Source organism: Pedobacter zeae, assembly GCF_014196715.1.
Classification (GTDB): Bacteria; Bacteroidota; Bacteroidia; order Sphingobacteriales; family Sphingobacteriaceae; genus Pedobacter; species Pedobacter zeae.
The window spans coordinates 457228-514898 of record NZ_JACIEF010000001.1; the positions used below are offsets into that span (position 1 = coordinate 457228).

General features: G+C 40.5%; 52 protein-coding genes (2 of these 52 only partly in view). 25 read left to right on the plus strand and 27 right to left on the minus strand.

Annotated features, from left to right (window positions below; genetic code table 11):
- From GGQ60_RS01785 to GGQ60_RS01855, 15 genes are all read right to left on the minus strand, one after another.
- Nucleotides 1-316: the 5' portion of a hypothetical protein gene (locus GGQ60_RS01785; protein ID WP_183759681.1), read on the minus strand. The gene continues 26 nt to the left of window position 1, outside the view; the window shows 316 of its 342 coding nt (coding positions 1-316); its start codon is at nt 314-316; the stop codon falls past the left edge of the window.
- 421 nt (nt 317-737) lie between these two features.
- On the minus strand, nt 738-1646 hold the full coding sequence (gene moaCB / locus GGQ60_RS01790) for a bifunctional molybdenum cofactor biosynthesis protein MoaC/MoaB (RefSeq protein WP_183759682.1): 909 nt from the start codon (nt 1644-1646) through the stop codon (nt 738-740).
- Between the two features lie 2 nt (nt 1647-1648).
- A complete protein-coding gene (locus tag GGQ60_RS01795) occupies nt 1649-2092 on the minus strand; it encodes a molybdenum cofactor biosynthesis protein MoaE (RefSeq protein ID WP_183759683.1) in 444 nt (147 codons plus the stop codon).
- A gap of 1 nt (nt 2093) precedes the next feature.
- The gene (locus GGQ60_RS01800; protein WP_183759684.1) at nt 2094-3206 is read right to left on the minus strand and encodes a ThiF family adenylyltransferase; all 1113 of its coding nucleotides are present in this window, start codon (nt 3204-3206) and stop codon (nt 2094-2096) included.
- Between the two features lie 7 nt (nt 3207-3213).
- A complete protein-coding gene (locus GGQ60_RS01805; protein WP_183759685.1) occupies nt 3214-3447 on the minus strand; it encodes a MoaD/ThiS family protein in 234 nt (77 codons plus the stop codon).
- 4 nt (nt 3448-3451) lie between these two features.
- A complete protein-coding gene (locus tag GGQ60_RS01810) occupies nt 3452-3958 on the minus strand; it encodes a molybdopterin-binding protein (RefSeq protein WP_221235854.1) in 507 nt (168 codons plus the stop codon).
- On the minus strand, nt 3951-4691 hold the full coding sequence (locus GGQ60_RS01815) for a sulfite exporter TauE/SafE family protein (protein ID WP_183759686.1): 741 nt from the start codon (nt 4689-4691) through the stop codon (nt 3951-3953). Before GGQ60_RS01815 ends, GGQ60_RS01810 begins: the two co-directional genes overlap by 8 nt.
- Nucleotides 4692-4694: 3 nt before the next feature.
- Complete coding sequence (locus tag GGQ60_RS01820) at nt 4695-5873, minus strand: molybdopterin molybdotransferase MoeA (protein ID WP_183759687.1); 1179 nt, start codon at nt 5871-5873, stop codon at nt 4695-4697.
- Between the two features lie 7 nt (nt 5874-5880).
- A complete protein-coding gene (gene moaA, locus GGQ60_RS01825; protein ID WP_183759688.1) occupies nt 5881-6861 on the minus strand; it encodes a GTP 3',8-cyclase MoaA in 981 nt (326 codons plus the stop codon).
- Nucleotides 6858-7475: a nucleotidyltransferase family protein gene (locus tag GGQ60_RS01830; protein ID WP_183759689.1), complete on the minus strand. Its 618-nt coding sequence runs from the start codon at nt 7473-7475 to the stop codon at nt 6858-6860. The genes moaA and GGQ60_RS01830 overlap by 4 nt, the downstream gene beginning before the upstream one ends.
- Nucleotides 7456-8565 carry an XdhC family protein gene (locus GGQ60_RS01835; protein WP_183759690.1) on the minus strand — a complete coding sequence of 370 codons (1110 nt, stop codon included), beginning with the start codon at nt 8563-8565 and terminating at the stop codon, nt 7456-7458. The genes GGQ60_RS01830 and GGQ60_RS01835 overlap by 20 nt, the downstream gene beginning before the upstream one ends.
- A gap of 321 nt (nt 8566-8886) precedes the next feature.
- The gene (locus tag GGQ60_RS01840) at nt 8887-9117 is read right to left on the minus strand and encodes a hypothetical protein (protein WP_183759691.1); all 231 of its coding nucleotides are present in this window, start codon (nt 9115-9117) and stop codon (nt 8887-8889) included.
- A 290-nt stretch (nt 9118-9407) separates the two neighbouring features.
- Nucleotides 9408-10199 (minus strand): molybdopterin-dependent oxidoreductase, encoded by a 792-nt coding sequence (locus GGQ60_RS01845; protein ID WP_183759692.1) that lies wholly within the window; start codon nt 10197-10199, stop codon nt 9408-9410.
- Entirely contained in the window at nt 10183-10902 is a 720-nt protein-coding gene (locus GGQ60_RS01850; protein ID WP_183759693.1) for a cytochrome b/b6 domain-containing protein, read from the minus strand. Before GGQ60_RS01850 ends, GGQ60_RS01845 begins: the two co-directional genes overlap by 17 nt.
- A 31-nt stretch (nt 10903-10933) precedes the next feature.
- Nucleotides 10934-11728, minus strand: coding sequence for a DUF1223 domain-containing protein (locus GGQ60_RS01855; RefSeq protein WP_183759694.1), 795 nt, complete (start codon nt 11726-11728; stop codon nt 10934-10936).
- Between the two features lie 129 nt (nt 11729-11857).
- On the opposite strand from GGQ60_RS01855, the gene GGQ60_RS01860 reads away from it, so the two are divergent.
- The 6 genes from GGQ60_RS01860 to GGQ60_RS01885 all read left to right on the plus strand — a co-directional run bounded on the left by GGQ60_RS01860 (nt 11858) and on the right by GGQ60_RS01885 (nt 15427).
- Nucleotides 11858-12448, plus strand: coding sequence for a sigma-70 family RNA polymerase sigma factor (locus GGQ60_RS01860; RefSeq protein ID WP_183759695.1), 591 nt, complete (start codon nt 11858-11860; stop codon nt 12446-12448).
- A 1-nt stretch (nt 12449) separates the two neighbouring features.
- Nucleotides 12450-12716: a zf-HC2 domain-containing protein gene (locus tag GGQ60_RS01865; RefSeq protein WP_183759696.1), complete on the plus strand. Its 267-nt coding sequence runs from the start codon at nt 12450-12452 to the stop codon at nt 12714-12716.
- Between the two features lie 61 nt (nt 12717-12777).
- Nucleotides 12778-13017, plus strand: coding sequence for a hypothetical protein (locus GGQ60_RS01870; protein ID WP_183759697.1), 240 nt, complete (start codon nt 12778-12780; stop codon nt 13015-13017).
- A 53-nt stretch (nt 13018-13070) separates the two neighbouring features.
- Complete coding sequence (locus GGQ60_RS01875) at nt 13071-13652, plus strand: peroxiredoxin family protein (RefSeq protein WP_183759698.1); 582 nt, start codon at nt 13071-13073, stop codon at nt 13650-13652.
- 160 nt (nt 13653-13812) lie between these two features.
- A complete protein-coding gene (locus GGQ60_RS01880; protein WP_183759699.1) occupies nt 13813-14394 on the plus strand; it encodes a Crp/Fnr family transcriptional regulator in 582 nt (193 codons plus the stop codon).
- Nucleotides 14395-14455: 61 nt separating this feature from the next.
- The gene (locus tag GGQ60_RS01885) at nt 14456-15427 is read left to right on the plus strand and encodes a quinone oxidoreductase family protein (protein WP_183759700.1); all 972 of its coding nucleotides are present in this window, start codon (nt 14456-14458) and stop codon (nt 15425-15427) included.
- A 54-nt stretch (nt 15428-15481) separates the two neighbouring features.
- Here the strand turns inward: GGQ60_RS01885 and GGQ60_RS01890 are convergent, their stop codons facing one another.
- Complete coding sequence (locus GGQ60_RS01890) at nt 15482-16456, minus strand: Gfo/Idh/MocA family protein (RefSeq protein WP_183759701.1); 975 nt, start codon at nt 16454-16456, stop codon at nt 15482-15484.
- A gap of 326 nt (nt 16457-16782) precedes the next feature.
- Here GGQ60_RS01890 and GGQ60_RS01895 point away from each other — a divergent pair, with 326 nt between their 5' ends.
- The 3 genes from GGQ60_RS01895 to GGQ60_RS01905 all read left to right on the plus strand — a co-directional run bounded on the left by GGQ60_RS01895 (nt 16783) and on the right by GGQ60_RS01905 (nt 21154).
- Entirely contained in the window at nt 16783-17529 is a 747-nt protein-coding gene (locus GGQ60_RS01895) for a LytR/AlgR family response regulator transcription factor (RefSeq protein ID WP_183759702.1), read from the plus strand.
- 248 nt (nt 17530-17777) lie between these two features.
- Nucleotides 17778-18848 carry a sensor histidine kinase gene (locus GGQ60_RS01900; RefSeq protein ID WP_183759703.1) on the plus strand — a complete coding sequence of 357 codons (1071 nt, stop codon included), beginning with the start codon at nt 17778-17780 and terminating at the stop codon, nt 18846-18848.
- A gap of 482 nt (nt 18849-19330) precedes the next feature.
- On the plus strand, nt 19331-21154 hold the full coding sequence (locus GGQ60_RS01905) for a M60 family metallopeptidase (RefSeq protein ID WP_183759704.1): 1824 nt from the start codon (nt 19331-19333) through the stop codon (nt 21152-21154).
- A 145-nt stretch (nt 21155-21299) separates the two neighbouring features.
- Here GGQ60_RS01905 and GGQ60_RS01910 read toward each other — a convergent pair whose 3' ends face one another.
- Nucleotides 21300-21530: a hypothetical protein gene (locus GGQ60_RS01910; protein WP_183759705.1), complete on the minus strand. Its 231-nt coding sequence runs from the start codon at nt 21528-21530 to the stop codon at nt 21300-21302.
- A 213-nt stretch (nt 21531-21743) separates the two neighbouring features.
- Here GGQ60_RS01910 and GGQ60_RS01915 point away from each other — a divergent pair, with 213 nt between their 5' ends.
- The 3 genes from GGQ60_RS01915 (at nt 21744) to GGQ60_RS01925 (ending at nt 25007) form a co-directional block, all read left to right on the plus strand.
- Entirely contained in the window at nt 21744-22427 is a 684-nt protein-coding gene (locus tag GGQ60_RS01915; RefSeq protein ID WP_183759706.1) for a phosphatase PAP2 family protein, read from the plus strand.
- Between the two features lie 36 nt (nt 22428-22463).
- Nucleotides 22464-23957: an ArnT family glycosyltransferase gene (locus tag GGQ60_RS01920; RefSeq protein ID WP_183759707.1), complete on the plus strand. Its 1494-nt coding sequence runs from the start codon at nt 22464-22466 to the stop codon at nt 23955-23957.
- Nucleotides 23958-24056: 99 nt separating this feature from the next.
- Nucleotides 24057-25007: an alpha/beta hydrolase gene (locus tag GGQ60_RS01925; protein ID WP_183759708.1), complete on the plus strand. Its 951-nt coding sequence runs from the start codon at nt 24057-24059 to the stop codon at nt 25005-25007.
- 139 nt (nt 25008-25146) lie between these two features.
- Here GGQ60_RS01925 and GGQ60_RS01930 read toward each other — a convergent pair whose 3' ends face one another.
- Nucleotides 25147-25329: a hypothetical protein gene (locus GGQ60_RS01930; RefSeq protein ID WP_183759709.1), complete on the minus strand. Its 183-nt coding sequence runs from the start codon at nt 25327-25329 to the stop codon at nt 25147-25149.
- Nucleotides 25330-25829: 500 nt separating this feature from the next.
- Nucleotides 25830-26087, minus strand: a complete 258-nt coding sequence (locus GGQ60_RS01935) for a helix-turn-helix domain-containing protein (RefSeq protein WP_183759710.1) — start codon at nt 26085-26087, stop codon at nt 25830-25832.
- A 429-nt stretch (nt 26088-26516) separates the two neighbouring features.
- On the opposite strand from GGQ60_RS01935, the gene GGQ60_RS01940 reads away from it, so the two are divergent.
- On the plus strand, nt 26517-26747 hold the full coding sequence (locus GGQ60_RS01940; protein WP_183759711.1) for a hypothetical protein: 231 nt from the start codon (nt 26517-26519) through the stop codon (nt 26745-26747).
- On the opposite strand, the gene GGQ60_RS01945 is transcribed toward GGQ60_RS01940, so the two are convergent.
- Nucleotides 26744-27883, minus strand: a complete 1140-nt coding sequence (locus GGQ60_RS01945; protein WP_183759712.1) for a hypothetical protein — start codon at nt 27881-27883, stop codon at nt 26744-26746. The genes GGQ60_RS01940 and GGQ60_RS01945 overlap by 4 nt on opposite strands.
- Before the next feature lie 516 nt (nt 27884-28399).
- Here GGQ60_RS01945 and GGQ60_RS01950 point away from each other — a divergent pair.
- The gene (locus tag GGQ60_RS01950) at nt 28400-31579 is read left to right on the plus strand and encodes a SusC/RagA family TonB-linked outer membrane protein (RefSeq protein ID WP_183759713.1); all 3180 of its coding nucleotides are present in this window, start codon (nt 28400-28402) and stop codon (nt 31577-31579) included.
- Between the two features lie 26 nt (nt 31580-31605).
- Nucleotides 31606-33201, plus strand: coding sequence for a RagB/SusD family nutrient uptake outer membrane protein (locus GGQ60_RS01955; RefSeq protein WP_183759714.1), 1596 nt, complete (start codon nt 31606-31608; stop codon nt 33199-33201).
- A gap of 166 nt (nt 33202-33367) precedes the next feature.
- On the opposite strand, the gene GGQ60_RS01960 is transcribed toward GGQ60_RS01955, so the two are convergent.
- The 6 genes from GGQ60_RS01960 to GGQ60_RS01985 form a co-directional block, all read right to left on the minus strand.
- Nucleotides 33368-33733, minus strand: coding sequence for a response regulator (locus GGQ60_RS01960; protein WP_183759715.1), 366 nt, complete (start codon nt 33731-33733; stop codon nt 33368-33370).
- Nucleotides 33734-33751: 18 nt separating this feature from the next.
- Nucleotides 33752-35257, minus strand: a complete 1506-nt coding sequence (locus GGQ60_RS01965) for a PAS domain-containing sensor histidine kinase (RefSeq protein WP_183759716.1) — start codon at nt 35255-35257, stop codon at nt 33752-33754.
- A gap of 261 nt (nt 35258-35518) precedes the next feature.
- Entirely contained in the window at nt 35519-35932 is a 414-nt protein-coding gene (locus GGQ60_RS01970; protein WP_183759717.1) for a DUF6691 family protein, read from the minus strand.
- Nucleotides 35933-35942: 10 nt separating this feature from the next.
- Nucleotides 35943-36500, minus strand: a complete 558-nt coding sequence (locus GGQ60_RS01975) for a YeeE/YedE family protein (protein WP_183759718.1) — start codon at nt 36498-36500, stop codon at nt 35943-35945.
- 201 nt (nt 36501-36701) lie between these two features.
- Nucleotides 36702-38633, minus strand: a complete 1932-nt coding sequence (locus tag GGQ60_RS01980) for an LTA synthase family protein (RefSeq protein WP_183759719.1) — start codon at nt 38631-38633, stop codon at nt 36702-36704.
- Nucleotides 38634-38803: 170 nt separating this feature from the next.
- Nucleotides 38804-39511, minus strand: a complete 708-nt coding sequence (locus GGQ60_RS01985) for a hypothetical protein (RefSeq protein ID WP_183759720.1) — start codon at nt 39509-39511, stop codon at nt 38804-38806.
- A gap of 411 nt (nt 39512-39922) precedes the next feature.
- Here GGQ60_RS01985 and GGQ60_RS01990 point away from each other — a divergent pair, with 411 nt between their 5' ends.
- The 10 genes from GGQ60_RS01990 (at nt 39923) to GGQ60_RS02035 (ending at nt 56848) form a co-directional block, all read left to right on the plus strand.
- Complete coding sequence (locus GGQ60_RS01990; protein WP_183759721.1) at nt 39923-40600, plus strand: response regulator transcription factor; 678 nt, start codon at nt 39923-39925, stop codon at nt 40598-40600.
- Nucleotides 40597-41850 carry a sensor histidine kinase gene (locus GGQ60_RS01995; protein WP_183759722.1) on the plus strand — a complete coding sequence of 418 codons (1254 nt, stop codon included), beginning with the start codon at nt 40597-40599 and terminating at the stop codon, nt 41848-41850. Before GGQ60_RS01990 ends, GGQ60_RS01995 begins: the two co-directional genes overlap by 4 nt.
- A gap of 218 nt (nt 41851-42068) precedes the next feature.
- Nucleotides 42069-42881 carry a phosphatase PAP2 family protein gene (locus GGQ60_RS02000; RefSeq protein WP_183759723.1) on the plus strand — a complete coding sequence of 271 codons (813 nt, stop codon included), beginning with the start codon at nt 42069-42071 and terminating at the stop codon, nt 42879-42881.
- Nucleotides 42882-42918: 37 nt separating this feature from the next.
- Nucleotides 42919-44166 carry a TolC family protein gene (locus GGQ60_RS02005; RefSeq protein ID WP_183759724.1) on the plus strand — a complete coding sequence of 416 codons (1248 nt, stop codon included), beginning with the start codon at nt 42919-42921 and terminating at the stop codon, nt 44164-44166.
- Between the two features lie 2 nt (nt 44167-44168).
- On the plus strand, nt 44169-45092 hold the full coding sequence (locus GGQ60_RS02010) for an efflux RND transporter periplasmic adaptor subunit (protein WP_183759725.1): 924 nt from the start codon (nt 44169-44171) through the stop codon (nt 45090-45092).
- Between the two features lie 2 nt (nt 45093-45094).
- On the plus strand, nt 45095-48133 hold the full coding sequence (locus tag GGQ60_RS02015; RefSeq protein ID WP_183759726.1) for an efflux RND transporter permease subunit: 3039 nt from the start codon (nt 45095-45097) through the stop codon (nt 48131-48133).
- A gap of 954 nt (nt 48134-49087) precedes the next feature.
- Nucleotides 49088-52405 (plus strand): SusC/RagA family TonB-linked outer membrane protein, encoded by a 3318-nt coding sequence (locus GGQ60_RS02020; protein WP_221235855.1) that lies wholly within the window; start codon nt 49088-49090, stop codon nt 52403-52405.
- A 17-nt stretch (nt 52406-52422) separates the two neighbouring features.
- Entirely contained in the window at nt 52423-54369 is a 1947-nt protein-coding gene (locus GGQ60_RS02025; RefSeq protein WP_183759727.1) for a RagB/SusD family nutrient uptake outer membrane protein, read from the plus strand.
- Nucleotides 54370-54391: 22 nt separating this feature from the next.
- Nucleotides 54392-55594, plus strand: coding sequence for a DUF5000 domain-containing lipoprotein (locus GGQ60_RS02030; RefSeq protein ID WP_183759728.1), 1203 nt, complete (start codon nt 54392-54394; stop codon nt 55592-55594).
- Between the two features lie 30 nt (nt 55595-55624).
- Nucleotides 55625-56848, plus strand: coding sequence for a DUF4998 domain-containing protein (locus GGQ60_RS02035; protein ID WP_183759729.1), 1224 nt, complete (start codon nt 55625-55627; stop codon nt 56846-56848).
- Between the two features lie 248 nt (nt 56849-57096).
- Here the strand turns inward: GGQ60_RS02035 and GGQ60_RS02040 are convergent, their stop codons facing one another.
- Nucleotides 57097-57671 carry the 3' portion of an alpha/beta hydrolase gene (locus tag GGQ60_RS02040; RefSeq protein WP_183759730.1) on the minus strand. The gene runs 253 nt beyond the window's last position, so the window shows 575 of its 828 coding nt (coding positions 254-828); its start codon lies beyond the right edge, outside the window — the gene reads right to left on this strand; its stop codon occupies nt 57097-57099.

The following is a 57671-nucleotide window of genomic DNA, read 5'->3' on the forward strand; positions in this document are numbered from 1 at the left end:
TACTTAATTCGTCTCCGATAGCCCTATTTCCCATATTGCTGAGTTTTTGCTGCGAAGAATTGTGCTTTTCGATATATGTAGCCTCTGTTTTATTAAATTTAAGGTAACCCTGCTCAAAATAACGCTCTTCAATTTCTGTAGAAGAATCCATCGACCTGAACCATAATTTAATCAGCGAACCGGTTATTTTATCAAAATAAAGCCAATGGTAAGTCGATTCCGCATCGGCATTGTCGGGCAGGCCAAGACGCTGAATTTCTAAAATAGTGGTATCAGCATTTTGAAAAAAGTATAAAATCTTATATTTAGACGACATGCGGCAAAAATAGGACTTAATTTTTTATGACAAAAAAGATTTTTGCTGTTTAGATTTAATATTGTTGGCTTAAACGAATTCGTTTTTTCCCCACAGGACTATCTTGTGGGAACATCTTTGACGTGTGAGTTTTTAGGCGTTATGCTGCCTAACTTTAATAATACAATCTCAACCTATAGTTTTTTAAGCGATCAAAACTTGCTATTGGCAAGAAAGATGCTGAAATAAATTCAGCATGACATAACATTAAAAGATTCTGCACTGCGTTCAGAATGACAGCCAGGTATTGGTCTTGGTCCAAGATCTGTGATCTTGACCCTTACTTTGCGGATTTGTAACCTGCATTCAGATCTATAGGTGTGTAAGGATTATAAATTCTTGGTTCGTAATACGGGATTACAAATCCCCGCTGACAATTACATTAATGTTTCTCGCCTTTAACCACCTTAAACAAATGCAAAACCTGCGGAAAAAGCGCATCTAAACTTTCTTCTACACCGCCTTTTGATCCCGGGAAGGTGAATACCAGAGTTTCTCCGATAAAACCTGCTACACCGCGCGAAAGCATGGCGTAAGGCATGCGCTCCTGGCCATAACGACGCGCCGTTTCCATCAGTCCTTCAATCTTTCGGTCAATTAAAGGTGCAATGGCTTCCGGCGTTACATCGCGGGGTGAAAGTCCTGTACCTCCGGTAAAGATAACCAGTTGAAAACCAGATTTATTTAATTCGATGGCCTTATTTCTAATCGTATCCATTTCGTCAGGAACGATTTCATATTTCGCTGTATTGATTCCCCATTGCTCCAAACGCGAAATAATAGTCTTGCCAGAAGTATCATGCGCTTTATTTTCGAAGACGGAATCTGAACAGACGACCACAGCCGCTTTAATTTCGGGGAATTTATCATTTTTGAGATCAGATTTTCCTCCTGATTTTTTTAATAACCTGATATTTTCGATTTCAACTCCTTTATCAATTGGCTTTAACATATCGTACATGGTTAAAGCAGTAACAGATGCACCATGCATCGCTTCAACTTCAACCCCCGTTTTGTAAATGGTATGTACCTCAACATTAATGATGATGGTTAAACCCTCAATTTGGTAGGTAATGGCTGTATATTCGACCGGAAGCGGATGGCAATCCGGAATTACATCACTTGTTTTTTTTACGCCAAACAAGCCTGCAGCACGGGCAAATTCGAACACATCGCCTTTGGGTATTTTGCGCTGTTCTATAGCATCGATGGTTTCCTGCTTCGATACCTTCACCGTAGCGGTAGCTATGGCAACCCTTAACGTGTTGGATTTTTTTGTGATGTTTACCATATTTAACTATTTTCTTTCCACTGATGGGTTTTGTCTTCGAATATTTCTTTGCCCCAGATCGGTAATTCTGCTTTTAACCGGTCTACCACTTCATCGCAGGCAGCTATTGCCGGTTTACGGTGTGCAGACGAGGTAAAAACAAAAAGGCAGATTTCACCGGTTTTAACTGTTCCTAAGCTGTGGTAAATGTGCATGCAATGGAGTGGGTATTTTTCGAAAATATCTTCCCTGATCTGATGCATTTTATCTAGGGCAATTTCTTCATAAGCCGTATATTCAATTGCAGCTACGAATTTGCCGTCAATTTCATCTTTTCTCACCTGGCCCATAAAAATACTATGCCCTCCAATGGCAGTTTTGCTGCTGTGCTTTGCAATGCTGTCGGCTATAAAAGCAGGCTCAATCGGCCCTTTAACAAATATGTTTTTTATCTTTTTTTCGCTCATGTTAGGATTTTAGAAAATAATCTCTCCATTTTACGATGCCACCCTTTAAGCTGTAGATCTTTTTGGCATCGCCGTATTTTTCCTGCATGGCTTCTGCTGCGGCTACACTTCTAATGCCATGCTGGCAGATTAAAACCACCTGTTTTTGGTAAAAATCTTTATTTAGGAACGCCGCAAACTCCGACATGGGTACCTGGGTATAAATCTGTTTATCCAATACCGGAACCTCGTGCCTTTCGCGTACATCGATTAAAATTGTCGACTCCAGCTGCTGGAGTTTTACCAGTTCGCTGGCATCAATTTCTATATATCCCTGTGGTGCTTCGCTGGTATCCTGATAGTCCATATTTAAAAAATCATCAACTGTTTTAGGTAGCGTATAACCGTTTCCGTGGCTGATGTTGATGATATACTGCTCTTGTGTAAGTAGGTTATAATTTAATATTTTATTGGTTAACGGTTGCCCGATTTTAGTGATCAATTTGATCGTTTCTGCCGCTGCCATTGTACCTAAAATGCCCGGTAATACGCCGATAACACCATTTTCTGCACAATTTGGAATTTCGCCTTTATCCGGTGCCTCGGGAAAAAGGTCGCGGTAATTGGTGCCGGGTGCTAAAGTCGAATGGTCAGGAGCGTTAAATACAGCTAACTGCCCCTCAAAACTCGATACTGCAGCAAATATAAGTGGTTTATTCAGTAGTGAACAGGCATCGTTAACCAGGTACCTTGATTCGAAATTGTCTGTACCATCCAATATGTAATCATACCTGGATAAAATATCGAGGATGTTATTTTTTTGCAAACGAATGGGGTGACGAATGATCCCGATCTGGGGATTCATCTCCTGCAGGCGTTTTCCGGCTACCTCTGCTTTCAGCTTTCCTATATCAGCGGTTGTAAAAAGAATTTGCCTGTGTAAATTGGATAATGAAATGGTATCATCATCAACAATACCAATGTGGCCAATGCCTGCGGCCGCCAGGTACTGCAACGCCGGACAGCCCAAGCCTCCGGCACCAATGACCAGCACTTTTGCCCTCAAAAGCTTTTGCTGTGCTTCCTCTCCAAATCCTTTAAGGATAATCTGCCTGTTGTATCGCTCTGCACTCATGTGTTCTTTAGCCGCCAGAAAATGGTGGCATGATGGCTATAGTTGCCTGGTTTGTAATTTCGGTATTCTGTTGGACAATATTTTTATTCAGGGCAAGTTTGTATTTTAAGCCTTTTAAGGCCGGAAACCGATCTTCGAGGTATTGTTTAAAGGCATCGGTATCAGTAATGCCATCAACTTCAATTTTTTGATTATTGATGAATTCGGTAATCTGACCAAAACTGATAATTTCAATTTCCATGCTGCTAATTTACCTGTAAGATGCTGATTTTACTCAATCCTTTTACAAATCTTCTTCCAGTGGCAAAATCGCTGGGTGTAACAATGGCAATATTCCCTTTTTCGGCCTTTGCTGGCTCAGTATCATAACTGCTTAAAACCATTAGCTGGTTTCCGGTTGGAGAATTAAAAATTTCATTCCACGAGTACACCACTTTATAATTATCTGTTGCCGTAAAAATAAGGTAATATTCGCTCAGTGTTTTGGGCGAAGCGGCCTCTATTTCTACTTTGGCTAAAATGTCTTTTAAAAGTACACCTTTAATGTTTCTGATGCTGCCTTTACGTTGCATCAAATGGTTGAAAATCGTCACACTATCCAGATTAACGGGTTTATAAGCACTTAAATTGTTTAAAGTGATGGTTAATGGCCTTTTAACCTTACCTTCGATGGTAAATTGCCTGCTTTCCTGGGCATTTGCCATAACAGTAAAAAATAATAATAGAATAACCAGGTATTTAATATTATGCATGTGTAAATAGGAGTTTATAAGCAGCCAGTGCCAGTACACAGGCCAGCACGTTTTTTAAAACGGTTTGAGGAAACTTTAAGGCACCAAAATAAGCACCGCAAATGCCACCAACAAAAGCTACCCCAACATAAGCGAGCATGTGGCTGTTAAATTCGAAGCCTTTAATCAGCTGGCCACCTAAACCGGCAACTGAATTCACAAAAATAAATGCTGCACTGACGGCTGCGGTCTGTTTTTGATCCGTCCACTTTAACAGTAGCAGGACAGGGGAAAGGATAATCCCGCCTCCAATGCCGATCATGCCCGAAAGCAAGCCGATAATGCCACCAATAGTAAGCGATAAAGGAACATTTGGGGATTTGAAATCTTTGGGATCGGTATTTTTAAAGAAGAAAAAACGGATCACCGGGATCAGCAAAAGCAGGCCCAGAATCTTCTTATAAATGGAATTTTCGATTACCATCATACCACCAATAAATGAAAGCGGGATAGAGGCAAGTGCAAAAGGCCAAAAGGTTTTCCACTTAAAATGGCCGCCACGGTAAAATTGGATAAAGGAGGTAGAAGAAACAAACAGGTTAAGCAATAACGCCGTAGGTTTCATAATGGCAGGCGAAATGGCAAAAATAGCCATGAGTGCAAGGTAACCACTTGCACCGCCATGCCCCACCGAAGCATATAAAAAAGCAACAATAAAAAGTAAACAATAAAAGAGGATGAAGCTTTCTTGCATGGTTTAGTTGGGTAAAATCATTACGGTTAGGAGGTCGTTTTTATTAAAGTGTTCCTGTGTTTCATCGAGGCAGATCAGGCAATTGGCCTGTGCAAAGGAGCTTAAACGGTAAGATTCCTGAGCACTGAGCGGGGTAACCAATCCATTTTCATATTTGCCTTTCAGGAAATGTGTTAATCCCGAAGGCTTGGAATAGGAGTGGGTAAGCCTTGCCTGAGCCTCCATTACACTGTTGTTTTTATGAGATAAGGTTTTAATAGCTGGTAATACATAATTATAGTAGCAGCTGAGTACGGAAGAAGGATTACCCGGAAGACCAAATATTAGTTTTTGATCTTTTGTCCCAAAAAACAAAGGTTTGCCGGGCTTCTGTTTTACCTTGTGGAAAATCTGTTTGATGCCACAATGTGAGGCTGCTTCTATTACGAAATCGTAGTCGCCCACACTTACACCCCCTGTTAGCAGAACAACATCGCTGCTTACCATTGCCGTTTGTAGTACGTTTTTAAGAATTCCGAGATCATCATCGGCTCCGTAAATGGCAACCTGTTCAATCCCTTCGTGATTTAAAGCAGCGGAGAGGGAATAGGAATTCGATTCGTAAACCTGTCCAAATTCAAGAGGCTTACCCGGTTGCTGTAATTCCTTTCCCGTTACAATAATTGCAATCTTTGGCATAGGGTAAACGCTAACCTCACTGATCCCGATACCCGCCAGGAAGCCAATAGCGGCAGGACTCAGGAAATCGCCCTTTTCCATTGCCAATGCCCCGGCCATAATCTCCGAACCCTTATCCCGTACATTTAAACCAGGTTTTAAATTGGGGTCCTGTAAGGTAATTTTTCCATCAGCCTTCGTAATTTTCTCCTGCATCACAACGGTATCGGCACCTTTGGGGAGTGGAGCACCTGTAAATATTCTACTGGTTTCTCCGTTTTGGATCGTGATGCTGGTTGCCGTTCCGGCAGCCATTTCGCCAATTAAATGCAGCGCTTTCTCGCGATCATCAAATTTTAATGCGTAGCCATCCATAGCAGATTGGCTAAATGCCGGGATATCGTATTGGGCATGAACATCGGCTGCAAGAATGTGACCTGATGCCTTTGCCAGGTCGATTGAAATCGGATTTAATGCCTTTATGTGTTCGGAAATGAGGTGTTTCGCTTCTTTAACGCTAATCATGAAAATTTTATCCTCCAATGGTAATCATACTTCTGTTTTGAATGGTCGTTGCATCAATTTTTTCGAAATCGCTTACCAACTGCCCACCCAATGCCTTCTTTTTACTCCAAATGGCCGATTGGATCAGAGGAAGCACATCTTCATTTTTCCGTAATGGAGTAAGCAGATCGGTTTCGCTATCCGAAAACAGGCAGTTTTTTAGCTTTCCATCTGCTGTCAGGCGCATGCGGTTACAGGTATCGCAAAAAGGATGAGTCATGGTGCTGATAACGGCGAATGAACCCTCATGTCCGGGAATCATAAAACCTTTCGCCGTATCGTGAGGTTCTCCTTTAACGGGTAACACGGTGAATTTTTTTTCTATCACAGCCAGTATTTCATCCAGGGAAAACATTTTATTGCTCGTCCATTTGTTCCCGCTAAAGGGCATAAACTCAATAAACCTGATTTGGATGGGATTGTGTTTGGTCCAACTGATGAAATCGTTGATCTCGTTGTCGTTAAGACCTTTCATCACCACCATATTTATTTTGACCTTTATTTTATGCTGCAAAAGCAGTTCGATATTACTGCGTACCTGGTGGAAAACATCCCGCCGGGTAATCATAAAAAATTTCTCGGGTTGTAACGTATCCAGGCTGATGTTAACGGTTTTAATGCCTGCTTCTTTTAATACTGGCAGCATTTCGGCAATTCGGGTTCCGTTTGTGGTAATTACGAGCTCAACCGGAAGTTTACCCAGTGCGGTAATAATCTGGGCTGCATCTTTCCTCACCAATGGTTCACCACCAGTGAGCCTGATTTTTTTTATACCATTAGATACAAAAATTTCTGCCAGCTTAATAATTTCGTCAGTTTGCATCAACCGGGAGGCTGGTGCGAAGTCGTAATCTTCTTCAGGCATGCAATAAAAGCATCGAAAATTACAGTTATCGGTAAGCGATATCCGCAGGTAATCGTGTATTCTTCCAAAAGAATCTGCTATCATTGCTGGCTAATTAAATGATTATAATCTGTTTCTGTATCAATATCAATTCCTCCGCGTTCAAAAACTACTGTTTCCAGATCCTGGGGATACTGTTTTAATATTTTTTTTGCACCTTCCGTTCCGCTGAGCGCTAAAAGTTCCTCAAAGTAATCTTTTTTGAAGAAAACAGGGGTTCCTATCGTTTCGTCATAGGCACTGGCAATGATATTTTTACCTGTTGCTGTATGCTTCTCGATTAAGTTATTAAAGTTACTCATTTTTATGAAAGCCTGGTCAGCGACAGCGATAATGATACTATCTATTTCACTATCAGTTTTGATCATGGCTGAGAGCCCGGCCACAATACTCGAGGCCATTCCGTTTTCCCAGCTATCATTAATCACGATGCTGATCCGATCATTATCATGCTGGCTGGCTATTTCTTTGGCATTTGCACCTAAAACCACTATAACAGGCGTGCAATTTGTTTCTAAAGCTTCATTGATTACCGTTTGCAGGAGTGTTTTTCCTTTGTAATCCAAAAGCTGTTTCGGCCTTCCTAAACGTGAAGAGCTGCCCGCTGCCAATATGATGATGCCCGTTTTCAATGCTTGGTTATTTTGGTTCGTAAACATGGATCGGTTTTTTTTTCTCTTTTAAGAACATAGCCGAAGCGCCTGTAAAAACGGATTTAATCTCTGCCAGGATAGAAATGGCAATTTCTTCAGCAGTTTCGGCTCCAATATCCAATCCAATTGGTCCGTGTACCCGTGTTTCATTTGCCGGTGTGGCCAAATCCAGTTCATCTAACATTCTGAGCAGCTTTTTCTTTGGCCCAAGGGTACCAATATATGGCGCGTTTGTATCGAGCAGATACTTAAGCAGTTCGAGGTCGTAATTGTAATTATGTGTCATCAGAACAAAAGCTGTTTGCTCATCTATCTGAATCTGAGCCAAAACACTTTGCGGTTTGCTTATCAAAATCTTCGTTGCATTTGCAAAGCGTTGGGGTGTGGCATGTGTAGGCCTTCCATCTACAACGGTTACTTCCCAACCTAAAAGATAAGCCATTTCGGCCAGGGGCTGTGCATCATTGCCTGCACCCACTATAATTAGCGAAATTGGAGGGTGTATAAATTCTATAAAGGCATCTATCTGTTGACTGTTGACCTCGTAACTTTTAAAAGCCGTGGTTTTATTTTCAGAAACCTCCCGGATATCGTTAACTGCTTCATCATGGATTGATTTTGAGATTTTAGAATAAACAGGTTTATTCCTGAACAGCATACCTGTACCCAATTGTTGTTTGTCTCTTAATGAAAAAAGCGTTACCAATACGGCACTTTCCCTTTTGCTTTGCAAAGCAGTTAAAATAGCCATGGGGTTTAATGCATCTGCTTCTATAATGGGTTCGAACAGGATATGCACAATACCATTACAGCCCAGCTGAACGCCAAATCTGGCGTCGTCTTCGTCGGTTGTATCGTAAGTAATCAGCTTGTTTTCCTGTTGTACTATTGCCGAAAGTGCTTTTCGTAAGGCATCACCTTCTAGGCAACCGCCGCTTATGGCGCCTGTTAACTGACCATCGTCCGTAATCAGCATCCTCGCACCAGGCCTCCGGTAAGAGGAACCTTCTACTTTAATTACCGTTGCGAGGGCTGTTTTTTTTCCTTCTTTGGTTGCCTTTTGATATGCCTTTATGATATCGGTAATTTCTTTCATTAGGGATTGATGCAATAGATGATGCAATTTAGCGATAATCCATTACAAAATGATGAAAAGCAAAGGTATACCCTTTAAAGTAGTGTTATTGGTAAAATGCCTGGATTTTTTTGATTCTTCTTGTGCAGTCAGATGTTACCATTTGACTGAAAGTAAACTAAATGCATATTATCCCTGCAGTTTGCTATATTAATCAGTCTGTTCAATTATATGATCAGTATCAGATAGTAATATCTGACACCGCCAGGAAAGAAAGCCCTAAGATATCCTTCACGAGGATATAACATTCAACAATAATTACCGGAAAATTCAATATTAGGCTCAAAAAGGCTCGGAGTGAAAAATTTCGAGGTTAATACAGTGCAAGCCAATGCTGTTAAAGAGCTCGGTAATTTCTTTGGTCCAATCTCTTTGCGAATCTACCCTAAGGATTTTATCAGAATCCCATAAATCGATATTCCATTTAATTTCTTTGAAACGGCTGTTCAGCAATGGGCTGATTACGTTTAATTCGCTATCTGTGGATACATTTGTTTTGAAAACGGCTATCATAATGAAATGTTTTTAGGTTCGTTATCAAGGGTAGACGTACAGCTTTAGAAATTACTTTAAACCAGGATGATTTTTTGAAACTATTTTTAAAGTAGGGTTAAAGAACCTTGCTGCTTTGCTTGGGAGCCCTGAAATGATTTTTGTTGGAGTTGCCGTTTTATTATTGTTCGGTGGCAAAAAAAAAAATTAATAACAGGATCAGGCCAAGGTATAAAAGAATTTAAGGCCCTGCAGGAACAAGAAAAAAAACGAGTTGCTAAAGGATGCTTAATTACTTATGTTTTGGATTGCTATAAACCTGAATAATAGTCATATCCTTGTTCTGCCCAGTAATCTTTGGGTCTCTTATCGCTAAAAGTTATGGTTCCTATCCTTTTCAGATTTTTAATGCCGTACTTAGCGGGTACAATCAGCCTTAAGGGGGCTCCATGCTCGATACTAATTGGTTTACCATTCATTTCATAAGCCAGTAAGGTTTGTGGATGCAGGATACTTTCTCTTTCTAATCCTACATAATATGCACCATTTGGCGTTTCTAAACCCATATATTGTTTTTGAGCTTCTTCCTCGAGTTTAAAATGTGCTAAAAAGTCGCTTAGTTTTACACCTGCCCAGTATTGGATTTCATCCCAGCCCTCTACACATTTAAAATCATAAACAATCTCTGTTTTGGGCAATGCCTTTAACGCTTCAATACTGATGTGCCGGTCTTTTTGGTTTCTAAGCTTTACGGTGAGTTTCCAATTGCTAACATCAAAATCCTCATCATCTTCAATACCAATCAGGCCGTTTACCCTTGGTGTTTTAACAGCATCCGCTATTGGATAAGTTTTAGCCAGGTGTTTGTTGCAGAAGAAATTGCGAAAAAAGAGTTCTGTTTTATTCAGCGCCCTGCGTAACGGAGCGCGGGTACCACCAGTAATGCCAGGCGTTTCTTCTTTAGCATCTAAAAGCCAATTCCAGCCTGTAACTGCACCGGTTCCAAGCGCTGCGAATACCCCAAATGAAATAAAGGTGCGTCGCCTGATCTTCTGCTCAACAGTTAATGGAGCCTTAATCTTGTTTTTATGATTTGCTTTCATCTTTATCTTCGGTTTTTTCAGTTGTTGTGGGGGCTTCTTTAAGTTGAGGCTGTTCTTCTTCCACTTCAAATCCTGCCACTACCGCTCTGAAATTATTCCATCCGGCAAGCAATACCTGGACAATATGGATCAAAAAGAAAAATACATAGCCAATGGTTAAGGTAAAGTGTAGAATCCTGGCGAAATGATAACCGCCACATAACCAGCAAAGCCAGTAAAACTGTACTGGTTTATATATAGCTAAGCCTGTGGCTATTGAACCAATGCCCATCAATATAATGGCCGTATAGGCAATGCGCTGCGCCGCATTATATTTCTTTTGTGGTGGAATGGCTTTACGGATATGGAGATCGTGAAGAAGTACTAGCCATGCTTCTTTAAAAGTATGTTTATTTGGTAAAAGCTCCCGCCAGGCACCCGAAATAACAGTATAAGCGATGTACAGTAAACCATTAATGAAAAAGAACCACATAAAAAGAAAGTGAAATGCCATTCCTTCTGCCAGCCGCCCCGAAATGTGGAAGTAATCGTAAAACCATTCAGGGAAAAATTTAATCAGGCTGAAGCCAAATATTGAAATGCCATAAGCATCATTTGCCCAGTAAATCAAAAGTCCGCTCCAGATCATTACGGCCAGAACCGGAAAATTAACCCAATGTGTCCACCGCATTAAGAGCGAATGTTTTTCTTTAATTACTTTCATGCTGAGATTGTTTATGTACAAGCGCAAGAGGTTATCGCCCGGATTTACGACTTAACTCATGATCTAACAGGTTGCTTAACCTTGTAGCTGCAGTTATCTTACCCGTTTTATTGTTTTGCAAAAAGGCAACCAGTTCAGTAGGCTGTTCCCCATTCACCTGGTTTATTGGTACATTTACTGTACCATTGGTTTTTCCTCCCAGCACTACAGTTTCAATCTGACTTACAATCTGCACATGGCTTAAAATTTTGCCTTTGTTTTCACCCTTTAAAACCCGGTTGCTTGCTTTTGCAATGACCAAAGCCACTGCCAGCGAATAGCCATCGGTCGGTTGATCAGTATGATAATTAAGTATGAGGTTACCATTGCCTGTTTTGCTGGTTGAAATAGCTAATTCTCCCAATGAAGGTTTGGCAAGTGCTGTTTTAATGCTATTGCGAAAGATGTTTTCTTCTGAACCTACAAATTCTCTGCTTCCATTTACCACAACCTGCGGTGTGTAAACGGTTTTAAGGTTAAGCCAATTGGCATATTGGTTCTGTCTGGAAGAAAATGTTGCACTGCTAAAACGATCTTTCCAACCCAGCCTGTCCCAATAATCTACATGAAAGGCCAATAAGTATACAGGCTTATTTTGGTTTTCTTTTTCGATCTGAGCCAATAATACATCGGCAGGAGGGCAGCTAGAACAGCCTTCTGAAGTAAAAAGTTCTACCACTGCAAAACCTGTTCTGGCCTGAGGTTTTGATACAGTTTTATTATCTGCAATAAAGGCAACACTGAGGAGGCTTATTAGCAAAAGGGGTAATGCTATTTTTGTGATCATGATCATCTTTTTAGGCTTAGTCGTTTTCGATGCACAACCCTTACAGAAAAAAATAAAAAAATATGTAAGGATGTTTCTTTTCTCGCGACTAATCAATTAAGCACTATATTTATATAAGATACATCAAAAATGCAAAACGAAACGGACAAAGGCCTTACGGCCAAAAGTCTTCACTCAGACCCGCTTAGCTGGGTTGAAAAATATGCCGATTACCTCTATGGATTTGCCATGTCGAGATTACGGGATGAAGATGTGGCCAAAGATCTGGTGCAGGATACCTTTTTGGCTGGATTGCAGCGTTTAGACCGTTTTGAGGAGAATAGTGAGGAAAAAACGTGGTTAACAGCTATCCTTAAAAATAAGATTACCGATTTTTACCGGAAACGATCTGCCATTAACTTAAAGGTAATAAACGCCGAAGATGAACAGCAGGATTTTTTTGATGCAGAATCAGGGCATTGGACTGAAAAACACTACCCGACAGCATTTGGCTTGGAAGCAGACAATCCCTTGATGATGAAAGAGCTGGGCAGCATATTAAATGAATGTTTAGCCAAACTTCCAGGATTATGGTTCTCGGTATTCTCGATGAAACACATGGACGACCTGGCCTCCGAGCTAATCTGTACCGAACTTAAACTCACTGCAGCTAATTTCTGGGTAATTATGCACCGCACAAAACTTAACCTGAGGGCCTGCCTTCAAAAAAACTGGAACTGATATGACGAGCGCGCTAAAAAATATAATCTATAACTGTAAACAGGCTACTTTTTTGATCGAAAAAAGAATTGCCGGAAAAATTACCGCTGCCGAAACACTACGGTTGCATATACACCTGGCAGGCTGTTCGGTATGCAAAGTTTATCAGCAACAGAGTATACTGATTAACAGGATATTTGTAGGGTTTGAAAACACTGATTTTAAACTGGATGAAGCCTTTAAAAAAACGTTAACGGAGAAGATTGAAAAAGAAATCAATAAAAATTAATTTTTCTTGTAAGGTTTTACTTATTGCTTCGACTAAAGGATAAACAAAACGCATAAAAAACATGAAAAATCAAATTTTAAAATCAGCAGGAAAATTGATTATGGCCGCTTTAGTTGTGGTTAGCCTTTCTTTACCAGGCTTTGCTTCGGTAAACAGTCCTTTACAGGAAAAGATGTCTAAAATGAAACAAGACAAAATGGAGAAGAAAAAAATGGACAAAATGAAAACCGATTCGACGAAAAAAGCCAAAATGGAAAAATCTAAAATGGCTAAAGGAAAAATGTCGAAAAGTAAAATGTAAAAAAACAGGCAGGGAAATTCACTTTTCCCTGCCTGCTGTTAAATTAATATAAAATGAAAAAAATTATACTATTTGTTGGCTTAATGGCTGCATTATCCTTTCAGGTAAAGGCACAACAAGGTTTAAAAGAAGGAGATAAAGCGCCCCTGTTTAATGGAGTAGATCAAAACGGCAAAACGGTGAGTTTGAAAAATGCGCTCAAAACGCACCGTTCGGTGGTACTGTTTTTTTATCGTGGCCAATGGTGCCCATATTGCAACAAACACATTAAAGAACTTCAGGATTCTTTGGGACTGCTAACAGGGAAAGATGCTTATGTTATTGGTGTTACACCTGAAACGAAAGAAAACATTGATAAAACTATCAAAAAAACAAATGCTGGCTTTTCTATCGTTCAGGATAAAGACGATGCAATTATGAAAGCCTATAATGTTAATTTCGTTATGGACGAAGCTACCTTTACCAAATACAAGGGTTACGGGATAAATTTAGAAGATAACAATGGGAATACCCGTCATACCTTACCTGTGCCTGCAACTTATATTATAGATCGTTCAGGTAAAATCAAATATGTTCATTTCGATCCCAACTATCAAAAAAGAGCCTCTGTAAAAGTTTTGCTTTCTAAACTTTAGGCCGATTTAATAAAATATTCTTTAAATACACCCGGCGCTGTTAATGGCGGTGGGTGTTTTTGTTTGGAATAAGCAGTATGAAACCGAAGTGCGGGTAAGAATGGCTTCAGGATTCTTTTTCTATCCGGAATAAATTAAATTTGTAAGAATACCCTAACAGATGCTTTTCCATTTTAAAGATAAATTTCCTCAGTTAAGCCCTTATTGGGATAAATATCTGGAATTTCAGAAACGGATAGAGGTTCCGGCGAAAACCATTTTATTGAAAGAGGGTAATGTATCACAGCATTATTATTATGTTGAAAGAGGTTGTGTACGTGCTGCTTTAAATAAACAAGGTGATGATAAAACCGTACAATTTTTCTTTGAAAAAGAAGGTTTAACATCTTTAGAAAGTTTTCTGAAGAATACCCCAAGTTTATTTACCATCGAAACGATAACACCTTCGGTTATTTATTTGTTGCATAAAACAAAAGTAAATGCTTTAATGACCGAATTGCGTGAGGTGCCGGGGTTTGCAGATGTAATCCTAAATGTTCTTGCCGAGCGGCAGGTGCATTACATGAATGAGTTTGTCTCCTTTATCAGGGATACACCCGAAGAGCGTTATCAAAAACTATTACAGGAGCGGCCACACATTGTACAGCGTGTACCACAACATTATATAGCCTCTTATTTGGGGGTAACCCGGGTGCACTTAAGCCGTATAAAAAGTGCGCTGCTTAAAAAAGCTAATCGGTAACATATGTTATCGTTCTGCATTTCAGCCAAATCTAACTTTGTATCAATAAAATACAAAAAAGATGAAAGCAGCAGTAATATATCAAAAAGGGGAATTACCTCAATACGTAGATTTTGACGAGCCGGTAGCGCAAAACGACCATGAAATATTGGTGCGTGTAAAGGCGGTTGCCATTAAACATTTCGATAAGGGCACAACGGCAGGTACGCATTATTCGAGCGATGCACCAAAAGCAGCGGGCCGTGTGATTGGTGGTGATGGCGTATGTATACTCGAAGATGGAACACGCGTTTATGGGATAGGCGTAAATGGAATGCTGGCGGAAAAAGCAATAATAGAAAAGCGCAGGATGGTGAAATTGCCCGATGGGTTAAGCGATACAACAGCTGCCGCATTGGCCAATGCTGTTATTGGCTCAGCCATGGCCTTAAGGTTTAAAGCCGCTATACAACCCGGAGATGTGGTATTGATTAACGGTGCAACTGGCTTCACCGGAATGGTGGCCGTGCAAATTGCAAAATATTATGGTGCAGCAAAAGTAATTGCAACAGGTAGAAATGTACAAGCACTTCAAAATCTGTTGGCACTTGGGGCAGACGAAATTATCGAGATTAAGCCCGATAACGCTGCATTTTTATTACAGGTAAAACAACAGCATCAGGAAAAACCAATAGACGTGATTATCGATTACCTCTGGGGTACTACCGCTGAACTTTTGTTATCCAGCTTAATGGGGAAGGGGGCGTTTACGAATAAGGTAAGGTTTGTTTCTGTAGGCAGTATGTCTGGCGATCTGATTCAGCTATCGGCCGCTAATTTAAGAAGTGTTGACCTGCAGCTCACCGGTTCGGGACTGGGTAGCTGGAGCAAAGAACAGGTTGGATGGTTATTTACCGAAATATTGCCGCAAATGTTTCAGTTGGCAGCAGATGGCAAATTAAAAATAGAAACCATCGATGTTAAGCTAGCTGACATTTCCAGCCTTTGGGGGCTTGAAGTTAAAGATGGCAAACGTTTAGTGGTAACCATCTAAATGCTAACGGGTATTTAATTAACTTAAATACCCGTTAGCAATATGTCCAATAATTTACTTCCGAGTAAAATCATCCATTAATTTCATGGTAATCCATGCATCTTCACCACTGCATGGATTTGGGCCTTTATCCATAAAGTAATCAACTACCTTTTCAATCATCGGTTGTTGCACATGCGGTAGAGGTTCAAATGCATATTCTTCAGTGGATTGATCAGTTGTAACCTTAATTTTATGGCCAAACATCGGGAAACTGATATGGCCTTTTGAACCATATACTACACAACTATCAGCCTGATCTTGCGGCGCTACAGAGAAACACCAGGTACCGCTGAAAACAACTCCGTTTTTGAAAAGGATATTTCCTGAAACCAGGTCATCTACCCCGGTGTTTTCCTGCTGCCTGGTGGCAATACCCATGGCACTTTTCACGGCACCGAAATAATAAGTCATCAGGTCTAATTGATGGGGAGCCAGGTCATGGAATAAACCACCTCCAGAAATGGCCGGGTTAATCCGCCAATTATCGGCTGTTTTTGCAATAAGCGCAGGATTGGGCGATTGGAGCATTTTTAACCGGACCAAGCGGATATCTCCAATAACATGGGCAGCCAATAGTTCTTTAACTTTTAAGAACATGGGTTGAGCCCGGCGGTAATGGGCTACGCAAAGCTTCACATTTAATTTGTTTGCTGCATTGGTCATGCGTTGAGCAGCTTTGGCATCTAAAGTCATGGGTTTTTCTACATATACCGGCTTGCCGGCTTTTAAAGCCTCAATCGTGTAGGCTTCGTGCTGTAGGGGTGGCGTAGCAATATAAATGGCATTCACTTCAGGGTCGTTAATCAGTTGAGTAGCATTATCATACCATTTAGGTACCTGGTGGCGCCTCGCATAATCAGCAGCTTTAGCACTATCGCGGCGCATTACCGCAACAAGTTTGGAGTGATTTACCTTATTAAAAGCAGGCCCGCTTTTTACTTCTGTTACATCTCCGCAACCAATAATGCCCCATCTTATTTCTTCCATTATACAATCGATTTAAAGAGGTTGAATTTAGAAAATATTGTCAGGAAAAAGGATTGGATTGAAGAAAACTGACGTTTGGGTAAAGAGAGGGAAATGTACAATTTTGTAAAGATCCTTTTTAACCGATTGTTCTCCCAAAATCGAACTTTTCAGAAGGGTGCTTAAGATGATTTGGCTTTATAAACCGCAAGCTACGGCCATTTACCCTCGGTAGTTTATTAATTAAACCAGATTAAGGTGGCGTAATCAGCACGTTATTAGCCTTTTCCGGCACCTTATTAAAAATAATTTATTAAATTGCCTTTATCTATTTTAAATCTATCTTAATGAAAAACTCTATCTCATGCATCATCATTGATGATGATCCTACCGCGATAAATATTTTACAAGATCATATCGCAGAAATGCCAAGGTTAAAAATCCATCGTACCTTCACAAAACCGGTAGAAGCCTTAAGCGAAATTAGCACGGAAAGCAATAAACAGTTAATCTTTTTGGATATCGATATGCCGGCTATGTCAGGTTTACGACTCGCCGATATCCTCAGGCCAAAATCGCACAATATTATTTTTACCACATCCTACCCTGAATTCGCATTGGATGCATTTAAGGTTAGGGCCAAGCATTACCTGTTAAAACCTTTCAATATGGGAGATTTTGCAGAAGTGGTGAATGAAGTACTTTCAGAATACTACGATGCACAACGTCTGGTAAGTGAAAATGAAGAAGCATTTTTCTTACGCACAAATGGTGAACGTGGCAGACTTACCAAAGTACTCAAAAAAGACATCATCTATCTCCAGGGTTCCAACAATCATGTGCACATTTACACACCAACCCATGATTATTCGGTATATATGACCATTAAGGAAATGGAGGAAAAACTCCAGGAAAATGAGCACTTTTACCGCGTTCATAAATCTTACATGATCAACACCACCTTTGTAAAGGAAATTAACGGGCACAAAATCGACCTGGGAAAGTACGAAGTGCTCATGACTCCACAATATAAAGAGGCCTTTATGAATTATATTGAACGCCAAACCCTTGTCTCAAAACGTTTAAGGGATTGACATTCGCAAGTCTGATTGGGTTGTAAGTGTTGTAATCGCTGTAACTGTACTTGTTGTTGGATCAGTTTTTTGAGAGCCTGCATTAGCTGCTTTTTGTGAACGGAAAACAAACATAGTTTTCCGGGTCGATTTTAAGTCTGTAATTCTTTTCATGACCGAAAATTAGCCCTGTCAAAATCAGCTAAAGACTATATTACGTGAAGCAATTGTTGACTGTTGCGAAACCAAATTTTAACTTAAAAAAAAACATGAAAAACTGGTTAAAAAATTATCGATGGCATATTATTGCATGGGCTACCTTTATTCTTTATGAACATATAATCATCTCTCTGGTCCTTGATGTAAACGCTCATATATTAAAATATCTGATTCATTATATTATCAATATAACACTCTTCTATGTTCATGCCGAACTGGTGTTAGGGAAAGGGTTGAAACCAAAAAAACCTGCCTATTTAAGGATAATTATATTGACTATAGTTGAAATTTTTCTGCATACCGTTACCGCATACCTTGCAGACCGCTCCCTGTCAAAAACAATAATACTTTCTATTGGTAAACTGACCGTGATAGATTGGAAATATATGTTTATAACAGCATGGCGGGGAATCTATTTCCTGCTATTCTCAACGGCTTATTATTTCATTAAAAGTTATATTCATCAGAAACAGCGAACGGTAGAATTGGAGAAGGAAGCAATTGAAGAAATGTTAAAGCAAAAGCAAATAACACTTGAGCTGGCCAATGCCAAAAATGCCTATTTGAAGGCACAAATAAATCCACATTTCTTATTTAATACCTTAACTTATATCTATAACAGTACACATAAGAGTGAACCACGTGCAGCAGAAGCAGTGCGCTATCTCTCAAAACTGATGCGTTATGCACTGGAATGCGAACACGGACCGGAAATTATGCCATTGGAAGCTGAGATTCGCCAGGTAGAGAACCTCCTTCAGCTTTGCAGAGTAAAGCAGCCCGACTTATACATAGATTTTATTTACGATCAGAAAACCGAATCTACCGAAGTAATTCCACTGCTTTTACTTACCCTAACCGAAAATATGGTTAAACATGGTAACCTCAGTCAACCCGATGACCCCGGAAAGATTGTTGTAAAGGTGGAGAAAGGGCGGTTTAGTATTCAAACCACTAACCTGATTAACACTGGCCTGAATGATACGGGTTTCCATACAGGCCTTGAAAATATCCGGCAAAGACTGTTTCATACCTATGCAGGCAGGGCAGAGATCTCTTCCGGACCGAAAGGTAATTATTTTGAAGTGTTAATTATAATCAACTTACAGGAGGTCTGTTAATTTAGCATACCACGTTTAGTACTGAAACGCGAACGCGATATGGATTTTAATTAGCCTCCTAATATGCTCGGCATAGCATATACCTCTTCGTCTTAAGGCTCACCTTCAAATATTGGTAAGTTGGATAAACCATTTGTTGAACAGGTTTTCTAAATACTAATATCTTTCCGGGCAATCAAAGCTTGCAATGGCAGGCTATTTCTCATCCCCCCAATTACCGTTTTAGTAATGTTAACAATTAGCTAAAAGTATAAATACGTTTAGTGGCTACCCTCGTAAGCATATGCAGATCAAACGTTTGCGCAGTCTTTTTTATTTTATGTAAATGTAATTATGGATACATTGTATTGACATTTTAAACATACTCAGGTTATGATGTTGAGGTTTAAATTGGCGATTAAACAGTGCTTCAACCAATTATTACCGTAATCCATTAATAGAATACGGCTAGCTATAAACAAATATTTACTAAAACCTAAAAAATGAAAAAAAAATTATTACTCCTTACCGCTTTGGCGATTGTAGGTCTCTCGGCCTGTAAAAAAACGGCTGTATTACAAGAAGAAATTGTAAACAGCAAAAAAAACATGAGTGCTTCCAGCATACAATCTCTCACTCAAACCAATGTTTTTAATGTTACGGAAAAAATTAGTGCATCAATTGAGAGAGATCGCTTAAAAAATGGATACTACTTAACCGATTTTACTGCAACCGGTTTATATATGGCGCCAGGTGCTACTTTAGATATCACCGTAGAACAAACTACCGGAACCCGCCTGCCAAAATTATTAATTGGTACTTATTCTAGATATGGTACCTGGAATACCCAGCCCACGTCCGTACAGTTAACAGCGGGTACCAATACCATTACCAATGCTGTTGGCGGCTTATTATGGATCAGGTACACCAATTCCACAACCGGCTCTACCGCTAAAGTAACTTTTAATAGCGGTTATCAATATGCTCCATATTATAAACTTGGCGTAACCACCAATTCTGACTGGATTAATCAATTACAAACATATACTACTCCTGATGTTGTTTTAGAGGGGACAAATTGCTTTATTGTGGTATCAAGAACTAAGGCGATACAGTACCAGGCAGAAGATCAGAGTGCTATATTGAACAAAATTACACAGGTTATTGCACTAGAGGATGATTTGAACGGCTTAGATAACTCCTTGCCAGCACATGCGAAAAATGTGCATACTTATCTTTTAACGCAGCATGAAGATCCGGCCTATTACTTTTTTGCTTACGATTACCGCACGGCCTATATCACCTCAGATGTTAATGCAATTTTAACATTAAGCGCGGTGGGTACCAATGGCTGGGGCTTATGGCACGAATTGGGTCACCAACACCAAATGATGTGGCGCTGGGGTGCTCTGGGTGAGGTTTCGGTAAATCTTTACAGTTTATATGTGCAGCGTACCCTTACCCCTTCAATCAACAGGTTGGTAAACGATGGTGTGTGGCCAAAAGCTTTTACCTATTTAGGAAAACCTGCAGGCACCAAAGATTATAACGGATCAACAAGTTATGCCAATCCCTTAACCGATCTGTTTATCAGGCTATGTATGTTTCAACAACTAACCTTAGCCTATGGCGATAATTTTTATAGAACCCTGGCAAAGGATATGCGTGTTGAAAACCCAACCTTGGCTAATGACGATGCCAGGATGCGTTATTTCATGCTGAAGGCTTGTAGTATATCGGGTAAAAACCTGAGTACTTTCTTCCAAAAATGGGGATTGAATTTATCTACTTCGGCAGCCACAACTCAAATATACGCAGACATGGCAGCATTAGGTTTGCCAGCACCGAGCACTGATCCCTCCACCTTGCAAGACAATGTTGCGCCTTTAACCGAATTAAGTAAAACCGGCTGGAGCATAAACGCTTTCAGCTCTGAAGAAACCAGCGGCGAAGGCGCTGTCAATGGCAGGGCTGCTACTTTAATTGACGGTAGCTACAGTACGTTCTGGCACTCACGCTGGACTACCTCAGCAACAAGTTATCCGCACCAGGTTGTGATTGATTTAGGGTCTTCGAAATCGGCAAAGGGATTAAGCTTAGTGCAGCGAAGTGGTTTAAGTCGTGCGATTAAAAACTTTGAGGTTTTAACAAGTACCGATAATATAAATTTCGTATCGGTAAACAATTATGTAGCTCAAAATGCTGATGGAGTACAATATTTTGCATTTGGCAGCACCAAAACATTAAGATACCTAAAAGTTATTATGAACACTGCACAGGATGGTTTGCAGTTTGCATCGCTGGCAGAACTCGGATTATACAACTAACGATTTGATAAAAAGGGGGCCAATAGGTGGCCCTCTTTTTATTTACAGCCGTACACATTATCTTTTTGATTTTATTCACAACCGAAAAAATGTGATGAGTATAACGGAAACAGTATGATCATGATGCAGACCAATCATTTTTGACTTACAGGTTATTTACCTCAAAACCACGGTAACTAAGCATTTCGGCATTATGCGAAACAGTTAAGCGAAGTTTTAATCTGGCTATAATTTCTCTGGCCTGGGCAATATTCCTATGTATATCATTTATTCCCCTGATTTCGATTCCACCCGGCATGAGTTTAAATTTACTGGGTTCAAATTTATCGATAAACTGCTGTAGATCTTTGCTAACTTTTATCTGGCTGTTTTGCATAATTAATTATTAATTCTTTGCTCGCAAAGCAACATAAAGCGTTTTAAATTATGAGTGGTTTCATATTAACTTATTAAGAAATGTTAGTAAGGACTTTCTTAAATTTTATCCATACGGAAGATCGGCATTAAACTCAATCCAGGTACACAAACATGATGTTCGCTTAACTTTCTGATGACATGTCATCTATAATTTTGCTTTCAAAGAGCGATCATGCGTACATTAAAAAGATTAACCAAACTAAATTATTATTTTTTTTCTGCGCTGGTAATACTACTGTTGGCAATCATTTTTAATTTTAGTTTTTCAAAAACAGAGGGCTTCATTTTACTGAATCGCTTTCATGCCAAATGGCTCGATATTTTTTTTAAGTACCTCACTAATCTTGGCGATGGTTTGACCAGTATTCTGGCAGTAATTATTTTGCTTACTATAAGGAAAAAGAAAAAAGCCTTTACCGTAGCCCTTGCTTATATCTATTCAGGATTACTGGTTCAGGCCGCTAAAAGAATATTTCACATGCCGCGGCCAAAATATTTCTTTGAGCAGACTTTGTTTCAGTATACCCATTTTGTTGAAGGCGTAAACATGCACGATCAGAATTCTTTTCCTTCAGGTCATACCGCGTCAGCTTTTGCCTTAGCCACAGCATTGGTTCTCGTTTTCAAGAAAAAAGAAATCTCCTTTTATTGTTTATTCTTTGCTTTTTTAATTGGCTACTCACGCATATACCTGGCGCAACATTTTCTTGTTGATGTAATTTTTGGAGCAGTAGCCGGTATAAGCTGTGCAATTTTAAGCTATCATCAAGTATACGACCTTAAACTGTTCAGGTCGGCAAAGCTTAACAGAAGGTACAAACAGCTTAAAGTTACTGGTCAGGCTAATCCCATTTAAGTGAAAGAAATTCCGGTTAAACTTTGGCTTTTTATAATGGCGATGACGGCGGTCAAACTGATCATCGCCTCAGCAACAGCACTCGGAAACGATGAGGTATACTACTGGACATATGCTTTAAACCTGCAATGGAACTATTTTGATCATCCTCCATTTGTAGCATGGTTAATCAGAACAACAACAGCAAACCTGCATTTTCATAGCGAATTGGCTGTTCGGCTGGGAGCCATACTATCATCTGCAATCGGTACAATAATCGTATATAAAATAGGTAAATTACTCCTCAATGCCCGTGTGGGTTGGCTTGCCGTATGCCTTTATTCTTCATCTTTTTACTGCAGCGTTATAGCTGGGGTATTTATTTTACCGGATAGCCCTCAAATGGTGTTTTGGTTGTGGGGCATCTTTTTATTATTAAAAATCACAAAATCGGTTCCACTCGGTCTGCCCACACTACACCTTTGGTGTTGGTTCGGTGTTGCATCAGGTCTTTGTATGATGTGTAAGATTCACGGCGTCTATTTATGGGTAGGCATTATCATGTTTGCACTGTTTGGTAATAAAAAATTATTGGTGCAAAAAGGCATGTATGTTTCCATGTTAATTAGTTTGATGATTATATCTCCATTTATGATCTGGAACATCAAACATCATTTTATTACTTATACCTATCATAGTAACCGGGTTAGCTTGTTCCATGCCGGTATAAACCCGCTGGCTTTTGCGAGAGAAATTAGCGGACAAATATTTTACAACAACCCTGTTATTTTTTTCCTGGCCTGGATGGCAGTTGTTAGCTTCATCAAAACCAAACATTTTTTTCTTAAAAGTGAAATACAACTGCTACTATATTGTGCGCTTCCTCTTATTGCTACGTTGATTTTTCTTTCAATTTTCAGGGATACATTGCCGCATTGGTCTGGCCCGGCATATGCCTGTTTAATATTTGTTTCTGCATTGAAACTGGAGTCTTTTACACGATCAAGGTCAAAAGCAATTGTAAGCGCCAGCCTGTTTTTTTACCTGTTTGTGGTATGCGCCGGCCTGATTATAATCAATTTTTACAAGGGTACTTTTTCGCATCAAAAAGATCCAATGAGGTTAGGTGCCGGTGATCCGACATTAGACCTATATGGCTGGAAAGAAACCGGAAGGCTGATTGACTCCGTTTACCGCGTGGATAAATCATCAGAAAAGAATAAAACAGCCAAAACCATCGTGATTACCAAGTGGTTTCCTGCAGCCCATTTAGATTTTTATGTTTGTAACAGAACAGGCCTGCAAACCTATGGCCTTGGAGAAATGTTCGATCTTCACCAATATTATTGGTCGAACCAAACCAAACAGAAGTTAACTACGGGCGACAATGCCTATTATATTGTACCTTCTAATCTTTACGATGAAAACAGTATGAACTTTATCAAATCTCAATTTAAAAATTGTAAACCAGCAATTATGGCACCTATTTTAAGAAACGGTGTTGCCTGCAAAAACATCTTATTGTTTAAATTAAGTGGCTACAAAAGATAAGGTAATATTATCTCATTTATAAGCAATTATGGCATATGGATGATTGCACTTGAATTAAAAATGCAATAAATTAGCTTAAAAATAAAGCCGATACCAATAATGCCCAATAACAAAGTATACCTGCTAAGCACGCTGTTCCTTGCCATTTTATTATGCTCTATATCTTCAATGGGGCAAATTGTACTCCAGGATAAAAAATATCATGTAGAAACCAGGACATTTTCGCAAACTGACTCAGGTGCGCTGAAATTAGATGTTTATTATAGTGGTAAAATCACAGATACTAAACCGACCGTGCTTTTTGTATTTGGTGGCGGCTTTGTAATGGGCCGCAGAGACAGCAAGTTGTTCGATCAATACTTTAACACTTTAATAGCACACAACTATAAAGTGGTATCTGTTGATTACAGATTAGGGCTTAAGGGGAAAAAATTTCCCAGTCCGTTTAATACTTCCAACTTAAAAGCAGCGATAGATACGGCTACCAGTGATGTTTTCAGTGCAACAGATTACCTGATCAGAAATGCTAAAGAACTCGGTATCGATACCGCTATGATTATCTTATCGGGTTCAAGTGCGGGCGCCATTACAGCACTGCACGCCGATTACAACAAGCGTAATGCAACAGCCTTATCGGCTAAGCTTCCCCAGCGTTTTCAGTACAAAGGAGTAATTTCTTTTGCGGGGGCGATATTAAGTTATCATGGCGCTCCAAAATACGCCACAACGCCAGCACCTACCATGTTTTTCCATGGTACTGCCGATAAACTTGTACCCTACAACAAAGTGAGGTTACTGAACAGGGGCTTTTTTGGTTCCAAATACCTTGTACGCACCTTCAAAAAAAACGGATATCCTTATTACTTTCAGTATGTACAGGACATGGGGCACGAAATAGCTGGTTCACCCATGGTTGAAAACCTGCCTGATATTTTGTGGTTTATAGAAAACTACATTATTAAAAAAAAGCATTACTTTATGGAAGTAAACTTTAAAGATGCCGATAAAAAAACCACTTTTAGTATACCACCCGCTTTGAAAAAGAGGTAACCAAACCTTGTTCTCATTATTTTTAGTTCGGAACGGCTATAATTAAAATTGCAGCCAGATATGACTGAGGGTTCCTGGTAAATGATAGTGAATGCTTTTTACCTTAAGCCCTAATCTTAACGGATTAGTTTTCATGCCATCAGGCCTCACCGGAGAGTATCCTTTCAATCTCCTTCATCATCTGTTCAGCTAAACGTTGTTTGGTTTGTACTTTCGATAAGTAGGCATCAGCAAATGTTACTTCAAGTTCATCCATAATAAACGCATATTTTGCCTTGAGCTCAATGAGGTCAATCTGAAGCTTATTTGAAAGATTTTGCATGCTGCAAAGTTAAAAAAGGAAGGCCATAATTTTGGACTCAGGTTTTATTTTTCTTTTTAAAAATAAACAAAACCGTTAAAACAATCTCCTGATTATTTCGTTTATATATCGATTCCGGCGTGGTTTCCGGAATAGTTTGTTTGGTTAGTTGATTAGGGATCACTCCTCAGGTGTATCCCTTTTCTTTTGTGCTTAGTTTTTTGGTCCCATCTTCGGGCTCACCTGATGCCACAAGCACCGCTTCATTTTTTTTAAGGTAGAAAAAGGTTGACGGATCACATACGAAAAAAAGCTTTGCGTAAAATCAACAGGACCGATTCGGACAGAATGAATAGATTTAGACTCATCTTTAACGTGCCATCAAAAGTAAGTGATTAGAAGTTGCTACCTGTTTTGGAACGGAATCAGATACAGCTTTACATTCCCCCGCTTTGACGAAATAATGGTTTAGTGTTCATTATTTCAGGATTCCCCTTCCAATTACACAGACAGACAATATATTATTCTAATCCGGCACTAAAGTCTATCCCAAAATTAAAATCAAGAAGTTCTGTTGGGTGGATTTTTAAACCTATTGCCAATCTCACTAGCGTAATGAAACTTGGACTGGTTTCTCCATTTTCATATTTAATAATATCTCCGGTATTAACCCCGCTTCTTTTATAAAACTCACGATAAGAAAGTTTCTGTTTCTCCTTTAACGATTTTAGATGTTTACCGAAGCTTTTCAGAACTATTTTTTCTTTCTCACTAATCATTTCATTGCTAATAAAATACAATCGGCAATGTCTTTGATATTTTATTTAAAAACGTCATGTAATTACTTGACATTTGGCTTTTTTTTATTTACTTTTACGTAATAAAAATAACAATCAGTTAAGGTAAAATTAAGAGTCTTGCAACCTCAAATCTCACGCCGTTGGAGCAAGACAGCAGATTTTATCCCATTTCTTATAGCGGAATTGCTATCTTTAGCTTTCCAAAATAAGAGTGGGCTTCTGCTGTAATTCCATTTCAACGTAAGGCGTGAGCGACAGCTATTTTACTGTTTTAGAAAACCGCAAAACTTCAAAAGACACAGGAAAAAATAGATGGTTGCCTACGCTATGCGTGGGTGCCTGTTTATCTTGTGTCTGGGCATTTTGCGGTGCCTCTAAAGCGGATATCGGGTTAACCCGCGCTTTTTTATGGATAGTTTTTCCCAATCAAATCACTTCCTTCTTAATCTGCCGATTACAGAACTTTCACTGTCTGAGAATTTTAAGCTCAGAAGTAAACTAATGGGGTTTTTTACCCTGCAGGATATTATTGGAACCAACCAAAAAGATTTGCACGAACTGGAAGATTATTCTGAACACTGGTATTTTGAATTTGTAGATTTTTTACGCCGGAAGGATTTATTAAATCTTCTTGGCTAATATTTTTCCTGGGCAATGGCCAGCATGCTGACGATTTTGTTGATCACTTTTTCAATATCGGCCGAGGTATTTCCATAGTAAGCATTTTTAAAGCTTTTTTCTGAGATGATTTCTTTTTCTACGGTACTATAATGTTTCGTAACATATTGGTGTAGCATTTTAGGGCTCTGGGTGGTGATGATGCCGGCCTCAACCTGTAAATGAATGAATATTGCAAGTTGCCTTACGGTAAAAGTTACTTTAAAATTGCTGTCTAAAATGCCACCGCTACTGAGATCTTCTGCTATCGTATCTATTGATTTGAGGTAGCTGATCTCACTTTCGATATACCTTAGCAGTGATTCGTCAATATTGGGCAAATTTCTATGGTACGGTATGCTTATGGTTTTAAAAACCTGCCCAATCAGCTTCTTAAAGAAATGGATTAACCTGTATTGTTCGCTAATGTTTTCGCACTTTTGAAATTCATGATTAAAGTGGCTGCAGCAGGAATGATAAAAAGATGGATGGTTGAAATTTAATGAGGTGAGTAGCAGGATAATTTCTGGCATCTGTAAAGGAGGTACCAATTTAGTTAACGCCAATTTAACTGAACCAAAAAAATCATTTAGGTATACTACCTGTTCAAAAGTGAAACGCTTAGGGCTGCTTTTTAGGTGTTCAAATAGGTGTTTAAAGATAGCGATGGTTTCATCATCAGCAAGCAGTTCTTCAAGATGATTTAAGATCTGGCCAAAATTTTCTGCAATAGTTAATAAAAGTTGTTTCTGAGTAGTGATAGAAACAGGGCAATCGTAATCAAAATAATCGGGTAGGTACTGCTGAAGATCAAAAACCATTTGGTTGAGCAGGTGTACGATGCCGCAGATTTCTTCATTTTTACCTTGAGCAGCATTAAGATCACCTTCATCCACCATGGCTTCTAACTCATCCATCAATTGCATCAGGCCCCTTTGGTGTTGTCTGATGTACGCCTTTAATCTATCTTGTGCTATTTGGGTAATGTTATGCTGAACAGTATTAAACACCCGTTTACTTTCTTCTAAGATCTCGGCTGGCAGTTCCTTACGTACCGACTTACCTGCCTTAAGTGCATCTAAAATTATTTCCCTGAAGCTGATAAGTTCATACCTCATTTACTTAATAGCGAAAGGCCTAATTATAGGTTATTATTTTCATTTTTTTGTTTTGGCATGGTGAAATGGATCATTACTGTGGTGAAACCTGATTTCAGCACATTTTATTCACTAGTATTTTTGAACTTAATTCAATAAGCCCAACGAGGGCAGTTCATCAATTATAATACGCTTGGTTGATTTTGCGAGCTAATCACAGATTTTGTATGGATTATCTTCTGCCCTTGATTGGATGCCCTGAAGCCTGATTTTTGTTGATGTGTTGATACATAGTTACATATGTTCAGTTATTGCGGTTATGGCGGATAACGGGAAGAAATAAGGTTAACATATGTATTGCTATTGTTAACAAATGTACCCACAGTGCCATTCGTTTATGGCTAATTTTAATATTGAAATGTTGAATCATTAATTTAAATAAGATTGCATTTCATGTCACCTGTAACATCGTTGTTTAGAAAATGCAATCGATTGCAGTGTGAAGTTAATTTAATTAACCATTTATATAAACCAATTATGAGTAGGAAAATTACCGACTTAACACGGCTGTTAAAGCTTGCCCAATTACCGCTATTATTATTGTCCCTGGTGTTTATGGGTACAATATCAGTTAAAGCACAAACAGTTAGTATTAAGGGGATTGTAACATCCGGAGATGATAACAAACCCCTGCCTGGAGTTACCGTACAGGAAAAAGGAAAACAGAACGGTATGGTTACCGGAACCGATGGTTCTTATGCTATCAACGTACCATCAGATGCTACGCTTGTATTTTCTTCAATAGGATTTACCAGGCAGGAGGTTAAATTAAACGGAAAAACAATAATTAATATCAAATTACAGAATGATGTGAGTACCCTCAGCGATGTTGTGGTAATAGGCTATGGAACGGCACGAAAAAAGGATTTGATCGGTTCGGTAAATGTAGTGACCGCCAAGGATGCAGGTGCCAACACCAATACCAGTGCAGCACAGCTCCTCATTGGGAAGGCCCCTGGTGTACAGGTAACCAATTCTAATGGAACGCCAGGTTCAAATGCCCAGATTATTGTGCGTGGAACCGGCTCATTTACCAATGTGGAACCATTGTATGTGGTGGATGGCATACAGAGTGATGCCAATCTTTTTAATACGATTAATCCGCAGGATATTGATAACATTACCATTTTAAAGGATGCAGCCTCTACAGCCATTTATGGCGTTGCTGCTGCTAATGGTGTGGTTATCGTAACCACTAAAAAAGGTAAAAGCGGTTTGCCACAGATCTCGTTTGACTCGCAGGTTGGCGTATCTACGGTGCGGAAAAAACTTGACCTGCTCAATGCAAGCGATTATGTTAATCTGCTTAAAGATATTGCGGCCAGCACTAACATTGCCGTTCCTGCTAAACTCAATACGCCCTATGTAACTGTTGATCGTACCGATTGGCAAAAAGAGATATTCAGATCAGCCTTATCTACCCAAAATAATGCAACCATAAGCGGTGGTAGTGATAAGGTAACCTATAACCTGTCTTTAGGTTATTTAACCCAGCAGGCCATTGTTAAAGATTATAACCTAAGAAGATTAAACAGCCGTTTTTCACTTGATGAAAAGCTGGGCCGTTTTCATTTTGGACAAAGCCTTAATGTTCGTTATACCAATACGGGTGGACAAACGGCCAGTATAGGCAATGCGATTACTTATGCACCATACCAGCCGATATACGATCCGGCTATTTTGGGAGGCTACTCCATTCTAACCAATGTTGATGATAACAGTAATGCCATAAATCCACTACAGGCATTGGGTGTTCAAACCCTTTCAAGCAACGATTTGGTATTGTATCCGCAAATTTTTGGCGAAGTAAATATTATTAAAGGCCTCACGTTAAGGTCGCAACTTGCTGGTGTATACGGTAATTCTACCAATGATTCGTACCAGGTACCCTATGTTACCTCAAACAACCTGGCCTTTACCCGCCAGGCAGGCCGCGCATTTAACAGCTATTCTAATTATACTTTCGAAAACTACCTCTCTTTTAACCGTACGTTTGGTAAGCACAATATATCGGCAACCGCCGGAACCAGTTATATTGATGCCGGATCGAGCAAATACCTGAGCGTACTCGGTACAGGAATGTTAAATGATAATGTAAAAGATATAGGTGTAGCGCCAACGATCACCAGTCAGGCTAATACATCTGGTTACTATACCCAGTTTGGACGCGCAATTTCTTACTATGGACGCCTGGTATATACGTTTAATGACCGTTATATTTTATCGGGAAGTATCCGCCGTGATGGTTCCTCAAACTTTGGTCCTCAAAGCCGCTATGGAAACTTTCCAGGAGTTGGTTTTGCATGGCGGATCAGTGAAGAAAGTTTCGTAAAATCAGCACTTCCGTTTATCAGCGACGCAAAATTTCGCATAGGCTGGGGTCGTACAGGCAATAACAAGTTTGGTTTAACCACAACCCAGGTATTTACTTTTGGAGGTTCACCAACCGGTAACCTGATTTACTCGCTTGGTCAAAATGAATCGTTTGCAAATGGAACAACGGTTGCTTCAATTGCAAACCCGTTTTTAAGGTGGGAAGAAACAGACCAGACCGATATAGGGCTTGACCTTGGTTTCTTGAACAATCAGCTTACGGTAGCCCTTGATTATTATAACCGGAAAAGCAGTGGTTTGCTGGTCGCTATTCCAATACCAACCAGCGTTGGAATCGGTGGTTTGAGTGGGTTTGACAGTAAATTAATTACCAATGCCGCCGATGCCCAAAACAGAGGTTTCGAATTTCAGGTTGGCTATCAAAGTAAAGGCACTGACTTTAGCTACAACATAAGTGTTAATGGTGCTTATAACCAGAATAAAACATTATCACTGGGTGCCCAATCGCAAACACCGATAATAGGAGGGTACTTTAACAGTTTAAATGGAATTACTTTAACACAACCAGGAATGCCCATTGGTGCATTTTATGGGTATAATGTAGACCGCGTAGCTTCTACCCAGGCACAGATAGACGCATTAAATGTTGCAGCACGTCAAAAAACGGGCAATCCTAATGCAGTTTACCAGGCTGGATTATTACCAGGCGACTTTATATTCAAGGATTTGAACAACGATGGTGTTGTTGATGATAAAGATCAAAAGATGCTGGGCAGCGCTATCCCTAAGTTTATATATGGTTTTAATGCCGGTGCCACTTATAAAAATTTTGATCTCAATATCGTAATCGCTGGCGTTCAGGGCGTTCAACTGGTTAACTCGCTTAAATTCAGTACCGAAAATGCTTCAACCGGGCACAATGCTTCTACGGCGATCCTAAACAGGTGGAGGAATCCCGGTGATATTGCTGCTTTGCCAAGAGCCGGGCAAAATGTAACGGCAACAGGTAATTTGAGGCCGTCGGATTTTTTTGTTGAGAATGGAGCCTATTTGCGTGCACGTAACATCACCTTAGGTTACACCTTCACCAAAGCGGCTTTGAAAGCCTTCTCAGGTAATGTATTAAGCAATCTTCGTGTGTATGTAGCCGCACAAAACTTATTTACCATTACCGGATACAAAGGCTATGATCCGGAAATTAGTACACAAACCAATGGCGGGGTAAATGGGGGAGCCGCCGATTATATATTTAATCGTGGCATTGATGATGGGCAGATCCCACAGCCACGTACATTTTTGGCAGGCGTACAAGTTGGATTTTAAGGATAAATAATATTAAAGAGATCGTTATGAAAAAATATATAAAATATCTGGCAGTTGTAGTTTTATTAATTGCAACCGGAGGATGTAAGAAAGATTTGGACTTACAAAATAAAAGCGCATACACTTACGACACCTATTTTACAAGTGATGCCGCTATAAATCAAACGGTGATAGCCAGCTATGCTACTTTATTGCATTCGGGTTTGTGGGCCCGCGAATGGTATTATATTTTTGATTTGCTGGGCTATGATGCCAAGAATGCCCAACCGCTCCAGGGCGATCTTTTGGCCCTGGCACAGTATAATTTTGCTCCGAACCAACCGCAGTTAGAATCGATGTGGTCTTCACTGTACCGTTTAATTATGCGTTCGAACGTGGTGATTAACCGTGCCCAGGCATGGACCCCAGCCAATGCAACCGAACAGGCCAATCAAAAGCAATATATCGCCGAGGCTAAATTTTTGAGGGCCTATGCCTACTTCAATCTGGTTAATCTGTATGGACGTGTACCTTTGCGCAAAGCATATAACCCGCTGCCAACGCCAGAAGAAATTAACCTGCCCCGTGCCGCTGTAGCAGATGTATGGGCTTTTATTGAACAGGATTTAAAAGATGCACAAGCAGATCTTCCTATTTCATATGCGGCAGCCAATTTTGGGCGTGCCACCCGGGGAGCTGCGGTTGCTTTGCTTGGTAAATCGTACCTCTATGAAAAAAAATGGGGAGATGCTGTTACTGAATTAAGCAAATTGACCCAGGCTCCATATAACTATTCGCTGGCACCCGTATACAACGACCTGTTTGATGATCCCAATCAGAATAATTCATCCAGTAATCCGGAAACCATTTTCCAGGTAATGAACCAGGTTTGGACCGATTGGGGTATCGGTAACCAGTATGCCCCATTTGGCGGTCAGGAAACATGGGGTGGGAAAGCTAGTCACTCTGCCCGTGCACAAGAATACGGCTTTAACGATTGGAATAATGTGTTTATTACCACTACAGCTGTTAAAGCTTTTACCTACACTAACCCACAAACCAATGGTGTTTATGTTGATCCACGTGCGGCTTATACATTTTACGGAGACGCAGCAAGTGGCGGACAGACTCAATATTGCCAGCAATGCTCAACCGGTCCAATCGCATTTCCTTATGCAACAGCAGGTTATAAATACTTAAAGTATGAGTATTATAATAAGGTAGCAAGTTATGGTGGGCCGCAAAGTGGCATTAACGGGCAGGTAATCCGTTATGCCGATGTGTTGCTCATGCTCGCTGAGGCTTACATACAACAGGGAAACACCGGATCGCAGCCATTGGCACTGATTAATCAGGTACGCAGCAGGCCAAGTGTTAATGCCCCGCTTTACATCAGTTTGGGTAACCAAAATCAGGCCATGACCATCCTGATGCGCGAAAGGCAATTGGAACTTACCGGAGAACAGTCTCGTTACTTTGATCTGATACGTTGGGGCATAGCCAGGCAGACCATCAATTCTGAAAGGCAGATAGAAGACGGTACCCAGCCATTCCAGGATAAAAATGTTTTATTACCTATACCATTATCTGAAAAGAATGCAAATCCTAATGTTGGTAAGGATGTTGGCAATGGCTGGAATTAATAATAGTTGTAACAGCAAAATATAGCCTTTAAGGCAGCCAATTAATAAAAAACGACAATTTTCAAATCGAAAATTGTCGTTTTTTATTATTTTTCATTTCTTCTGGCGGCTTGCGGGAATTAAATGATGTTAATTGCGGGCGCACAAGGCCCGAACAATCAGGCCCTCATGCCTGAAGCAGCTCTTCAATTTTATCCAGCAGTACTGTGAGGTCAAAAGGCTTGGAAATATAACTGTCTGCTCCACAGCTTTCAGCAATACTTTTGCCATCAGTGCTTGCAGAGTACATCAGTACAGGGGTTGAAGAGGTTTTACGATTATCCCGTAATGATCTTAAAATCTGGTCACCAGATATCATAGGCATCCAGATATCCAACAGGATCAGATCCGGAGCTTCCCGCTCTATGGTTTTAAGTGCATTCACGCTGTTCGGCTCAAGCACCACCTCGTAGCCATCGTCTTCCAGTAACAGTTCAAGCATTTCCAATATGCCCTGATCATCATCACAAACCAGAATTTTTTTATATTTCATATTTTAATAAAGGGATAATTAATGCATTGGCAATGTAAAGTTGAAGGTAGATCCGACGTTTTTCTGACTTTCAGCCCAAATTGTACCGCCGTGGTTGGTAATTATCTGCTGACAGAGATAAAGCCCGATTCCCATTCCCGGATAATGTTTCTGTACTTCATCTACCCGGTAGAAGCGATCAAAAACATTACTTAACTCGTCCTCGCTAATACCCATTCCTTTATCCGTTACCGATACCTTGATAAAATCGCTGATGGACGATACCTGCACTTCGATTTGGGTGTTATCGGCAGAGTATTTGATTGCATTGCTCAACAAGTTGGAAACCACCTGGATAAGGTGAGATTCATCTCCGTTGAAATTTCTTCCGATTTTGCCTGTAAGCGATATTTTTCTGGATGGTGTTGCCGCCCTGATGCTCTCTACAGTTTCGGCCATCATTTTATCAAAGTCGAATTCCTCCTGATGAAGGGTGATGTTTCCGGTCTGGATTCTCGATACATCCAGCAGTTCTGATAATAACTGGTTAAGGCGCTGGATGTATTTTCCGGTTTTTTCTACAATGCCTTTAAATTTATCGCTTGCATTTTCAGGCATCATCCTTTCCATCAGCTGCATATATCCAACAACGGTAGTTAATGGTGTTTTAAGCTCATGGCTGGCTATGGAAAGAAAATCATCCTTACGCTGCTGTAAAGCCCGTTGGTCGGTAATGTCTTCAATGGCGAGTAATATCCAGTCTTTATACCTGCCTTCGAGTTCGATACGGTGGGCATTAAGCAGCATCAGTTTTTTGCCAATATGAGGAAAATCGTGTTTTACCTCGAAGTCTAATACCGGATTATTGGTAGGAAGGATTTCTTCCATCAATTTTTTTAACTCCGGGATGTTCCACTGGCCATTACCAAGATCGTAAAGCAATTTACCCTTAGTTTCATTGATAGAAACTTTAAAAGTATTGAGAAAGTGGTTGTTGGCACTTAAAACCCGGTAATCTTTGTCCATTACAACCAGGCTCTCCCGGATGGTTTCTACAATACTGCTTAGGTACTCCTGGCTTTCCCGGTACATCTTGGTCCTTTCTTCTACCTTTCGCTCAGTTTCCTGTTGCACAAGTTCAAGTTCCTGCTGCGATTTTCGCCTTGAAGATATGTCGTTTTGTATTCCGATAAAATGCGTAATCTGGCCATCTTCGTTCTTTACCGGAGAGATGTACAGCTCGTTATAAAATAATTTCCCCTTTTTTGTATAGTTTCTGATTTCTACACTACAGCTTTCTCCCTTGGCGAGCGCGGTTGAAATTATCTTGCGTTCTGACTGCTGCCGGTCTTTGCCCTGCAGGAACCTGCAGTTATGGCCAATGATCTCACTCCTGATATATCCTGAAATTCTTTCGAAGGCGGGGTTGCAATAAATAATAGGGTTATCTGGTAAAAGATTATCGGTAATCACAATTCCGGTAACCGATGCATCTAAAACCTTGTACAGTACCTCGTGTTCCAAAGGCACATTTGTTTTTTTCATATTGATATGATTTTCCTTACTCAAACCGATAAAATTTATTTTTTTTAATAACGATATAGGCCCCAATTTGGTTTTGGAGATTTAAAGTTTTTGAGGGGTAAATATAGTAATAAGTCCCATCACACCGATAAATTATGCAACGCGCGACCCATATTTCCCTAAATAGTATGGCATTTTGTTTTGGCCAATTTGAGATCAAACTCTTTTTATGCTTGATCAATAAATGCTATACTTTATGCAATGAGAGTGGTAGATGAGGCATTAGTGTGGCAGTTTATTTTTAATTATGCCATAAAGATAGGTTCCGAGCAAGGCTCCTAATATTACAATGGCCATGCCAGCATACCCGCTACCCAGGTTCACAAACATAGGGCCCGGACATGCGCCTGTTAAGGCCCAGCCTAAGCCAAAAATGGTACCACCAAGAATGTATTTAACATAGGTTTTAGCTTTATCGTGGAAGGTGATGGAATTTCCGGAAATGTCTTTGGCTTTGAATTTTTTGATCAGCGATACGGCTATTACTCCTAATACAACAGCCGTACCAATAATGCCATACATGTGGAAAGATTGGAAACGGAACATTTCCTGGATCCGGTACCAGGAAACCGCTTCAGATTTAGTCATGGTGATGCCAAAAAGTGTACCTGCCAGAATATATTTTATAAATTTCATTTTTATGATTTTAAAAGATAAGAGGCATAATGAGGAAAGTCATGATAAGGCCGCCGATAAAAAAACCGATTACCGCAACTAACGACGGCAGTTGCAGGTTAGAAAGTCCGGATATGGCATGGCCGGAAGTACATCCACCGGCATAGCGAGATCCAAAACCAACCAGTAAACCACCAATGAGTAAAATAGCCAGTGTTTTTATGTCTTTCAAAGCCTCTAACGAAAATAAGCTGCCTGGATTCAGTTTGCCATCGAATTTAATGCCCAACTGATTTAAATCAGCAACTGTAGCGGCAGATAATTTTACGGGCGCCGGGCTGCTCAGGTAGTTTGTGGCAATAAATCCACCTATTACGGAGCCGATGAGGAACATGAGGTTCCAGAGTTGGTCTTTCCATTTAAAATCGAAAAAAGTTACTTTTTTGCCGGCTCCGGCTATGGAACAAATGGTACGAAGGTTTGATGAAAAACCAAACGATTTGCCGAAAAAAAGCAAAATGAGCATAACGAGTACGATCATGATGCCCGAGAAATACCAGGGCCAGGGTTGTTTAATGAAATCAATCATGGTGTTTCAAAAATAGGTTTATAGCTTAAGAAGCATTTTTTACCTTGCTTCCTCATGTTCTGATACAGAACAAATTAATGCATAAATCTTTGAATATTTTAGACAGAATTTCAGTTTCTGACTGAAACTGAAATTCACTAATTGTAAGATATATGTTGTGAGTATCCTGGCAAACAAAGTAACCGGGTTGGTTAAGCTTTATTATTTCTTTTTAGATTCGAAGCCATACAGACCGTTTTGATACAGGTAGGAAGCCATTTGATAATTGGAAATTGCCTCGTCGGTTAATTTCTGATCTAAAGGTATAGTTACTGCGCTTCCTGTAGTAAAATCTGGCTTATAGGCAGCCACTTTTTTATTGGGGTTGAGGATGATCAATTTGTTATTTTTGATGTAGCCCAAACTCTGATAGGTGCTGATAAAAGCCCTTTCATCGCTGTCTTTCATTTTAAATACATCCTGTCCGAAAAATTTACTGTCATAACTGAAGTTCAGGTAACCTAAAATGCTTGGCCCAATATCAATCTGTGCCGTTAATTTCTCGAATTTACCTGGTGCAATATGTCCGGGACTGTAAAAAATCATGGGAATGTGGTACTTATCTACCGGAAGTTCGACTTTACCAGCACTTGAGGCGCAATGATCAGCTACGATCACAAATAAAGTATTCGAAAACCATGGCTTCTGTTTCGCTTCGCGGATAAATTTTCCGATGGCATAGTCGGTGTATTTTACAGCTCCCTCTCTGCCGGTATGTGAGGGAATATCGATCCTTCCTTCAGGGTAGGTGTAAGGGCGATGGTTCGAAACCGTCATTATATGTGCAAAAAACGGCTTGTTGTTTTTGTAATCCTGGTCCAGCTCGCGCAACGACAGGGTAAAAAGATCTTCATCGGCAACACCCCATATATTCGAATAGTGGATTTCGTTGTCTTTTAGTGCACTTCTATCGGTTACTTCATAGCCATTATTAGAGAAAAACTCGTTCATGTTATCGAAATATCCGTAACCACCATAAATAAACCTGCTGTTATAGCCCTTTGAGCGGAATATACTGCCCAGTGTAAAAAGGTTGTGGTTATCAGGACGTTTGACAATTGACTGACCAGGTGTTGGGGGAATGCAGAGCGAAAGTGCTTCTAAACCGCGTACCGTACGTGTACCCGAAGCGTATAAATTGTTAAAAAGTAAACCCTGTTTTGCCAGCGAATCAAGCTGCGGTGTAATGTGCTGTGTATCGCCAAAAGTGCCCAAAAACTCAGCACTTAAACTTTCCACACTAATCAGCACCACGTTCATCCTGTTCTCTGCCCCCGGATTATTGATGTTCCTCGACGTGTTCTTGAATGTTGAGGCCGAATCCTGTTGTAATAAATGGCTGAGTACCGACTCCGCTTTTTTAATCGGAAGCGTTTTATAAAATGTATTATAATCGAGCTGGTTGTTCCAAAAAGCAAAGCCAAAATCGTACATGCCATTTCCCGAAAGTTCATTTACATATTGGTTGCTGCTGAGGTATTTCAGTTTATGGCTTACGCAGAAATAAGTGAATACCGGCAGGCATAATAGTATCAACGCAATTTTTGTCCTTTTGCTAAAAGAAGTTTTGTTAAAGGTTGATTGCGTGATAATACCTCTTAAAAAATATACAATCAGGGTTGTAATTACGACCAGGCCAATGATAATGCTGTTGATGGGATACGATTGACGGATGTTTCCGATTACTTCAGTGGTATACACCAGATAATCTACCGCTATAAAATTGTAACGTACAGAAAATTCTTCCCAAAAGAACCATTCAGAAATGGCGTTGAAAATAAGCGTGAAAACAACAAAGAAAAAATAGATAAAGAGCAATATCCGGTTGAATTTACGCCCATACCATTTTGAGGGCATTAACCATACATAAATTACAATCGGAATAATGGCAAAAGATGCAGCAGCCAGATCGTAAAACAAGCCAATAATGAAAACTTTCAGGAGGTTTAAAACAGACCAATCGAAAGAAGCTGCACTATAAATTAATAAGGTTACGCGGGTTAATAAGGAAATGCTACATAATAACAGGGTCGCCAGAAAAACGGGACCAAACCTGTTTTCTAACAGTTTACTTGTTTTTTCTTTAATGTTCATAACTAGGGGGCGGTTCCAACAGCTGAAACTTACCTGTCTGACCTTATTCTTTGCAAAGGGCGAAGGTAAGTTCCAATTCTGAAGAAATTCTGAATGTTTGGTTAGCAACGCGAAATTAGTATTAACGCTTTAAATTGGCAATTCATTCATGTTTGACTAACCTGCTGTTGCTATTTTTTGGAAAAATCAACACTCAGGGTTGAAGTAAAGCGGGTAACTAACTTTTCATACAATGCTCTATTGATGGTACTCGAAATAATAATCATGTTATTGCTACCGGTACGTGTGGTTTGTCCGAAATCGCTTGCAGTTAGTCCGGTTACCAGTGCATTAAGCTGTACGGTAACTTTAGCCACATAAGTTCCGGCAGTAACTTCCACTCTCTTTGCTTCAAGTTTAACTACCTGCGCCTGGTTCATTTCGAACCTTACCGGAATTTTTGTTCCCGAAGCTTCTATGTATGTGCCTGTTAACAGCAAGGGCGGGTTGGTTAACGAACTGGCTAAGGTTAGGTTAAACTGGTTGTTCTCGTACACACCAGATGCCAAAGCAACAGTGCCTGATAAAGAATCGGGTTTTAACGCGTTAACCAGGTAAAGATTTTTAGTTTCGAGATTGATTGCCCCACTGCCTGATTTGATGGCACTGAATTCGATTTTAGCTACGTTAACACTTGCAGTTGACCAGTTTATGCTTCCATTGGTTCCTGGAGCAACCACAGCACCACTGGCGCTTGCATTACTGCTTAACGAAGCATTTAAATTGCTGGCGCTAAAGCTATAACTCAATTTGGTATCGGTTGCGGTTTCTTTTTTGGTACAAGCCATAAAAAGCACGACCACTAGCATTGCACAGGTAATTTGGTAAAGTTTTTTCATTTTGTTTGATTTTAAGGATATCAGATTTGGTTAGTGATTGATCCTAAATATAAGTTTCAATTCTGTAGCAATTCTGAAGTTGGGTATACCTGGGCTATTGCCCTTGTTCGTAATGAATACACACAGGATTTGCACTAAATTGTTGGTTTATTAATGATTTTGTTGTAAAGTTGAAGCAGTGCGAAGAAAATATTAATTTGGCCTATCATAATGCGGAACGGGATATCATTAATATCAGAAGGTTAACAGGTCTCCAGTATTTTACCGATGATGGGAAGGCAGTTTCAGCAACGGCAGAGAAGAAGAAAGCCTGAATATAAAAATCTTATCCGGTGTTTTGCCTGATTGAAAACCTGATGTTTAACTTTCGGGTTTAAATGGTTACTTTAAAAGCACAAAAAAAGATACAAAATGAAAATTCTGGTTATTGAAGATGAACCCGCTTTGCTGGAAAGTATTTTGGCCTATTTTACCGGAGAAGGTAATATTTGCGAGCATGCTTCGGATTTTGCTGCTGCCAATGAAAAAATATCACTTTACAGTTACGATTGTATTCTTTTGGATTTGGGCCTGCCGGGTGGGGAGGGGCTGGAGCTTTTAACCAGGCTTAAACAGCTGAAAAAAAGAGATGGTGTACTGATTATTTCTGCACGCCACTCTTTGGATGATAAACTTGCAGGCCTTGATCTGGGTGCCGACGATTATCTGGTGAAGCCGTTCCACTTATCAGAACTGAAGGCCAGGGTGAGTGCGATTGTCCGCAGGAAGAATTTTGACGGTGATAATGTTATTATGTTCCACGAGATAACCGTTGATGTTTCGGCCATGAAAATCAGGGTTAAGGGTAATCCGGTTAGCCTTACTAAAAAGGAGTTTGATCTGCTTGTATATTTTCTCTCCAACCGGAATAAAGTGGTAACCAAAAATGCCATGGCCGAGCACCTGTGGGGCGATGAAATGGACCTGCTGGATGATTTCGACTTTATTTATACCCATGTTAAAAATCTCCGTAAAAAACTGCTCGAAGCCGGGGCAGCAGATTACCTTCGGTCTGTTTATGGGATAGGCTATAAATTTGGCGATTTATGAAACTCTCCAACCGTTATAATAGAGCCAATATTTTAACCTCTATCGTTGTATTGATCATTACCGGGATCATTTACTATGTAGTCATCCATTTTATCCTGACCGAAAAATTAGACCGCGATTTAGCTGTTGAAGAAAATGAAATTACCCAGTATGTAAATACTTTTCACAAGCTCCCATTGCCTGCAAGTTATCTCGATCAGCAGGTATCATATAAAACGTTGAGTGGTGCTATTCCTGAAAGGCAATTTCTGAACACCATTTATGTTAACCCGAAAGAAGGTGAAAACGAACCGGGCAGAAGCCTCATTACCATTGTGCATGTAGACGGTAAAACAATAAAGGTAACCATAACCAAATCGAGGGTAGAATCAGAAAACCTGATTCGTATCATTCTTTTAATAACACTGGGAATCACAGTTGTTTTACTTTTAGCCCTATTGCTCATTAACCGGTTTGTGTTGAGCAGGCTTTGGCGCCCCTTTTATTCTATTTTAAACCGGATGAAGGCTTTCGAAGTAACCCGGATGGATACCATTGAGCAGGAACCAACCAAAATTGATGAATTTAATGAGCTAAATAAATCGGTAAATGCCATGGCCGAAAGGGTGAGGCAGGATTATAAAGAACTTAAAAGTTTTACCGATAATGCCTCACACGAAATGATGACACCTTTGGCAGTAATCAATTCCAAATTGGATTCTTTGCTGCAAACCGAGTCGTTTACCGAGCAGCAGGGTGCGTTATTGGAAGATATCTATCATGCCACAGCCAGGCTATCAAGATTGCATCAATCGTTACTGCTGCTGGCCAAAATCGAAAACAACCTGATCCCTGACCCTCAAGCTATCGATCTTAACGAAATGGTACAAGCAAAAATCCGCCAGTTTCAGGAATTATTGGCCAAAAGCAAACTGATTCTGAATGAAGAGCTTGCCCCGGCAGAGGTTAAAATGAGCCGTTACCTGGCAGATATTTTATTGAACAATCTTTTTAGTAACGCGGTACGGCATAATATAACCGGCGGGCACATCTTGGTTAAATTAGATCGGCACAGTTTAACCATTTCTAATTCGGGTAAAGTTAGCCAGTTGAAAACCAAAATCTTCGATCGATTCTCTAAAGCAGCAGATTCTGAGGGTATGGGACTTGGCCTGGCCATAACAAAACAGATTTGTAACCTTTATGGCTTTCGCATCGATTACCACGAGGAAAATGGATGGCATGTTTTTGCAGTCTATTTTGGGGATTAACCTGCATTTTTTGCAGATCATTATACAGAACCCGTTCTCATCATCTTTTTAGTTATACTGAAAGGAAGTAGGTAAGATAAAAACGAATGCAGGCCTGCAGAGAGGAATACTTTCTGCGTTGATCATTGCTATCAACAGAAAAAAACTAAATATTTGCATGATAGCCAACTACAGAATTTCTTCATAATTCACTTCTAGTTTTGATTAAAATTTGAAAGATGAAAAGATTTTTGTGGATGCTGTTGATGCTGTTGAGTTATGTAAATCAAACTTACGCCATAACTGCTATCGATTCCATCCAAGGTAGAGATTCTGTTAAAAATGTTCCTGCAGATTCGTCAGGAAGGTGGTACACCGGTAATCCGGTTCCAAAAAAACGGTTTCAGGTAACGGCATTTATTGCGCCTGTGGTATTAATGGGCTATGGTTTTGCGGCAGTTTATGATCATGGGGCTTTAAAACAACTCGATGTAAGTACCAGGGCCGAGTTACAGGAAGATCATCCATTATTTGCGGCTCATGTTGATGATTATATTCAGTTTGCACCTGCTGCTGCGGTTTATGCACTTAATTTATCGGGTATAAAAGGTAAACACAATTTATTTGATGCCTCTATGTTATACGTAACTTCTGCAGCTATTATGGGCGCTTCTACCCATTTTGTGAAACAGGACGTTGGCAGGATGCGCCCTAATGGAAATGGCGAGAATTCTTTTCCTTCGGGGCATACCGCATCTGCATTTATGGCTGCTGAGTTTTTACACCAGGAATATAAAGATGTAAACCCATGGATTGGTTATGCAGGCTATTTCGTTGCTACGGCAACAGGGACGCTTAGGATGTACAACAACAAGCACTGGTTTAGCGATGTTGTGGCAGGGGCGGGTTTCGGGATTGCTTCCACAAAAATATCCTACCTGGTATATCCTTATATTAAAAGTCTTTTCACCGCGAAAAAAGAAGGGAATTTTACATTTATGCCTTTCCGCCAACAAGGTTGTACGGGTTTAATGCTTTCGGGCAGATTTTAATAGGGTTAAAATATTTTCAGTCGAAATCATCCATAAAATGAATATAAAGTTAAGGTGCCTGTTTCTGTACTTAGCTGCTTTTTGGACGGTAGGGGCAGGAGCCCAACCCCCTTCAAAAAGCCTCGATTATTATTTAAAGCAGGCTGAATTTACAAGCCCTGTGCTTAAGGATTTTCAAAACCAGCAACGTTCTGCAGGAATAGACAGTTTAATTGTTCGGGCTACTGCAAAACCACAGGTTACGGCCAGCTCTGCAGGGATGTATGCGCCCGTTGTTAGTGGTTATGGCTACGATGAAGTGCTCACCAACGGACAGGCGCTGGAAGCACTGCTTAATGTGAATTACGACCTGCTGAACAGGAAACGCATCAATAACCAGCTGGAAGGCATAAAAATTCAAAGCGATTCTATTAAATATGCCAGGCAATTATCATGGTATGATCTGCAGAGATCTGTTTCCGATCAATATATTTCAGCCTATGCCAGCCAGGAACAGGTAGGCTTTAACCGCGAAGTGGTTACCCTGCTCGAACAGGAAGAAACCTTGCTTAAAAAATTAACAAGAAGCAATATTTACAAACAATCGGAGTATCTAACCTTTTTGGTTACCTTACAACAACAGCAATTGGTACTAAAGCAGGCCGAACTGCAATTTAAAAATGATTATGCCATATTAAACTACCTGGTTGGTATTTCCGATACCACAAAGGTGAGCTTAGCCGATCCGAAATTATATCTTACCGTTACCGCAACCGGGCCAGGTTTTTTCAGTAAACGGTTTGACCTTGACAGTTTAAAAAACATCAACCAAAAAAAAGCGGTCGATTTTAACTATAAACCTAAACTTGGGGTATATGCAAATGGGGGCTATAATTCTTCATTTGTTTTGCAGCCTTACAAAAATTTTGGTACAAGTATCGGTTTCACATTTTCCGTTCCGATTTACGATGGGCACCAGAAAAAAATGCAGTACAATAAGTTTAGTCTTTCTTCTGAAACGCTATCCGGCTACCGCAGTTTTTTTGTCCGACAACAGCAACAACAGCTAAACCTCATCCGTCAGCAGTTAAACCAGACTGAGGCACTTTTCCCAAAAATTAATGAGCAGATCCGTTTCAGTAAGGGCTTAATTGAGGCAGACAGTAAATTGATGCATACTGGCGATTTGAAAGTGGCCGATTTTGTTATTGCCATCAACAATTACCTGGCGGCTCAAAATTTACTGCGCCAAACCAGCATTAACCGTTTAAAACTGATCAACCAATTTAATTACTGGAACCGATAACCATGAAAAACTATTTAAAATTAATGTGCGGTGCGATTATGCTGTTTGTTTTTTCAGCGTGCAATCATGCTGCCCAAACAGAAGCGATAGATGAACCTTCGCCGGTTACGCCGGTTCAGGTAACTACCGTGCGAGACAGCGCTCTTTCAGAATTTTTAGAGTTTTCGGCAGTTTCGGCCTATCTGGAGAAAAGTTTTGTAAAGGCAAATATCAACGGTTATGTAGAAAATGTACAGGCAGTACTGGGTAAGCAGGTAGGCAGCCATCAATTGTTATTTAGTTTAATCACCAAAGAAGCAAAATCGATCGGCAACAGTGTAAATAAGCTCGATGCGGGCTTTAAATTTTCGGGTATATCCAATATCAGGGCCGATCAGGCCGGAACAATTATCCAGGTAAATCACCAAAAAGGAGATTATGTACAGGATGGAGAAGCTTTAGCCACCATTAGCAACCGCAACAGCCTGGTTTTTCTTCTCGATTTGCCTTACGAGTATAATCAGCTGATTGATCAGAACAGAAAGGTAGATATCCTTTTGCCAGATGGGACTAAAATGGCCGGAACAGTTTCGGGAACAATGCCTTCTGTTGATTCTTCGGCGCAAACCCAGCGTTACATCCTAAAAATCGGGGCAGCTAAAGATATTCCCGAAGGTTTAATTGCGAAAGTTAGGTTAACCAAAGTTCATCATACTAAGGCACAGGTAGTGCCAAAATCGGCGGTATTGGCTAACGAAACAGAGGATGAGTTTTGGGTAATGAAACTGATTAACGATTCCACCGCAGTAAGGATAAATGTGAAAAAAGGCATTGAAAACGAAAATACAATTGAAGTGCTCGATCCTAAATTTTCGAAAACCGATAGGATCATTACAAGTGGAAATTACGGAATCGCTGATACCGCCAAGGTCAAAATCCAGAAATAGCCATGAATAAGTTTTTCATTTCACATAAAAACCCTATCCTGGCAGTGCTGCTCATCATTATGGTGGGTGGGATTTACTCCTTTAATCAGTTAAAAACAGGGCTTTTCCCCGAAATTACCTTCCCCAAGATCAAGATTATTGCCGATGCAGAGCTACAGCCGGTTGATAAGATGGTGGTTACGATAACCCGCCCCCTGGAAAATGCGGTAAAACAGGTGCCCGATCTTCAGCTGGTTAGGAGTACCACCAGTAGGGGCAGTTGCGAGCTTTCAGCGTTTATGAACCCAGGTGCCGACATCGATCTGAGTCAGCAACGGATAGAATCGCAGATCGCCAAGATCAGTGCCTCATTGCCGGCCGGCGTTAACATTTCGGTAGAGAAGATGAATCCGTCTATCCTCCCGGTAAGCGGATATAGCCTGGAAAGCCACAATTATTCGTCGGTTGAACTGAAAAAAATTGCTACCTATACCGTAAAACCCTTTCTTTCGCAGGTTGATGGTGTTTCAGAGATCCGTGTAATAGGCGGCAAGAGTAAAGAATACTGGCTGCAGCTCGATGTACAGAAAATGCAGGCACTCGGTATTTCACCCGATCAGATCAGCAATGCCCTTGCCCAAACCAATTTTATAAGATCTAACGGTTACCTTACCGACCACAATTACCTCTACCTGTCTGTAACCGATGCTACCGTAAAAAACAAAAGCGACCTGGAAAACCTGGTGTTGAGCCGGAAAGGCGACAGGATGATTAAGGTAATGGATATTGCTAAAGTAGATATCCGGCAGAGTGTAGAATATACCCGTATCAATGCCAATGGTAAAGATGGGATACTGATTGCCGTAATCAAACAACCCAATGCCAACCTGGTCGATCTCTCTGATGAGCTGTTTACCAAAGTGCAACAGTTAAAACACATCCTGCCGGCTGGCGTAAGCCTAAAGCCTTATTATATACAGGCCGATTTTGTAAACGAATCGATAAAAAGTGTACGCGATAGTTTATTAATCGGTTTGGCATTGGCCATTTTGGTGGCCATTATTTTTTTAAGATCTTTCAAGGCAAGCGCTACCATTTTAATTACCATACCGGTTACCCTCTGTTTAACCATGATTGTACTCTATTTTATTGGCTATTCGCTTAATATTATGACACTTGGCGCCATTGCGGCTGCCATAGGTTTAATTATTGATGATGCCATAGTGGTAGTAGAGCAGATTCACCGCGCACAGGAAGAACACCCCGAAGAACTTACCATGCGGCTGCTGAGCAAAGCCGTTGGTTATCTTTTTCCGGCTATGCTGGGTTCTTCAATTAGTACCATCGTGATTTTTGTCCCCTTTGTACTGATGACCGGTGTTGTGGGTTCTTATTTTCAGGTCATGACCAATACGATGATGATTACCCTGGTCTGCTCTTTTTTTGTTACCTGGATTGGTCTACCCGTCATTTATCTTTTATTTACCCGCAAAGGAAGCAGTCATGCAGCTGCAGGCAAAAGGGTAGAAGTACATGAGGTTAAATCGCAAAATTGGGTCCGTTATTTTATACAACGACCTTATATCTCGATTAGCTTTATGTTAGGACTGATCGCAGCGATTATACTTATTTTTCCGCGTTTGGAGACAGGTTTCCTGCCTGAAATGGACGAAGGCAGTATTGTAATGGATTATGCCTCGCCCCCGGGCACTTCACTCGAAGAAACAGACAGGATGCTGAGGCAAGTAGAAAAGGAAATGATTAAAATTCCTGATGTTCAGGCATATTCGCGAAGAACAGGAACGCAAATGGGCTTTTTTATAACTGAACCCAATACCGGCGATTACCTGATCCAATTGAAACACAACAGAACAAAAAGTACCGGTGAGGTAATTTCGGAGATACGTAAGCATATCGAACATACACAACCTGCATTGGTAATCGATTTTGGACAGGTAATTGGCGATATGCTGGGCGATTTAATGAGCTCTACCCAACCTGTTGAGGTTAAAATTTTTGGTAACGACCAGGAGAAGCTGCAGGCTTTGGCTAAAAAGGTAGCCAACCTGGTTTCGCATGTAAACGGTACAGCCGATGTATTTGATGGCATCGTACGCTCAGGGCCAACAGTAACCGTTCGACCTGATTTTACCATGCTGGCACAGTATGGGGTTAGTCCTGCATCCTTTCAATCCCAGCTCCAAACTGCTATGCAGGGCACCGTAATTGGCAATTTATATGATAAACAACAGCTTTCACCCATCCGCATGGTTTATCCGGGCAGTACGACTTTTAGTGTGGCCGATATCAGCAAGCTTAAAATTTTCCTGCCCAATGGTACAGCGGTACCCATTCAACAGTTAGCCAGGGTTGACCTTAAAGCAGGAATTGCCGAAGTTGCCAGGGAGAACCTGCAAACTATTGGGGTAGTTACGGCAAGACTCGACAACCGGGATCTTGGCAGTGTGATGAAAGATATTCAGCAAAGCATAAATACCCAGATAAACCTGCCGTCAGGTTATCATATCGCATATGGTGGTGCATATAAAGAACAGCAACAATCGTTTTCCGAACTGCTCACCATCCTCATGGCCTCCAGTTTGCTGGTGTTTAGTGTGATTTTGTTTCTGTTTAAGGATTTTAGAATCGCCTTTCTCATTTTATTGATCTCCGTATTGGGCCTTGCCGGAAGTTATTTAGCCCTGTTTTTTACCCATACACCGCTCAATGTTGGCAGTTATACGGGCTTGATTATGATCGTGGGCATTATTGGCGAAAATGCGGTATTTACCTTTCTACAGTTTAAAGAATCGCTTGCCAGGCAAAGCGTTGATGATGCCATTACTTTTGCCATCTCCACCCGGTTGCGGCCCAAATTAATGACGGCCTTAGGGGCCATTATCGCCTTAATGCCTTTGGCCCTAGGTGTAGGGGCAGGTGCACAACTGCATCAACCTTTGGCCATTGCTGTTATTGGTGGTTTTATAGTGGCTCTACCGCTTTTGCTCATCGCTTTACCAAGCCTGATCAAGCAGATTTATAAGCATTGGACTGAAACTTAGAGCCTGTTTAAATTCAATAAATAATGACGATATCAGTCTGAGGGATAGGTATTTTAAAAAATCAATATGATTGACAGCCCTCTCCCAATTCGTCATTTCGAGCGGAGTACAACGCAGTAGAGAACTACGGAATGCTCAGCGAAGCTAAATCTGTTTCTATAGATGTCTCCATTTCGCTACTGATGAAAAATCGTCACGTTCCAGTCGAAATGACGATTCTTCTATAGGATCTGTTAATGGTAGCTTGTCGAATAGCGCTATTTTTAACAAAGATAATCGACAAGCTCAGTATGACAGAATAAGTGGTTTTCTTTTTCCCTGCAAAGATGAAGTCTGCCGAACAGCCGGTTAAAGATTTTTACTCTAAAATCGGAATTGAAAGAAGCGACACTTTAGATCGTATTTATCCATCATCCATTCACCCTCTTACATCATCCATTCACTCTCTTACATCATTCATTCTCCATCATCCATTTTCCATTTTTACTTCTATTGTGTTGCACAATAAAATTCTGTTACCTTGGAACAGTCTAAAACCTGCCGTTATTTTTTATTTCGGGTTAAAATATGGTGGTTTTAGATTAAAATACGGTTACAATTATATAACGATTGTACATACATTTAAAAAACGTTATTTAGACGTTTATTAAAAGATCATTATCTTTTAAGCAAGAATAAGGATAACCAACCACTAACCAGATATAACTAATATGAACAGAAGTCTAATCCGCTATAGGCAAGTAGGCCTATTTAAAAACTTTTTCAAAGTCAGCATTACCATTTTTTCAGATAACAGATACGTTTAACCGGAAACAGTTAAAGGCTTTGCCTTATTCCGTATTGGCTTACTTATTTTTATAAACGTCTTTTTAACGTTTATAATTCATCCCGAAAAGGAAGTGGCATTGCTATGCCTGTTAAATCCACCTAAAAACCATTAAAACAATTAATATTATGAGTAGTAATCAAGGTTTAAATCCAAAAATTCGTAATCTGCCTGATGTGCTGAGTGGTATGCTCAAAATGGTGATACCAGCAGTTGTGACAAGGCCGCAAAAAATGAGGAAAGTTAAAACTGGTTTTAACAGTGAGGGGATGGCAAAATACATGATGCTTGTCCTTATCTTTTTAAGTATTAATGCAATGGCCCAAAATCAAATCGTGGTGAAAGGGATTGTCAGGGACTCAACGAGCGGGCTCCCCGGTGCGGTAATTAAGGTTGCCGGCGCAGCGAATCAGGGGGTGGCTACCGATAATTTTGGCCGGTTCGAAATCAGGGCCACAAAATCGGCCACACTCTCCATTACCTGTGTGGGATTCAAGTCAAAGCAAATTTCACTTGCCTCGCAATCGGTTGGTGCTGGCAATGTGATCACTTTGGATATCAGGCTAGAAAACGCAACAACAGAGTTACAGGAAGTTGCAGTAACGGGATTTGGTAATACCCAGAAAAAAGCGAGTCTGGTTAGTTCGATCACTACTGTAAATGTAAAGGATTTAAAAACCCCTTCATCGAACCTGACCAATGCGCTTGCCGGGCGTATTGCCGGAATAATTGCATTTCAGAGCAGTGGCGAACCAGGAAGGGGCACGGATAACTCAACTTTCTATATCCGTGGTTTATCTACGTTTGGCGCTGGTAAAAGAGACCCGCTCATTTTGATTGACGGGGTAGAATCGACACCTACCGATATGGCACGCCTGCAACCAGATGATATCTCAGATTTTTCTGTCCTGAAAGATGCTGCGGCCTCTTCGGTTTATGGTGCAAGGGGGGCAAACGGGGTTGTGCTCATTAATACCAAAATGGGGATGAATGGAAAGCCTCAGTTTAATTTCAGGGTAGAAAACAGGATATCAAAAAATACAAGGGATTATGAGTTTGCTGATAATATTACCTATATGAGAATGGCCAATGAGGCTTCCATAACACGTACGCCAAATGGCATTGAACCTTACTCACAAAATAAAATCAACAGCACTGCAGCTGGCGAAGATCCATACCTGTACCCGAATAATAACTGGTTAGACCAGCTTATCAAAAAACAAACGATTAACCAGGGTTACAACCTGAATATAGCTGGCGGCTCTAACCGTGCCAGGTATTATGTAGCAGGTACCTTAAACCGGGATAACGGTAACTTAAAAGTGAACCCGATTAATAATTTTAATAATAATATCCGGTTAACTAATTATTCTATCCGGTCAAATATAGACTTCGATCTCACCAAGTCGACAGTATTGATTATCCGTATGTATGGCCAGTTTGATGACTACCAGGGCCCAATCGGTGGCGGTGAGCAAACTTTCAGGAATGCATTAAACGCAAACCCGGTAATGTTCCCGGCTGTGTATCCATCAAACAAATTGCCTTTCATTGAGCATCCGCTTTTCGGTTCAGCACAGACACGAAATACCGACTTGAGTTTAAGTTCTACCTTATATACAAATCCTTATGCGGAGTTGGTTAAAGGATATCAGGTGTATAAGAGCTCTAATCTGCAGCCTCAACTGGAGTTGAAACAAGACCTGTCTGACCTGACAAAGGGCTTAAGCGCACGTGCAATGGGGTATTTGCGCAGAACTTCCTATTACCGGATAAATAGAAATTATAACCCGTTTTTTTATTCTGCTGTGATCAATCCTCAGGATCAATCCTATAATTTAACCGCATTAAATGATGGCGGACAAAATTCAATAGGTACGGTTGGAACAGAGGTGCTGAATTTTACCAGGGATGCAAAGGATATAGATTCCAGGTTGTGGTTGGAAGGTTCAGTGAATTACAACAGAACTTTTAAGGATAAACATGCCGTTGGAGGTATGCTTGTTTCTTATCTTTCAGATTATGAAAATGCCAATGTAGATGAGCTGATCCAGTCTTTACCTTCAAGAAATGCAGGTATTTCAGGAAGGTTCTCTTATGGGTATGACGACAGATACCTTGCCGAATTTAATTTCGGTTACAATGGATCAGAGCGTTTCGATACCCGTAACCGTTGGGGTTTCTTTCCGTCAATCGGTGTTGGCTACAGAATTTCGAATGAAAAGTTTTTCGAGCCGCTGAGAGGTGTCATCTCTAACCTTAAATTCAGGGCTACTTATGGCGTTGCCGGAAATGATGCCATTGGAAATGTAGGAGACCGTTTCTTTTATATGTCGCGGGTAAGTTTAAACGACAATAGTTATGGGTCCTCTTTTGGCAGAAATGACGGAGCCCCGATCTATACCCGTCCCGGAGTTTCCATATCCAGGTATGCAAATGCTGATATTTCATGGGAAAGATCTACCCAGTTAAACATTGGAATGGATTTGACCGTGGGAAAAGGTGTTGATGTAGTGGTAGATGTTTTCAAGCAAAAACGAACCAACATTTTGCAGCCTGTTGCAAATATTGATAATGCAGCAGGTTTAATGGCAACAACTTTTTCCAACTTCGGAGATGGTACATCCAAAGGTGTTGATATGTCGGGTAGCTACAGGGCAAATATTTCGCGCGATTTTTCAATCAATGCCAGGGGTACTTTTACCTATGCTACAACCAAAATCGGTAAAATTGATGAATTACCTTACCCCGCCTCATTATCCTATCTCTCCAGAAAAGGAACAGCGTTTAATCAGGCTTATGGTTATATTGCCGAACGGTTGTTTATTGATGACGAAGAAGTTGCCAATTCACCCGTTCAGTTCGGCGATCGTGGCCTCAGGGCTGGAGATATCAAATATAGGGATATAAATGGCGACGGGGTGATCAATACAGATGATCAGGTTCCGATAGGTTACCCTACAGAACCCGAAATTACCTATGGCTTCGGATCAAGTTTCAGGTATAAGAAATTTGATTTCAGTTTTTATTTTCAGGGATCTGCCCGTTTTTCCTTCTTCATTAACTCAACACAAATCCAGCCATTTTATCAGAATGGAGGTTACCAGACGGGTTTGTTAAAGGCCATTTCGGAGAATTACTGGACGGAAACAAATCCTAATCTTTATGCCTTTTGGCCAAGACTGAGCACCTGGAGGGTACCGAACAATAACATGACATCAACCTGGTGGATGAGGAATGGTAATTTCCTGCGATTAAAAAATGTAGAATTTGGCTATTCCTCTGATATTAAAAAACTTAATCTCAGAAATGTGCGCCTTTACTTATCGGCAACCAACCTTTTCATATTGAGTAAGTTCAAGATGTGGGATGCCGAAATGCGTGGCAATGGAATGAACTATCCGCTACAATCGCTTTATAACCTTGGCTTACAGGTAAGTTTATAACCTAATACCTATCAGAAATGAAAAAGAAAAAAATAATTGCATTAGCTGTCGTTTTCACAGCGTTTTGCAGCATAACATCCTGTAAAAAGTACCTGGACATTGTTCCTGACAATGTTGCCGTGATCGAAAATGCATTCAAACTTCGCATCGAAGCTGAAAAATACCTTTTTACCTGTTATTCTTACTTACCTAAAAATGGCGATGGCTGGTTCAATGCCGGAATGATGTCGGGCGATGAAATCTGGTTGCCCCAGACAGACAAGGCCCATTGGCATCCGGCTTTTCAGATTGCCCAGGGGGAGCAGAACAGAAGCAGGCCCTTATTTAACGAATGGGGTGGGGATTTAAAAGGGGGCGACGGAAGATATAATTATCTCATGATGTTCAGGGCCATTCGCCATTGTAATATCTTTCTTCAAAATATCAAAGACCCAACAAAGGCACCCGATCTTGGAATAGCAGAGCGGGAAAGATGGATCGGAGAAGTAGAGTTTTTGAAAGCCTATTACCACTATTACCTGATGAGGATGTACGGACCTATACCACTCATTGATGTAAATGCACCCGAATCTTCAGATCCTGAAGGACTTTATTATAAACGTGCCCCTATCGATGAGACGGTAAATTATCTCTCAACACTTCTGGATGCGGCGACTGAAAAGCTGCCCCAACGGATTTCCGATGAGAATAAAGAACTGGGAAGAATAACCAAACCAATTGCGCTTGCTGTCAAGGCAAAACTCCTTTTAATGGCTGCGAGTCCGCTATTTAATGGCAATCCGGATTATGCAGGCTTTAGGGATAAGGAGAATACCACACTTTTTAACCCGGTATTTGATCTGAAAAAATGGGAAAAGGCAAGAGATGCGGCCAAAGCGGCAATAGCATCTGCAGAGCTAAATGGCAGTGCCCTTTATACCTATACCAATGATTCATATGGCTTAAATGCAGAAACAAAAACCCAATTGAATATCCGCAATGCGGTAACCACCAGGTGGAGTACAGAGCATGTTTGGGCCCTGTCAAACAGTTATTTTGTGAATGAGGCCCTTTGTATGCCACCGATGGCTGGCATCGCAAACGTAGACAGGTTCCAGTTACAGGGCGTTTGGGGAGCTCCGTTAAAAATTGCAAAAATGTTCTATACCAAAAACGGTGTGCCCATTGATGAAGATAAAACACTTGATTTTGCCAATTATATGCAAACCAGGGTAGCCACTACCTCGGAGCGTTTTACGATTGAACCCGGATTTGCAACAGCTAGGCTTAATTATGACCGTGAACCAAGGTTTTATGCTGATCTGGGCTTCGATGGAAGTAAATGGTATATGAAAGATGCCACGAGCACCAGCAGCGATATAAACCCGGTATACGTTCAATCGAAAAATGCAGAGCGATCTGGATTTGGCCATTTTACCAATTGGAACGAAACCGGTTATTTTATCAAAAAACTCGTTCATTGGGAGTCAACTACAAATACCAACAATGCCCCAACCTGGAAAACCTATCCTTGGCCGGAAATAAGACTGGCTGACCTCTATTTGATGTATGCTGAAGCTTTAAATGAAGTAGAGCCCGGTTCCGCTACTGCAATCAGTTATGTGGATCGGGTGAGAACCAGGGCAGGACTAAAAGGTGTTGTAGAATCATGGACAACTTATTCCAAGAATCCATCTAAATATACCAGCCAAAATGGACTCCGCGAAATTATCCGCAGGGAGCGCCTGATCGAACTTGCATTCGAAGGTCAACGTTTCTGGGATCTCCGCAGGTGGAAACTGGCCGCCGAGGAGCTTAATAAGGATATTACGGGACTAAGTGTTTTGGGCAAGACAACTGAGAGTTACAACATCGAACGAACCATCTTCAACCAAACATTTATAGCGCCAAGGGATTATTTGTGGCCGATTGGAGACAATGAAATCAGAAAGAATCCAAAACTGGTGGAAAACCCGGGATGGTAGTATTTATTTAAAGATAAGAATCATGAAATCAAGGAAAATTTTTAATTACTTATTGCTGCTTACATTGATACCGGCCCTGTTCTCCTGTAAGGAAGAAGAATTGGGAGGTCCAACAGGGAATGATGGAGCCGTTCCTCAACTGGTAAGCAATATTCAGGTCGAAAACCTGAATGGCAAGGCTAGAATTACCTATAAACTGCCTAACGACAAGAATTTATTATATGTCAAAGCTGTTTTTAAATTAGCCAACGGAACTAATTTTGAAGCCAAATCGTCCTTTTATAAAGATACCATCGTAGTTGAAGGATTTGCCGATACGCTGGAACATCAGGTCTCACTGTATTCAGTAAGCAGGAGCGAAGTGCTTTCGCAACCAACCCTGGTGAAGGTAAAACCTCTTGAAGCCCCATTTAAGAAAGTATTTAAGAGCATCAAAGTGATCAATGCCTTTGGAGGATACAATCTGTCGGCTACCAATCCAACACGGGATAATATTTCGATCATGGTGATGAAGAAAAATGTTTTTAAGCAATTTGAAGTGGATAATTTCAGGAGTATATTTACCCGTACCGACGAAATTTTATCGAAGATCAGGGGGCTAGATACCACAAGGCAGGAACTGGCAATTTTTGTTAAAGACAAATGGGGAAACAGTTCAGATACCCTTTACAAAGCCATAAATCCGATATTTGAAGCGAAACTTAATCCTTCACTTTTCCGGGCTTTGGTATTACCTGGCGATGCGCCGCAGGTTACCAATGGCGCTGCACTCGTTTATGCCTGGGATGGTAGGCTCGGGTGGCCTTACACCAGTTTTACCCACCAGATTAATGGCGGTAACGGACCACATATGGTCAGCTTTGATACCGGTGTATCGGCAAAATTAAGCCGGGTGTGGATTCGCCCTTTCCCTGAAGGAACAAGGTATTACTACCTCTCTACCATGAAAAGGTTCGAAATATATGGTTCCAGTAACCCAAATCTAAACGGTGCTTTAGATTCAAGCTGGATCCTTCTGGGTAGCTACGAGGTGAAAAAGCCATCAGGACTTCCTTATGGAAACGATAATGCAGAAGATCAGGCCACCGCGGCGGCAGGTTTTAGCTGGGATATTGATCTCAATGCCCCTAAGGTTCGTTATCTCAGAATCAGGTGCCTGGAGAACTGGGCTGGCGGAACCGCACAAAGTATCAATGAAATAGAGGTTTATGGTGCCGTACAATAAGCAATATGATTCATTAATTAGCATAAGAAGATGAAAAATAAAATAAAGCAAACCATCCTCCTGTCTTTCGTAGCCATATTGCTTTTTGGTTGCTCTAAGCCGGATGATTATAAAAAATACCTGGAAGGAGGAGATATCCTTTACTCAGGTAAGTTAGACTCTGTTAAAATTAACCCGGGTAATAATCGGGTACAGTTAACCGGTCTTTTAAAAGCCGACCCCAAAATCAACAGGATTAAAATCTATTGGAACGATCAAAAAGATTCGATCGAGTATCCCGTAAATATGAATACAGATCCGAGGAAATTCTCCAAAATATTTAATGTGGAAGAAGGGATAAGAAGTTTTTTAGTGTATACTTTCGATGCTGCAGGAAACCGTTCTATTGCGGTTAATGCGGTTGGAAGGATTTATGGGCCACGGTATGCCGCATCACTGAACAACCGGGCAATTAGCAGTGCTACCCAGGTTAATGGCGAAACGGTAATTAATTGGCTGACCATTGATCTCTCAGCCGGGCCTTTTGCTACCGAAATCCGGTATACATCAACAACCGGAGTAAAAACGCTAAGGGTGCCAATAGCTGCAGAACGGACTACATTGAATGACCTTGCAGGCACGGCATCCACAATTAGTACCAGAACCCTGTACCTGCCAACTAAATCAAGCATTGACACTTTTTACACGGAATTTGCCCAGGTAGGTGTTTTAAAGGATGTTACTGCCCAGTATCTGTCAAATACAAAGATACCTTTTACAACCAGTGTAAAGGGCGACAGATGGGGAATTCCAACAGCCTGGACAACCAACGATGCTGTACGAAATTTCAGGCAGGCTGCAGGTGTATTTTATGGTGGTGTAGACACCTGGTTCGGTGGCCCTCAGCTGGCCATGGAAGCAGGATGGTCTGCAGATAATATGGCTACAATTACTGATGGTAAAATTTATCAAAGTGTTGTTCTACCTCCCGGACAATATACCTTCGAAATAGATATTCCTGATTGTACAGCGGGGGGAGACTTCTATACCGTAGCAGCCGAAGGGGAGGGCATACCGAATACAGGCAACATCACATCATCCTTGGCCTATGCCAAGACCAATGCAAAAGGTACACATAAAATTGCCTTTACATTAACGAATGAAAAGAAAGTATCGCTTGGTTTCGTTGGCAATGTTCCGAATAAGGGTGCCGGAGATGGTACATTCTGGCGAATTAGTCAGGTGCAACTGAAATTTTTGCCTAAAACCAATTAGTCTGACTTTTTATCAGTTGTAAACAGGATTCAATTCCAAAAAAAAACGCAACAAACGAGAAACCGCCAATTTTCAATCGAAAATTGGCGGTTTTATTAAAACGGATTGTTTTGAAGTAAAATTGGCGTTTTCTTGTTAAAAGGACCTGAATAAACCCTTTTTTCGAATAACTTCATTGGCTGATCTGTTTTTCGCGGGTAATTGACCAATCCTTTTTTTTAGATGTACGGTATTTGGCAAGGATATTACTATTCGGTCTTCATGTGCTGTTGGAAGTACACAAAATGATGGTCAATAGATTTGTTCCAATATTCGGTATTGTGGTTACCAGGTTGAGAGATAAACGTTACCGGAATTTTCAAACTATCGGTTAGTGATTTTAAGTTTACTGAATTTAGGTATAAAACATCTTCCGTTCCACAATCAAAAATAAATGGCTTGCTGAAACCAGTTTTTTCCTTTAGCAGGGCTGATATGTTGTATTTATTCCAATTTGCTGTTTTGGGGTTTCCAAGATTTTTTATCAGGTCATCTGTCATTCTGCTTGTATGCCAGAACAATTGGCTTACTTTCTGAAAATTGTGGTAGTCGATCTCCAAAGCTCCGCTTGTAGCACCCGCCGTATTGAAATAATCAGGATGTAAAACGAAATACCGCAATGCGCCATAGCCACCCATGCTCAACCCACTGATGAAAATATTCTTTTCGTCAATACTTAAAGTGTGATGCACCTTCGGAACCAGGTCTTTGAAGAAAAAATCCTCAAACCTTGAGTATTGATTTACAGGGCTGTTGATATAGTAAGAAGTAAAACCATCGGGCG

Coding starts and splice junctions, on each gene's coding strand:
- moaCB (WP_183759682.1), bottom strand. CDS start 1,646: ATGGTAAACATCACAAAAAAATCCAACACGTTAAGGGTTGCCATAGCT.
- GGQ60_RS01795 (WP_183759683.1), bottom strand. CDS start 2,092: ATGAGCGAAAAAAAGATAAAAAACATATTTGTTAAAGGGCCGATTGAG.
- GGQ60_RS01800 (WP_183759684.1), bottom strand. CDS start 3,206: ATGAGTGCAGAGCGATACAACAGGCAGATTATCCTTAAAGGATTTGGA.
- GGQ60_RS01805 (WP_183759685.1), bottom strand. CDS start 3,447: ATGGAAATTGAAATTATCAGTTTTGGTCAGATTACCGAATTCATCAAT.
- GGQ60_RS01810 (WP_221235854.1), bottom strand. CDS start 3,958: ATGCATAATATTAAATACCTGGTTATTCTATTATTATTTTTTACTGTT.
- GGQ60_RS01815 (WP_183759686.1), bottom strand. CDS start 4,691: ATGCAAGAAAGCTTCATCCTCTTTTATTGTTTACTTTTTATTGTTGCT.
- GGQ60_RS01820 (WP_183759687.1), bottom strand. CDS start 5,873: ATGATTAGCGTTAAAGAAGCGAAACACCTCATTTCCGAACACATAAAG.
- moaA (WP_183759688.1), bottom strand. CDS start 6,861: ATGATAGCAGATTCTTTTGGAAGAATACACGATTACCTGCGGATATCG.
- GGQ60_RS01830 (WP_183759689.1), bottom strand. CDS start 7,475: ATGTTTACGAACCAAAATAACCAAGCATTGAAAACGGGCATCATCATA.
- GGQ60_RS01835 (WP_183759690.1), bottom strand. CDS start 8,565: ATGAAAGAAATTACCGATATCATAAAGGCATATCAAAAGGCAACCAAA.
- GGQ60_RS01840 (WP_183759691.1), bottom strand. CDS start 9,117: ATGATAGCCGTTTTCAAAACAAATGTATCCACAGATAGCGAATTAAAC.
- GGQ60_RS01845 (WP_183759692.1), bottom strand. CDS start 10,199: ATGAAAGCAAATCATAAAAACAAGATTAAGGCTCCATTAACTGTTGAG.
- GGQ60_RS01850 (WP_183759693.1), bottom strand. CDS start 10,902: ATGAAAGTAATTAAAGAAAAACATTCGCTCTTAATGCGGTGGACACAT.
- GGQ60_RS01855 (WP_183759694.1), bottom strand. CDS start 11,728: ATGATCACAAAAATAGCATTACCCCTTTTGCTAATAAGCCTCCTCAGT.
- GGQ60_RS01860 (WP_183759695.1), top strand. CDS start 11,858: ATGCAAAACGAAACGGACAAAGGCCTTACGGCCAAAAGTCTTCACTCA.
- GGQ60_RS01865 (WP_183759696.1), top strand. CDS start 12,450: ATGACGAGCGCGCTAAAAAATATAATCTATAACTGTAAACAGGCTACT.
- GGQ60_RS01870 (WP_183759697.1), top strand. CDS start 12,778: ATGAAAAATCAAATTTTAAAATCAGCAGGAAAATTGATTATGGCCGCT.
- GGQ60_RS01875 (WP_183759698.1), top strand. CDS start 13,071: ATGAAAAAAATTATACTATTTGTTGGCTTAATGGCTGCATTATCCTTT.
- GGQ60_RS01880 (WP_183759699.1), top strand. CDS start 13,813: ATGCTTTTCCATTTTAAAGATAAATTTCCTCAGTTAAGCCCTTATTGG.
- GGQ60_RS01885 (WP_183759700.1), top strand. CDS start 14,456: ATGAAAGCAGCAGTAATATATCAAAAAGGGGAATTACCTCAATACGTA.
- GGQ60_RS01890 (WP_183759701.1), bottom strand. CDS start 16,456: ATGGAAGAAATAAGATGGGGCATTATTGGTTGCGGAGATGTAACAGAA.
- GGQ60_RS01895 (WP_183759702.1), top strand. CDS start 16,783: ATGAAAAACTCTATCTCATGCATCATCATTGATGATGATCCTACCGCG.
- GGQ60_RS01900 (WP_183759703.1), top strand. CDS start 17,778: ATGAAAAACTGGTTAAAAAATTATCGATGGCATATTATTGCATGGGCT.
- GGQ60_RS01905 (WP_183759704.1), top strand. CDS start 19,331: ATGAAAAAAAAATTATTACTCCTTACCGCTTTGGCGATTGTAGGTCTC.
- GGQ60_RS01910 (WP_183759705.1), bottom strand. CDS start 21,530: ATGCAAAACAGCCAGATAAAAGTTAGCAAAGATCTACAGCAGTTTATC.
- GGQ60_RS01915 (WP_183759706.1), top strand. CDS start 21,744: ATGCGTACATTAAAAAGATTAACCAAACTAAATTATTATTTTTTTTCT.
- GGQ60_RS01920 (WP_183759707.1), top strand. CDS start 22,464: ATGGCGATGACGGCGGTCAAACTGATCATCGCCTCAGCAACAGCACTC.
- GGQ60_RS01925 (WP_183759708.1), top strand. CDS start 24,057: ATGCCCAATAACAAAGTATACCTGCTAAGCACGCTGTTCCTTGCCATT.
- GGQ60_RS01930 (WP_183759709.1), bottom strand. CDS start 25,329: ATGCAAAATCTTTCAAATAAGCTTCAGATTGACCTCATTGAGCTCAAG.
- GGQ60_RS01935 (WP_183759710.1), bottom strand. CDS start 26,087: ATGATTAGTGAGAAAGAAAAAATAGTTCTGAAAAGCTTCGGTAAACAT.
- GGQ60_RS01940 (WP_183759711.1), top strand. CDS start 26,517: ATGGATAGTTTTTCCCAATCAAATCACTTCCTTCTTAATCTGCCGATT.
- GGQ60_RS01945 (WP_183759712.1), bottom strand. CDS start 27,883: ATGAGGTATGAACTTATCAGCTTCAGGGAAATAATTTTAGATGCACTT.
- GGQ60_RS01950 (WP_183759713.1), top strand. CDS start 28,400: ATGAGTAGGAAAATTACCGACTTAACACGGCTGTTAAAGCTTGCCCAA.
- GGQ60_RS01955 (WP_183759714.1), top strand. CDS start 31,606: ATGAAAAAATATATAAAATATCTGGCAGTTGTAGTTTTATTAATTGCA.
- GGQ60_RS01960 (WP_183759715.1), bottom strand. CDS start 33,733: ATGAAATATAAAAAAATTCTGGTTTGTGATGATGATCAGGGCATATTG.
- GGQ60_RS01965 (WP_183759716.1), bottom strand. CDS start 35,257: ATGAAAAAAACAAATGTGCCTTTGGAACACGAGGTACTGTACAAGGTT.
- GGQ60_RS01970 (WP_183759717.1), bottom strand. CDS start 35,932: ATGAAATTTATAAAATATATTCTGGCAGGTACACTTTTTGGCATCACC.
- GGQ60_RS01975 (WP_183759718.1), bottom strand. CDS start 36,500: ATGATTGATTTCATTAAACAACCCTGGCCCTGGTATTTCTCGGGCATC.
- GGQ60_RS01980 (WP_183759719.1), bottom strand. CDS start 38,633: ATGAACATTAAAGAAAAAACAAGTAAACTGTTAGAAAACAGGTTTGGT.
- GGQ60_RS01985 (WP_183759720.1), bottom strand. CDS start 39,511: ATGAAAAAACTTTACCAAATTACCTGTGCAATGCTAGTGGTCGTGCTT.
- GGQ60_RS01990 (WP_183759721.1), top strand. CDS start 39,923: ATGAAAATTCTGGTTATTGAAGATGAACCCGCTTTGCTGGAAAGTATT.
- GGQ60_RS01995 (WP_183759722.1), top strand. CDS start 40,597: ATGAAACTCTCCAACCGTTATAATAGAGCCAATATTTTAACCTCTATC.
- GGQ60_RS02000 (WP_183759723.1), top strand. CDS start 42,069: ATGAAAAGATTTTTGTGGATGCTGTTGATGCTGTTGAGTTATGTAAAT.
- GGQ60_RS02005 (WP_183759724.1), top strand. CDS start 42,919: ATGAATATAAAGTTAAGGTGCCTGTTTCTGTACTTAGCTGCTTTTTGG.
- GGQ60_RS02010 (WP_183759725.1), top strand. CDS start 44,169: ATGAAAAACTATTTAAAATTAATGTGCGGTGCGATTATGCTGTTTGTT.
- GGQ60_RS02015 (WP_183759726.1), top strand. CDS start 45,095: ATGAATAAGTTTTTCATTTCACATAAAAACCCTATCCTGGCAGTGCTG.
- GGQ60_RS02020 (WP_221235855.1), top strand. CDS start 49,088: ATGAGTAGTAATCAAGGTTTAAATCCAAAAATTCGTAATCTGCCTGAT.
- GGQ60_RS02025 (WP_183759727.1), top strand. CDS start 52,423: ATGAAAAAGAAAAAAATAATTGCATTAGCTGTCGTTTTCACAGCGTTT.
- GGQ60_RS02030 (WP_183759728.1), top strand. CDS start 54,392: ATGAAATCAAGGAAAATTTTTAATTACTTATTGCTGCTTACATTGATA.
- GGQ60_RS02035 (WP_183759729.1), top strand. CDS start 55,625: ATGAAAAATAAAATAAAGCAAACCATCCTCCTGTCTTTCGTAGCCATA.